This window comes from Vibrio sp. McD22-P3, assembly GCF_021568915.1.
In the GTDB taxonomy this organism is placed as follows: Bacteria; Pseudomonadota; Gammaproteobacteria; order Enterobacterales; family Vibrionaceae; genus Vibrio; species Vibrio mediterranei.
This window is the reverse complement of sequence record NZ_JAKGTN010000002.1, coordinates 1-57,671: the sequence shown is the minus strand read 5'-3', so window position 1 is coordinate 57,671 and position 57,671 is coordinate 1. Positions and strand designations below refer to the sequence as shown.

At 44.2% G+C, this 57,671-nt stretch carries 54 protein-coding genes and 1 pseudogene (1 of these 55 running past the window's edge); 24 read left to right on the top strand and 31 right to left on the bottom strand.

Going from position 1 to position 57,671, the window contains the following annotated elements; genetic code table 11:
• The 10 genes in view from phnP to phnF are tightly spaced (at most 55 nt apart) and all read right to left on the bottom strand, a layout consistent with a single transcriptional unit that may run on beyond the window.
• Window positions 1-263, bottom strand: partial view of a phosphonate metabolism protein PhnP gene (gene phnP, locus L2W36_RS02370; protein ID WP_236109226.1) — the beginning only. The gene continues 505 nt to the left of window position 1, outside the view; only the first 263 of its 768 coding nucleotides appear in the window; its start codon is at window positions 261-263; the stop codon falls past the left edge of the window.
• Window positions 263-901 carry a ribose 1,5-bisphosphokinase gene (gene phnN, locus L2W36_RS02365; protein ID WP_081875825.1) on the bottom strand — a complete coding sequence of 213 codons (639 nt, stop codon included), beginning with the start codon at window positions 899-901 and terminating at the stop codon, window positions 263-265. Before phnN ends, phnP begins: the two co-directional genes overlap by 1 nt.
• Before the next feature lie 3 nt (window positions 902-904).
• Complete coding sequence (gene phnM, locus L2W36_RS02360) at window positions 905-2,038, bottom strand: alpha-D-ribose 1-methylphosphonate 5-triphosphate diphosphatase (protein ID WP_236109225.1); 1,134 nt, start codon at window positions 2,036-2,038, stop codon at window positions 905-907.
• Window positions 2,039-2,052: 14 nt separating this feature from the next.
• A complete protein-coding gene (gene phnL, locus L2W36_RS02355) occupies window positions 2,053-2,808 on the bottom strand; it encodes a phosphonate C-P lyase system protein PhnL (protein WP_236109224.1) in 756 nt (251 codons plus the stop codon).
• Window positions 2,809-2,832: 24 nt separating this feature from the next.
• A complete protein-coding gene (gene phnK, locus L2W36_RS02350; protein WP_236109223.1) occupies window positions 2,833-3,675 on the bottom strand; it encodes a phosphonate C-P lyase system protein PhnK in 843 nt (280 codons plus the stop codon).
• Window positions 3,672-4,571 (bottom strand): alpha-D-ribose 1-methylphosphonate 5-phosphate C-P-lyase PhnJ, encoded by a 900-nt coding sequence (locus L2W36_RS02345; RefSeq protein ID WP_006069757.1) that lies wholly within the window; start codon window positions 4,569-4,571, stop codon window positions 3,672-3,674. Before L2W36_RS02345 ends, phnK begins: the two co-directional genes overlap by 4 nt.
• Complete coding sequence (locus L2W36_RS02340) at window positions 4,568-5,677, bottom strand: carbon-phosphorus lyase complex subunit PhnI (protein ID WP_236109222.1); 1,110 nt, start codon at window positions 5,675-5,677, stop codon at window positions 4,568-4,570. The genes L2W36_RS02345 and L2W36_RS02340 overlap by 4 nt, the downstream gene beginning before the upstream one ends.
• Window positions 5,668-6,309, bottom strand: a complete 642-nt coding sequence (phnH, locus tag L2W36_RS02335; protein WP_236109221.1) for a phosphonate C-P lyase system protein PhnH — start codon at window positions 6,307-6,309, stop codon at window positions 5,668-5,670. The genes L2W36_RS02340 and phnH overlap by 10 nt, the downstream gene beginning before the upstream one ends.
• A gap of 55 nt (window positions 6,310-6,364) precedes the next feature.
• A complete protein-coding gene (phnG, locus tag L2W36_RS02330; protein ID WP_236109220.1) occupies window positions 6,365-6,811 on the bottom strand; it encodes a phosphonate C-P lyase system protein PhnG in 447 nt (148 codons plus the stop codon).
• Entirely contained in the window at window positions 6,812-7,507 is a 696-nt protein-coding gene (gene phnF, locus L2W36_RS02325) for a phosphonate metabolism transcriptional regulator PhnF (RefSeq protein ID WP_038227594.1), read from the bottom strand.
• Between the two features lie 368 nt (window positions 7,508-7,875).
• Here phnF and L2W36_RS02320 point away from each other — a divergent pair, with 368 nt between their 5' ends.
• On the top strand, window positions 7,876-8,799 hold the full coding sequence (locus L2W36_RS02320; RefSeq protein WP_051868092.1) for a DUF368 domain-containing protein: 924 nt from the start codon (window positions 7,876-7,878) through the stop codon (window positions 8,797-8,799).
• A gap of 81 nt (window positions 8,800-8,880) precedes the next feature.
• Here L2W36_RS02320 and L2W36_RS02315 read toward each other — a convergent pair whose 3' ends face one another.
• Together L2W36_RS02315 and L2W36_RS02310 are read right to left on the bottom strand one after the other, a co-directional pair.
• A complete protein-coding gene (locus L2W36_RS02315) occupies window positions 8,881-9,546 on the bottom strand; it encodes a porin (protein WP_329605658.1) in 666 nt (221 codons plus the stop codon).
• Window positions 9,547-9,738: 192 nt separating this feature from the next.
• Window positions 9,739-10,170: pseudogene (locus L2W36_RS02310) on the bottom strand (hypothetical protein); the annotation flags it as partial.
• Between the two features lie 92 nt (window positions 10,171-10,262).
• Between L2W36_RS02310 and L2W36_RS02305 the strand changes: the two are divergent.
• The 5 genes from L2W36_RS02305 (at window position 10,263) to L2W36_RS02285 (ending at window position 18,450) form a co-directional block, all read left to right on the top strand.
• The gene (locus tag L2W36_RS02305; RefSeq protein WP_062456444.1) at window positions 10,263-13,013 is read left to right on the top strand and encodes a hybrid sensor histidine kinase/response regulator; all 2,751 of its coding nucleotides are present in this window, start codon (window positions 10,263-10,265) and stop codon (window positions 13,011-13,013) included.
• 78 nt (window positions 13,014-13,091) lie between these two features.
• Window positions 13,092-13,796 (top strand): DUF445 domain-containing protein, encoded by a 705-nt coding sequence (locus L2W36_RS02300; protein ID WP_236109219.1) that lies wholly within the window; start codon window positions 13,092-13,094, stop codon window positions 13,794-13,796.
• A 204-nt stretch (window positions 13,797-14,000) separates the two neighbouring features.
• Complete coding sequence (locus L2W36_RS02295; RefSeq protein ID WP_236109218.1) at window positions 14,001-15,743, top strand: methyl-accepting chemotaxis protein; 1,743 nt, start codon at window positions 14,001-14,003, stop codon at window positions 15,741-15,743.
• Window positions 15,744-16,175: 432 nt separating this feature from the next.
• Window positions 16,176-17,012: an AraC family transcriptional regulator gene (locus L2W36_RS02290; protein WP_236109217.1), complete on the top strand. Its 837-nt coding sequence runs from the start codon at window positions 16,176-16,178 to the stop codon at window positions 17,010-17,012.
• A 97-nt stretch (window positions 17,013-17,109) separates the two neighbouring features.
• Window positions 17,110-18,450, top strand: a complete 1,341-nt coding sequence (locus L2W36_RS02285) for an MATE family efflux transporter (protein ID WP_236109216.1) — start codon at window positions 17,110-17,112, stop codon at window positions 18,448-18,450.
• A 31-nt stretch (window positions 18,451-18,481) separates the two neighbouring features.
• Here the strand turns inward: L2W36_RS02285 and L2W36_RS02280 are convergent, their stop codons facing one another.
• A complete protein-coding gene (locus L2W36_RS02280) occupies window positions 18,482-19,396 on the bottom strand; it encodes a LysR family transcriptional regulator (protein ID WP_236109215.1) in 915 nt (304 codons plus the stop codon).
• Between the two features lie 106 nt (window positions 19,397-19,502).
• Between L2W36_RS02280 and L2W36_RS02275 the strand changes: the two genes are divergently transcribed.
• Entirely contained in the window at window positions 19,503-21,521 is a 2,019-nt protein-coding gene (locus L2W36_RS02275) for an alkyl/aryl-sulfatase (protein WP_236109214.1), read from the top strand.
• A 53-nt stretch (window positions 21,522-21,574) separates the two neighbouring features.
• Here the strand turns inward: L2W36_RS02275 and yegD are convergent, their stop codons facing one another.
• Window positions 21,575-22,927, bottom strand: coding sequence for a molecular chaperone (gene yegD, locus L2W36_RS02270; RefSeq protein ID WP_236109213.1), 1,353 nt, complete (start codon window positions 22,925-22,927; stop codon window positions 21,575-21,577).
• Between the two features lie 163 nt (window positions 22,928-23,090).
• Here yegD and L2W36_RS02265 point away from each other — a divergent pair, with 163 nt between their 5' ends.
• Window positions 23,091-23,549 carry a GNAT family N-acetyltransferase gene (locus L2W36_RS02265; protein ID WP_096443582.1) on the top strand — a complete coding sequence of 153 codons (459 nt, stop codon included), beginning with the start codon at window positions 23,091-23,093 and terminating at the stop codon, window positions 23,547-23,549.
• A 16-nt stretch (window positions 23,550-23,565) separates the two neighbouring features.
• Here L2W36_RS02265 and L2W36_RS02260 read toward each other — a convergent pair whose 3' ends face one another.
• The 7 genes from L2W36_RS02260 to L2W36_RS02230 all read right to left on the bottom strand — a co-directional run bounded on the left by L2W36_RS02260 (window position 23,566) and on the right by L2W36_RS02230 (window position 29,494).
• Window positions 23,566-23,991: a hypothetical protein gene (locus L2W36_RS02260; RefSeq protein ID WP_031493570.1), complete on the bottom strand. Its 426-nt coding sequence runs from the start codon at window positions 23,989-23,991 to the stop codon at window positions 23,566-23,568.
• 136 nt (window positions 23,992-24,127) lie between these two features.
• On the bottom strand, window positions 24,128-25,006 hold the full coding sequence (locus L2W36_RS02255) for an L-ribulose-5-phosphate 3-epimerase (RefSeq protein WP_236109212.1): 879 nt from the start codon (window positions 25,004-25,006) through the stop codon (window positions 24,128-24,130).
• A 9-nt stretch (window positions 25,007-25,015) separates the two neighbouring features.
• The gene (locus L2W36_RS02250; protein WP_006069737.1) at window positions 25,016-25,663 is read right to left on the bottom strand and encodes a 3-keto-L-gulonate-6-phosphate decarboxylase UlaD; all 648 of its coding nucleotides are present in this window, start codon (window positions 25,661-25,663) and stop codon (window positions 25,016-25,018) included.
• A 5-nt stretch (window positions 25,664-25,668) separates the two neighbouring features.
• On the bottom strand, window positions 25,669-26,490 hold the full coding sequence (locus L2W36_RS02245) for a Cof-type HAD-IIB family hydrolase (RefSeq protein WP_006069736.1): 822 nt from the start codon (window positions 26,488-26,490) through the stop codon (window positions 25,669-25,671).
• A gap of 4 nt (window positions 26,491-26,494) precedes the next feature.
• Complete coding sequence (locus tag L2W36_RS02240) at window positions 26,495-27,187, bottom strand: L-ribulose-5-phosphate 4-epimerase (protein ID WP_006069735.1); 693 nt, start codon at window positions 27,185-27,187, stop codon at window positions 26,495-26,497.
• A gap of 10 nt (window positions 27,188-27,197) precedes the next feature.
• Window positions 27,198-27,677 carry a PTS sugar transporter subunit IIA gene (locus L2W36_RS02235; protein ID WP_006069734.1) on the bottom strand — a complete coding sequence of 160 codons (480 nt, stop codon included), beginning with the start codon at window positions 27,675-27,677 and terminating at the stop codon, window positions 27,198-27,200.
• A gap of 56 nt (window positions 27,678-27,733) precedes the next feature.
• Window positions 27,734-29,494 carry a PTS ascorbate-specific subunit IIBC gene (locus tag L2W36_RS02230; RefSeq protein ID WP_006069733.1) on the bottom strand — a complete coding sequence of 587 codons (1,761 nt, stop codon included), beginning with the start codon at window positions 29,492-29,494 and terminating at the stop codon, window positions 27,734-27,736.
• Between the two features lie 365 nt (window positions 29,495-29,859).
• Here L2W36_RS02230 and ulaR point away from each other — a divergent pair, with 365 nt between their 5' ends.
• The 4 genes from ulaR to L2W36_RS02210 all read left to right on the top strand — a co-directional run bounded on the left by ulaR (window position 29,860) and on the right by L2W36_RS02210 (window position 32,900).
• A complete protein-coding gene (gene ulaR / locus L2W36_RS02225) occupies window positions 29,860-30,615 on the top strand; it encodes an HTH-type transcriptional regulator UlaR (RefSeq protein WP_006069732.1) in 756 nt (251 codons plus the stop codon).
• 112 nt (window positions 30,616-30,727) lie between these two features.
• Window positions 30,728-31,795 (top strand): L-ascorbate 6-phosphate lactonase, encoded by a 1,068-nt coding sequence (ulaG, locus tag L2W36_RS02220; RefSeq protein WP_006069731.1) that lies wholly within the window; start codon window positions 30,728-30,730, stop codon window positions 31,793-31,795.
• A 57-nt stretch (window positions 31,796-31,852) separates the two neighbouring features.
• The gene (locus tag L2W36_RS02215) at window positions 31,853-32,098 is read left to right on the top strand and encodes a hypothetical protein (RefSeq protein WP_062456470.1); all 246 of its coding nucleotides are present in this window, start codon (window positions 31,853-31,855) and stop codon (window positions 32,096-32,098) included.
• A complete protein-coding gene (locus tag L2W36_RS02210) occupies window positions 32,088-32,900 on the top strand; it encodes a Cof-type HAD-IIB family hydrolase (protein ID WP_236109211.1) in 813 nt (270 codons plus the stop codon). The genes L2W36_RS02215 and L2W36_RS02210 overlap by 11 nt, the downstream gene beginning before the upstream one ends.
• Before the next feature lie 41 nt (window positions 32,901-32,941).
• Here L2W36_RS02210 and L2W36_RS02205 read toward each other — a convergent pair whose 3' ends face one another.
• The gene (locus L2W36_RS02205) at window positions 32,942-33,742 is read right to left on the bottom strand and encodes an acyl-CoA thioesterase (RefSeq protein WP_236109210.1); all 801 of its coding nucleotides are present in this window, start codon (window positions 33,740-33,742) and stop codon (window positions 32,942-32,944) included.
• Between the two features lie 204 nt (window positions 33,743-33,946).
• Between L2W36_RS02205 and L2W36_RS02200 the strand changes: the two genes are divergently transcribed.
• Together L2W36_RS02200 and L2W36_RS02195 are read left to right on the top strand one after the other, a co-directional pair.
• Window positions 33,947-34,474, top strand: a complete 528-nt coding sequence (locus tag L2W36_RS02200) for a TetR/AcrR family transcriptional regulator (RefSeq protein ID WP_236109209.1) — start codon at window positions 33,947-33,949, stop codon at window positions 34,472-34,474.
• A gap of 15 nt (window positions 34,475-34,489) precedes the next feature.
• Window positions 34,490-35,536, top strand: a complete 1,047-nt coding sequence (locus tag L2W36_RS02195; protein ID WP_236109208.1) for an alcohol dehydrogenase family protein — start codon at window positions 34,490-34,492, stop codon at window positions 35,534-35,536.
• An 85-nt stretch (window positions 35,537-35,621) separates the two neighbouring features.
• On the opposite strand, the gene lpdA is transcribed toward L2W36_RS02195, so the two are convergent.
• Window positions 35,622-37,031, bottom strand: a complete 1,410-nt coding sequence (gene lpdA / locus L2W36_RS02190) for a dihydrolipoyl dehydrogenase (RefSeq protein WP_198559315.1) — start codon at window positions 37,029-37,031, stop codon at window positions 35,622-35,624.
• A 194-nt stretch (window positions 37,032-37,225) separates the two neighbouring features.
• Between lpdA and L2W36_RS02185 the strand changes: the two genes are divergently transcribed.
• Window positions 37,226-37,564, top strand: a complete 339-nt coding sequence (locus tag L2W36_RS02185; RefSeq protein WP_006069724.1) for a hypothetical protein — start codon at window positions 37,226-37,228, stop codon at window positions 37,562-37,564.
• Here the strand turns inward: L2W36_RS02185 and L2W36_RS02180 are convergent.
• Complete coding sequence (locus L2W36_RS02180; protein ID WP_236109207.1) at window positions 37,558-38,760, bottom strand: MFS transporter; 1,203 nt, start codon at window positions 38,758-38,760, stop codon at window positions 37,558-37,560. The genes L2W36_RS02185 and L2W36_RS02180 overlap by 7 nt on opposite strands.
• An 85-nt stretch (window positions 38,761-38,845) precedes the next feature.
• Between L2W36_RS02180 and soxR the strand changes: the two genes are divergently transcribed.
• A complete protein-coding gene (gene soxR, locus L2W36_RS02175; protein WP_006069722.1) occupies window positions 38,846-39,280 on the top strand; it encodes a redox-sensitive transcriptional activator SoxR in 435 nt (144 codons plus the stop codon).
• Between the two features lie 30 nt (window positions 39,281-39,310).
• Here the strand turns inward: soxR and L2W36_RS02170 are convergent, their stop codons facing one another.
• The 4 genes from L2W36_RS02170 to L2W36_RS02155 form a co-directional block, all read right to left on the bottom strand.
• The gene (locus tag L2W36_RS02170; RefSeq protein ID WP_198559317.1) at window positions 39,311-40,984 is read right to left on the bottom strand and encodes a DUF342 domain-containing protein; all 1,674 of its coding nucleotides are present in this window, start codon (window positions 40,982-40,984) and stop codon (window positions 39,311-39,313) included.
• Between the two features lie 306 nt (window positions 40,985-41,290).
• On the bottom strand, window positions 41,291-43,327 hold the full coding sequence (locus L2W36_RS02165; RefSeq protein ID WP_236109206.1) for a GNAT family N-acetyltransferase: 2,037 nt from the start codon (window positions 43,325-43,327) through the stop codon (window positions 41,291-41,293).
• A gap of 79 nt (window positions 43,328-43,406) precedes the next feature.
• Window positions 43,407-44,378, bottom strand: a complete 972-nt coding sequence (locus L2W36_RS02160) for a ParB/RepB/Spo0J family partition protein (protein WP_031494124.1) — start codon at window positions 44,376-44,378, stop codon at window positions 43,407-43,409.
• A gap of 6 nt (window positions 44,379-44,384) precedes the next feature.
• The gene (locus L2W36_RS02155; protein WP_006069718.1) at window positions 44,385-45,602 is read right to left on the bottom strand and encodes an AAA family ATPase; all 1,218 of its coding nucleotides are present in this window, start codon (window positions 45,600-45,602) and stop codon (window positions 44,385-44,387) included.
• Window positions 45,603-46,811: 1,209 nt separating this feature from the next.
• Here L2W36_RS02155 and L2W36_RS02150 point away from each other — a divergent pair.
• The 4 genes from L2W36_RS02150 (at window position 46,812) to L2W36_RS02135 (ending at window position 50,627) form a co-directional block, all read left to right on the top strand.
• Complete coding sequence (locus tag L2W36_RS02150) at window positions 46,812-48,782, top strand: replication initiator protein RctB domain-containing protein (RefSeq protein ID WP_038227617.1); 1,971 nt, start codon at window positions 46,812-46,814, stop codon at window positions 48,780-48,782.
• 495 nt (window positions 48,783-49,277) lie between these two features.
• On the top strand, window positions 49,278-49,478 hold the full coding sequence (locus L2W36_RS02145) for a PA3496 family putative envelope integrity protein (protein WP_236109205.1): 201 nt from the start codon (window positions 49,278-49,280) through the stop codon (window positions 49,476-49,478).
• A 137-nt stretch (window positions 49,479-49,615) separates the two neighbouring features.
• Window positions 49,616-49,825: a DUF3283 family protein gene (locus L2W36_RS02140; protein ID WP_006069715.1), complete on the top strand. Its 210-nt coding sequence runs from the start codon at window positions 49,616-49,618 to the stop codon at window positions 49,823-49,825.
• Between the two features lie 85 nt (window positions 49,826-49,910).
• Entirely contained in the window at window positions 49,911-50,627 is a 717-nt protein-coding gene (locus L2W36_RS02135; protein WP_038227619.1) for a YebC/PmpR family DNA-binding transcriptional regulator, read from the top strand.
• A 123-nt stretch (window positions 50,628-50,750) separates the two neighbouring features.
• On the opposite strand, the gene L2W36_RS02130 is transcribed toward L2W36_RS02135, so the two are convergent.
• The gene (locus tag L2W36_RS02130) at window positions 50,751-50,993 is read right to left on the bottom strand and encodes a DUF2798 domain-containing protein (RefSeq protein WP_063602859.1); all 243 of its coding nucleotides are present in this window, start codon (window positions 50,991-50,993) and stop codon (window positions 50,751-50,753) included.
• Window positions 50,994-51,070: 77 nt separating this feature from the next.
• Here L2W36_RS02130 and L2W36_RS02125 point away from each other — a divergent pair, with 77 nt between their 5' ends.
• Window positions 51,071-51,979, top strand: a complete 909-nt coding sequence (locus L2W36_RS02125) for a LysR family transcriptional regulator (protein ID WP_236109204.1) — start codon at window positions 51,071-51,073, stop codon at window positions 51,977-51,979.
• Window positions 51,980-51,989: 10 nt separating this feature from the next.
• The gene (locus L2W36_RS02120) at window positions 51,990-52,865 is read left to right on the top strand and encodes an NAD(P)-dependent oxidoreductase (protein ID WP_236109203.1); all 876 of its coding nucleotides are present in this window, start codon (window positions 51,990-51,992) and stop codon (window positions 52,863-52,865) included.
• 37 nt (window positions 52,866-52,902) lie between these two features.
• Here the strand turns inward: L2W36_RS02120 and L2W36_RS02115 are convergent, their stop codons facing one another.
• Both L2W36_RS02115 and L2W36_RS02110 read right to left on the bottom strand, forming a co-directional pair.
• The gene (locus tag L2W36_RS02115; protein WP_063602856.1) at window positions 52,903-53,289 is read right to left on the bottom strand and encodes a thiol-disulfide oxidoreductase DCC family protein; all 387 of its coding nucleotides are present in this window, start codon (window positions 53,287-53,289) and stop codon (window positions 52,903-52,905) included.
• 20 nt (window positions 53,290-53,309) lie between these two features.
• On the bottom strand, window positions 53,310-54,083 hold the full coding sequence (locus tag L2W36_RS02110) for a DUF4344 domain-containing metallopeptidase (RefSeq protein ID WP_099046305.1): 774 nt from the start codon (window positions 54,081-54,083) through the stop codon (window positions 53,310-53,312).
• A gap of 317 nt (window positions 54,084-54,400) precedes the next feature.
• Here L2W36_RS02110 and gltS point away from each other — a divergent pair, with 317 nt between their 5' ends.
• Together gltS and L2W36_RS02100 are read left to right on the top strand one after the other, a co-directional pair.
• Entirely contained in the window at window positions 54,401-55,627 is a 1,227-nt protein-coding gene (gltS, locus tag L2W36_RS02105) for a sodium/glutamate symporter (RefSeq protein WP_006069707.1), read from the top strand.
• A gap of 236 nt (window positions 55,628-55,863) precedes the next feature.
• Window positions 55,864-57,671, top strand: a 1,808-nt coding sequence (locus L2W36_RS02100) for a VCBS domain-containing protein (RefSeq protein WP_236109202.1), incomplete at its 3' end; no start/stop codon positions are given.

The window sequence follows — 57,671 nt, the reverse complement described above, 5'->3', positions numbered from 1 at the left end:
CAGCGAAGATCAAACAAGCTGTGCACATGGTCCATATGAAAATGTGTTAACAGAATCTTATCGATCGACCCAGGTGGGAAACGATCCAGAAGATCGGGAGCATTGGCATCTAACAGCAGCTTACGACCATTGTGTTCAACATAAGCCGAGCTTTTCTCACGTCGCAGAGTTCTATCCAGCCTTGCTTCAGCACATATTTCACAGTCACAGCCCCAAACAGGCACCATAGCACTGTTCCCCGTGCCCAACATGACAAGCTTCATCACGACTTCCCTTCAAGTTGAAAACGAATGTGGCGGAACTGCTTTGCGCTCGATTGCACGTCACCGCTATTATCAATTGGGTAAAAACCCTCTTGTTTCGATAAGGTGAATTCGGTGGCGCGTTGTAATCTACGTTCAATCTCTTCGCGAGATTCGCGTCCTCGGTTTTGCAATCGAGTCCGCAATACGTCCAAATCTACATTGACTACAACAGGAACCAGATCTGACCCAAAGCACTGTTGCGCTTGAGCCAATTCCGCACGCGAGCCATTCAGCAAAACCGAAAAGCCTTTATCTAGCCACGCTTTCACCTCTAACCCCACACCGTAGCACAGCCCATGGGCCTGCCAACTCATAGCAAATAGTCCTTTTTGCTGTCTTGATAAATACTCTTGCTCACTAACGGCAACATGGTTTTCACCACCAGCACCAAAAGGACGCGTGATATAGCGATGAGCAACAATAATATCGTCAGGATGATCGGCGCGAATGGCGTCAATCAGGGTATCTTTGCCCGCACCTGAAGGGCCTATCACGTAGTAGAGCTTACCTTTGCGTTTGGTTGAGGCGTCGGCGTAGTCCGCCGTAGATGAAAAAGAAGCATCCGAAGATGCTTCTAATAATGTGTTATTAGTCATCGGCTAAAACACCTTTTTACCTTGTCGCCAAACACGAGCGACCAAAGGATGCCCATCCACTTGTTTTGCTAATACAAGGTCGGCACGCTTCCCTTCTGCAATAACACCGCGATCATTTAGGCTCAGTGCTTGCGCTGGATTCTTGGTGACCAGTTGAACAGCTTGCGGCAGCGTTAACGTGTTGCGCTCATCCCACGATAACTTGTAGATACCTTCTAACAGGCTCATTGGGTAATAGTCTGACGATAAAATGTCTAATACACCGTGAGAGGCCAGTTCGTGCGCAGCGACATTGCCTGAATGAGACCCTCCGCGAACCACATTGGGTGCGCCCATCAACACTTTCAGTCCAAGCTCATGAGAGCGTTTCGCCGCTTCCACTGTCGTAGGGAACTCTGCAATGACCATTCCTAAGTCTTTTGATTCTTGAACATGCGCCTTTGTCGCATCATCGTGACTCGCCATTGGAATGTTGTGTTCTCGGCACTGACGACAAATTTCATTGCGGTTTTGTGTCGACCAGCGCTCAGAGAGCTCTACTTGTTTCTTCTCAAACGCCGCCATCTCACTGTCCGTTAAGTTGTGCTTGCCTTGATAGTAAGTGCGATACTTTTCTACATCCACAAACTGGCGCTGACCCGGTGCATGGTCCATCAACGACACCAACTGGACTTCCGGTAAGTCGACATATTTCCCAAACATTCCGACTGTGCTTTCATGTGGTACTTCGCAGCGAAGGTGCAGTAGGTGCTCAGCACGAGTCAAGTTGCGTTTTTGGCTATCCACGACCGTATTGATGAACAGATCCAAGTTAGTTTGACGTTTCTCATCTCGAAAATCACCCAGCGCCACGGCATCTAGCACCGTGGTAATGCCTGAGCCAATCAATTGAGTATCATGCGCACTCATCGCAGAGAAAGGCGGCCAATCCACTTTTGGTCTCGGAGTAAAGTACTGCTCTAGGTTGTCGGTATGCAGTTCAATAAAGCCCGGCATGAGAAAGTCACCTTCTCCGTCATAGGCACCTGCCACCTGACTTTGTGAATCTGACATGCTAACGATTTTGCCGTCACGGAGCTCTAAAGAGCCTTTTACTACTTCGTTCTCAAGAACCAAATTTACATTGGTGATAATCATGCTGCTTTCTCCCGTTATGCGCATGCTGAGATGGAGGTTGCCTGAGCACTGCCCTGCTCGGCCTGTCGGGTGGCTTCGTTTTGTTTCTTCACGTCATACAAACGGTCAGCCACCTGATCTCGAGTCGCTTCATCGTGGAAAATTCCCACAATGGCGGCGCCGCGATCTTTCGCTTCTTGAATCAGATTCACCACAACTGCACTGTTGGTGGCATCTAACGACGCCGTAGGCTCATCCAACAGCAGAATGGGATAGTCGACGATAAAGCCTCGGGCGATATTCACCCGTTGCTGCTCACCACCAGAAAATGTGGCAGGCGCTAGATTCCAAAGGTGCTCTGGTACATTAAGACGAGTCAGCAGTGTTTTCGCTTTTTGCTCGGCTTGATGACGACATCCACCCATTTCTAACATCGGCTGCATCACGACTTCCAAAGCGCTAATACGAGGAATGACACGCAAAAATTGGCTAACCCAACCGATGGTATGTTTGCGAACATTGATGATTTCACGCGGCTGCGCCTTAGCAATATTGACCCAGCGCCCTTGATGCTCGACTTCGATGTTGCCTGTATCCACAAGGTAATTGGCGTAAAGTGCCCGTAGCAAAGTGGATTTCCCTGAACCGGAGCGGCCATTAAGCACCACACACTCGCCACTTGCGACGCTAAAACTAGCGTTGCTCAGCACATCCAAAGTAATGCCATTTTGGTTATGTAGAACAAAGGTTTTGCTTACATCGGAAACGATGATTTTTGTTTCAGTTGTCATGATAGTAATTCCTTTATTCAGCCATCAGTTCTGCAACACGGACGAAACCAGTAATTGGGTGTAAGGGTGCTGCGGATCATCAAGTACTTGGTCCGTCAGCCCAGTTTCTACCACTTCACTGCGACGCATCACCATCAGTCGATGAGCCAGTAAACGCGCCACCGCTAGGTCATGAGTGACAATAACGACAGCCAGTTCCAGTTCTGTGACAAGGCGACGTAATAGATCGAGGAGTTTTGCTTGCACCGAGACATCCAATCCACCTGTTGGCTCATCCATAAAAATCAGTTTTGGATGAGTCACCAAGTTGCGAGCAATCTGCAAGCGCTGCTGCATACCGCCGGAAAACGTGGTTGGCATGTCATCAATTCGGTCTTGAGGAATTTCTACATCAGTGAGCCACTTGGTTGATGCCGTTCGAATATCACCATAATGACGCTCGCCTACGGCCATTAAACGCTCACCAATATTACCGCCCGCAGAAACACGGACGCGCAATCCATCCATCGGATGCTGATGCACAACGCCCCACTCAGTGCGCAGTAATTGACGACGTTGACTTTCTGCCATCAAATAGAGGTCTTCGAGTTGAGTTACCTGATCTTCTCCGCGACCTCGGATGTAAAGCACCTCACCGCTGTCTGGCGTTTGGCGACCCGACAGTGATTTTAGTAAGGTACTTTTACCTGAACCTGACTCGCCCACGATGCCTAGCACTTCGCCGGGGTACAAATCAAACGAGACATTGGTAAAGCCTTTTCCTGGTGCGTAAAGTTTGGTGAGATTACGAACCGACAATAGTGGCTGCTCACTTACATCAAAGGTATTGGTGTCTAATGTTGGCTGTTTCACCGCTAACGTGCTCATGCGTGACTCTCCGTTTCCTTAGTATGGATGGTGTGTTTTTCGACTTGCTGAGAGCAGTAATCAGTGTCCGAACAAACAAACATATGATTGCCTTTGTCATCCATCACCACTTCATCTAGGAAGGTGTCCGTTGCGCCACAAATGGCACACGGCTCATCCCATTGTTGGATTTCAAATGGATGATCTTCAAAATCTAAACTCTTCACTTTTGTGAATGGCGGAATGGCATAGATTCGTTTTTCACGTCCTGCACCAAACAGCTGAAGCGCCGCCATTTTGTCCATTTTCGGGTTGTCAAACTTAGGGATCGGAGAAGGGTCCATGATATAGCGATCGTTGACGCAAACCGGATACGCGTAAGAGGTAGCAATATGACCAAATCGTGCGATGTCTTCATACAGTTTGACGTGCATGATTCCGTACTCTTCCAGCGCGTGCATTTTTCGCGTTTCCGTCTCTCGCGGTTCAATAAAGCGCAACGGCTCTGGAATCGGAACTTGATACACTAAGATCTGGTCTTTATCGAGAGTGATTTCCGGAATGCGGTGACGCGTTTGAATGATTGAGGCGTCTACCGTTTTCTCGGTGGTTTTCGCGCTTGCTACTGACTTGAAAAACTCTCGAATGGAAACCGCATTCGTCGTATCGTCGGCACCTTGGTCAATCACTTTTAGCGTGTCAGTTTGACCAATGATCGCTGCGGTAATCTGAACACCGCCGGTTCCCCAACCGTACGGCATCGGCATTTCACGACCACCAAATGGCACTTGATAACCAGGAATCGCAACCGCTTTGAGCAGAGCGCGACGAATCATACGTTTGGTTTGTTCATCAAGGTAACCGTAGTTGTAGCCAGTCACACCTTGCGCATGAGTGTTAGTTTGTACTTGGCTCATGACTGGCTCTCCTGTTGGTTCTGTTCACCCTGAGACTGAATGAATTCATCATGCTCTTTGTGCATCTTACGAAGCAGTTCTAACTCTGCTTGGAAATCCACGTAGTGAGGCAGTTTCAGGTGAGAAACGAAGCCTGCAGCTTCCACGTTATCTGAATGCGATAACACGAATTCTTCGTCTTGAGCTGGCCCATCAATGGCTTCATCGTAATCTGCCGCTTGCAGTGAGCGATCCACCAGCGCCATTGACATCGCTTTGCGCTCGGTGGAGCCAAACGTCAAACCATAACCGCGAGTCAGTTTGGCTTTTTCTGTTTTGCTACCAACAAAACCATTCACCATTTGGCACTCGGTTAACTCAACTTCACCGATATCAATAGCAAAGCCAAGCTCCTCTGGCACCAAACTTAAATCGCAGAAACCGATACGAATTTCGCCTGCAAATGGGTGATTTCGTCCATAGCCGCGCTGCGTTGAATAGCCGAGTGCCAGCAAGAATCCTTCATCACCGCGAACCAAGTTCTGTAATCGCGCACTGCGGTCACACGGATAGTTCACCGGATGCATAGTGATATCTTCTGGGGTTTGTTGGTTATCTTCTTCGGTCGTCATCAAGTCGAGATTTTCAAGAATGCTCATCACTTGAGGGCACACTTCCATCGCTTCAACATCTGAGGTGTCGACTCGCGGTGCTTCACCTTCAGCAATCAAACTAAAGTCCAGCAAACGATGGGTATAGTCATATGTCGGCCCCAATACTTGTCCACCAGGCAGATCTTTGTAGGTAGCAGAGATGCGGCGCTCAATGCGCATTTCACTGGTGTTCACAGCCTGTGAAACCGAAAGGCGCGGCAACGTGGTACGATAAGCACGCAACAAAAAGATAGCTTCTACTAGATCGCCGTTCGCTTGCTTGACAGCCAGTGCGGCCAATTCGCGGTCATAAATGCCACCTTCCGTCATCACGCGATCAACGCTGCCAGAGAGCTGCTCACTGATTTGTGCCACCGTCAATTCAGCCAATTCAGGATTACCACGACGCTTTTTAGCCTGCAGCTGATGCGCGTTGTTAATGGCTTTTTCGCCACCTTTTACTGCTACATACATGAGTTCACCTCAACAAGTGTGGTACGTGGTAAGCAGGCAATGCTCTCATCGTTTACCAAGATCAAATCAATACCAAGCGGAAAAGCGAAATGCTCTTGGCGTCCTTGTAAGAAGTGCTGAAATGCCTTAGAGGCCACACCAATATTCAACACCGATTGTGATTCGATTCCCGGTCCAGATAGCGTTAGCGTGAGGCCACCTTTAGATGGACTCGCGTCAGAGCCATTGGTTAAGCTGCCTAGCTCAACAATGACCGTCGTAGACTGATCTGGGTACTCTTCACAGCCAAGGCTAAATGTGACGTTATTCCAATCGAAGTCAGCCAAATCTTGTTCAGCAATCACAGCAAAACTGGCACTGTTTTGTCGCTCAGTTACGGGACTGCCACAGTGAAAGCGGATATTTTCACGAATAGCAGCGTCTTTTAAGTGTGACTCTGACAGCCATATCGGCGTCGCATTGTCGCTTAAGCTCAACAAGGCTTGTGTCGCTGCTTTATGCATCGCACCAAAACCTTCGCTCATCTCTAGAGTGACTATTTCACCCGGTTCAGACATCGCCTTAAGCAGCAATCTGAAGCACTGCTGGCTGTCGTGAACTGCATCTTTGAATGCAGTAGTAATTGTGGTCATTGTCGTTGCCTTACTTGGTTAATTCGTTAAACCAAACTTGTTCATGTTCCTTGAATCAATCTTCACCGCGTACCATGGTGAAAAAGTCCACCTTACTGGTCGCCACTTCTTTTGCTCTGAGTTGCTGCTGTTCTTGCTTCATCGCTGCCAAGGGTTCAATGACCATGCGCATTAGTTGTTCATGGTGCGATTGGGTCTGCAGTAGGCCATCAATAACGGCAGCTAGCTCTGCTTGCTCTTTATTGCGACCGCGCAAGTAGCTGTAGCCCATCTCCCCACTGTCCAATTTGACGACTGCTCGAGTGATCGTGGCATCGCCCATATTGAACTCACGACCGCTCCCCCCCATTCGAGCACGTACCTGTGCCAACCCTATCTCTGGTTGACGTACCATTTGATAACTCGCTTCAATCTTGGTTGAGTGCCACAGTTGCTCTAACACGCTCTGCTGACTTTGTGCCAATGTTGACATCCAGCTTGCTCTTTCGCTCACAGCAGTCATTTAATGCTCCATTACTATTTCAGTTGCGTCGGAACGGCTATTGGAGGTCGAAAACTCGGCCACCATGTCGGTCCCCTTGATAACGTTTTTGGTTTTGACTCTTAGAATTGGTGTGCTTGATGTAATTTGCAGCAGTCGGCACTCTTCACCTGTTGGCGTTTTGGCCCCTACTCGGGTCTCTTTGCGCTCCAGCTCTATATCAAGCCCACGTTTAATGAATTCGTGTAATGAACCACTTTGGTAATTCTTCAAAATGCTCCACCACTCTATATTGGCTAGGTAGTGATCAATGATGGTGCGAGGACACTCCTCGGTTTTTCGCAGTGTGCGGATATGGATGATCTTACTGCCCTCTACGACGCCAAGATTGGCGGCGATGTCCATAGGAGCGACAAACACTCGATGTTGAATGACTTCGCAGCGTGGCCTTGCCCCTTGTTCAATCAGATTCTTAGTAAAGTGCGCGCCCGAATGCACGTGATACTCACTAGGCTGCCTTATCACCATATTGCCTTTACCTTGATGACGTTGGACCATGCCAGTGTTAACGAGCTCATCAATAGCTCGACGAAGCGTGTGGCGATTGACATCAAAGCGCTGAGCAAGTTGTCCTTCTGGCGGCAGGTAGTCGCCCGGAACATAACGTTCACGAACTTCTTGTTCTAATACCGACGCAATGTCTAAGTAAACTGGCATGGTGATCCCCTAGCGAGTGAGTTATCTAGACATGTGCTCAACTTAAAAACAGCAATCCGCTTGCTGTTCATGTCACATGTGTTTTCTCTGATAACTGTACTTTGACGGGGAAAGATGAAAGTTACGTGTCGATTTGTTTGCAGAATTGCAACATTTCTAAGGCATGCACAACTTATCTAGACAAGAAAAAGGCTTTGAATTAATTGAAGTAATAGGGAACTTTTCTCCCTAAGTTGCAGACATATATACATCACGAATTCACAATATCTTGATACGTGATGTCGCAACTTTACGGCGCTAATTGAATAGTGCATCAAAACAAGCATGCATATATACTCTGCATCAACTTTTTAAACCTAGAAGAAATCATGAAGAACTATCTGACTACATTCTTAAAAGGAATGGCGATGGGTGCAGCAGACGTTGTACCTGGGGTATCGGGAGGTACGATCGCCTTTATTACAGGTATTTACGACACGCTTTTAGAAAGTATCCGTCGTATTAACCCAAGTATTTTTGGGATCTGGAAACGTGACGGATTCAAGGCTGCATTCGACCACATCAACGGCTTTTTCTTAATCGCGCTGTTTGGTGGCATCCTGACCTCTATCTTATCACTAGCGAAATTCATTTCTTGGGCACTAGAAACTCACCCAGTGCCAGTGTGGTCCTTCTTCTTCGGCCTTATCATGGTCTCCGTGTATCACATGATTAAGCAAGTCGAGCAAAAGACACTATCGCGTTTCGTGTTCTTATTACTTGGCGCCGTATTTGCCTACAGCATCACGGTATTGAAACCACTGCAAATGGATCCAACCAGCATCAACATCTTTTTCGCTGGCTGTATCGCAATTTGTGCCATGATTCTTCCAGGTATCTCAGGCAGCTTTATTCTATTGCTACTAGGTATGTACACGCCGGTATTGGGCGCAGTGAAGGGCCTACAAATCGATGTAATGGCGTTGTTTGCGATGGGTTGTTTGATTGGTCTATTGTCATTCTCTCATGTCCTATCATGGTTACTAAAACGCTACCGTGATTTCGCATTAGTGTTCCTGACTGGTCTAATGCTAGGTACATTACCAAAACTATGGCCATGGAAAGAAACCATCTCATGGCGCATCAACTCAAAGGGTGAGCAAGTGCCTCTTATTCAAGAGAACCTATCACCATTTAACTTTGAGTCTGTAACTGGCCAACCTTCGCAACTGGCTATCGCAATTGTTCTGATGCTGGCGGCAGTAGGTTTAGTGCTTGCACTAGAGAAGATCGCAGAAAGTAGCGACAAGTAACGATTACTTAAGTTTGAAACGACAAAAAGGGCTCACAATGGTGAGCCCTTTTTTTGATATTGGGGTCAGCGAACCTAGGAACTAGAACACAAAATTAAGCATGACGGTGTACATATTGGCATCGGTATCTGTACCAGGGTTACTTACAAATGGTCCAGTCTGTCCACCAAAGCTATTAAAAGTTTGCCACTCAGCATTCAATGAGACGTTGTATAACACGTCGTAACGTAACCCTAAGGTCCAACTATCCCCTGTTTTTCCATCATATCGATTATCGCCACCTTCACTATACGTTTGGCCATAAACGACATAAGGCGTGAATTTTTGAATACGATAAGCCGCGCTGCCGTACCAAGAAGAGGCCAAATCATTCTTTTGTCCTTCAGCCGTTAGCTTCAATTGCCCAAAATCATACTCTCCCCCTAATGAATAGAGCTTAATATTCTGGTCGGCGAGTAAGATCTCATTATACGGAGGCGGTAACTGAGGTTGCTTTATCGTTTGGTCAAAATTGGAATCGAGGTAGGCAAAGTTCACTCGGAAGTTATCGCCGATAAGCTGAGCATTGACACCCCACATATTCTTCGTCTCAAACTCTAGCGTTAAGCTCGGGTTAAATTCCACTTCATTATTGTCTTTAAAACCTACAAATGGTGTGAGAGACAATTGTAGCTCATCAGTAAGACTATGGTTCCAAGTAACACTCAGCCCGTTAAATGCAGTTACCCCTAAGATACTGTTGTACACTTCTTCGTTTGGCCTAGCTGTCGTGTATGCTTGACCAACATAATAATACTCAGATGCTAGAAAGACAGGCAGACGAAGTCGACCCGCACGCCCTTCAAAATCACCGATGGAATAACCAAGATACGCCCACTCCAGTTGAGGTTCGCTCCAGTTATCTTGTGGACGTTTTACCACCTGCACCGAAGCTTTAAATGGGGCATAGCCGATTCGGTTGGGTTTTGCTGATAACCAGGTGATAAGCGCATTGACATTGGCATCATCAATTTCTTTGGGCGGTCGGGCTTTGCCAGAAAACGAAAGACTTGCCCAGTAGGCATTCATTTGCGAGACATCTTTCCCTAGCAAGTATTGATAAAACTCAGAACGCTCAGATGAACTTTCAGGCCAATCGGATAGCTCTATCCGTTTCCCTTGCAACGATTTAGTCTTACCTCGATAAAGCATCCTAGCTTTGCTCCGACTTAATTCATCAAAATTGTCATTTAAGGTGAACACCGCATATTCATTCGCAGCAAAAGCTCTACTTTCAAATGATAAAGCTAACATCAAACCCAAGGCTATTATGGCGCTGCCACGAAAGAGCCCTATCCGTATGCCTATGTTTGTCAGTAAGTTTTGAGTCATTTTATTACACTCAGGCGAAATCCTTTCCTAAACTAACAAACAGATTAGTTCACCAAAAACGATGTTCAAGATTATTATCAAGGAATAGTGATATGAATTTGCTAAATAAGATGTCTATTAAGAGCAGGATCATACTACTAGCTATTTTACCTTTGACCGTTATCTTAATATTTTCCGCTTGGGAAGCGTTTAGAACTCAAAACAGTCTGCAACAAATGTCTGTTTTATCGAGTGAAGTGACCGCTCTAGGTTATATTTCCGGATATAGCACATCACTCCATAAATCTCGTCTAGAAAAGCTCGAAAACACATTTGATAGTAATAAAAATGTCATATTTAGCGAGCTAAATGAATGCTTAGACAAAATAGCCAACACCGTGAAGAGTATTTATTCTGCAGACGCACTCTCAATGGCAAATACTACTCTCGAAGAACTTCGAGACGCTCAAAGTGAATTGCAATCCGTCACGGAAATGGACGAACTGGAAGAATGGAGTTCATGGACTAATGACCTTATCAATCAACTGATCGCGCAATTAGAAAGCACTAAAGTCGATACCGGAACGATTAAATTGGAATCGCATTTAAATGCTTTATTTACCCTCGAGTGGATTCGTCTCTGGGCAACAGAAGAGAATTGGTTAATCCATATTGATATTGTCGAAGGACACGCCGAAGAGCATCATGATTCTCATGCAGCTCATGAACAACTCTCGACTTTATTTGAGCGCCAACAGTATCTTATAGAACGCTTCCTTAATATCAATGCCGATGCATCTCAAGTCAGTTTACTGCTAAAAACGTTTTCCGATGAGTCTTTTGTGGAGAGCATCCTTTTTAGGGACCGTGTACTAGATGAAAGCCAGCCGGAGCTGGCAACGCAAGAGATTACATCTGGTATTGCTGCTCTAGATAAGAGGCTAAAACTTATTCAGCAAGCGACCGATCAAATCAATGAACAGCTGACCAATGAAATGGCTCAAAGCATCAAAGACTTGGAACAGCGTCTTTGGTTAACCATTGGCCTCACTGTGTCAATTATGGCAGCGCTCTTCATTTTGAGTATAAACATCACTCGTCGAATCATCTTTTTCCTAAACAATACACTAGAAACATTTGAGCGGCTCGAGAATCAAGAGGAATCAGATACTCTAGCCTCAACCGAGGGACAAGATGAGTTCAGTCATTTTGGTAAGAAAATGAACAAGCTCATTCATGAAAGACGAGAAAATGAACACAGAATGCTAGCAGCCAAAGAGGAAGCAGAACGAGCCAACGTGGCGAAAAGCTCTTTCCTTGCCAATATGTCTCATGAGATAAGAACGCCTCTAAACGGCATTATCGGCATGTCTGGCATTCTCTCTGAATCTAATCTCGATCCGATTCAACGCGATTATCTCAACACCATCGACACCTCATCGCAGACCCTACTTATCTTGATCAATGACATCCTAGATATCTCTAAGATTGAGTCAGGTAACCTATTGATTTCTTTGCATAGCTCGAACTTGCGCGAGATCGCTTATGACACGATCGCGATCGTAATGTCAAAAGCGAAGGAAAAAGATCTCCAACTGCAGATCTGTTTCTCACCTCAGATGCCACATATGCTGATCATCGACGATCACCGTTTGCGTCAGATCTTGATGAACTTAATGTCGAATGCAGTGAAATTTACCAACAAAGGTCATGTAAGAATGGAGATCAACGTGACTGAGATCGATGAACAGCGCTGCAGTATTTACTTTGCCATTGTCGATACTGGTATAGGTATCGACAAAGATAAACAAGACTCAATTTTTAAACCATTTACGCAAGAAGACAGTTCTGTGACACGACAATACGGCGGTACGGGCTTGGGACTCGCTATTTCATCGCAATTAGTTGAGTTGATGGGAGGAAATATTGAAATTGACTCAGAAAAAGGTAAAGGAAGCCGATTCTTTTTCAAAATCGAATCTAGTATAAATCAAGCCACATCACCGCATATCAATGAATTGGACGGCAGCAATTTTGTTATCATCAGTAATGGACAAACTTATGCAGCACAAGTAAGCCAAGAACTGCATCAGTTTGGTTTAGATAATCTGTCTATATGCACTTCTTATGAGGAAGCCTCTCCAAACGATCGCTCTATTATTCTTTATTGTGCAAGCGAAGAGCATGATAGCGAGGCTGACTTGATTGATATTGCTAAGCGATCACCTGACAGCCCAATTGTGCTCGTACAGCCACAAAACTCTTCTTCCACTCACTACCCACAACTTATTTCTGGTTTAGTCACTTTCCCTCTGCTGGGCGCTCGGTTGATTGATACATTGAAACATGCACCAAGTCAGCATCAATCCTTGCAACAGCCCACTCCAAATACCCTTGAGATTGTGGGTGACGAGGCTGCTAATACAAACTCAGAAAATGCGCCTAAGTCGCTGCTTAACATAGTGAGCAACCCAGACAGCCAATCTATATTGCTGGTCGAAGACAACCTAGTGAATCAGAAGGTCGCGAGCCTGTTATTGAAGAAGTCTGGTTACGAAGTTGATATTGCCAATAATGGACAGGAAGCGTTGAATTTTCTTTGTGATGACTCTAACCACTACCACGTAATATTAATGGACTGCATGATGCCAGTAAAAGATGGCTTCACCGCTTCGCAAGAATTCAGGCTTTACGAGGAACAATACAACAAAGCACGAACGCCAATTATTGCTCTTACTGCTAGTGTGCTTGATGATGATATCCGTCGCTGTACCGAAAGCGGAATGGACGATTACGTATCAAAGCCCTTTAATAAAACCGTCTTGTTAGAAAAAATCAAAACTATTCGTGACAACGCTGACTAATCGTCGACAAAAAGTGGCTTTTTATAACGGCATTTTTTCAATAGAATCAGCGCAACGTTATTAATCTAGCAAGACATTATGAATAAGAGTCTCATTACTAATTTCATTACCCTAGCGCTACTCGCTGCTGGCTACCAACTCGACAACACCCTAGTGCTATATGCTGGCCTATTCGCCTTTTCAGGTGCGGTGACTAACTGGCTCGCCATTCATATGTTGTTCGAGAAAGTGCCAGGACTTTATGGCTCTGGTGTTATCCCAGCACGCTTTGAAGATTTTAAATTAGCGATAAAAAACTTAATGATGGAGCAGTTCTTTACCAATGAGAACATCGATCGCTTCCTCAATAAAGAAATGAGCTCAGGTATTCCACTGGATTTAGAACCAATATTAGAAAAGGTCGACTTTAACCCTGCTTTTGATTCGCTGGTTGAAGTGATCGCGAACTCTCAATTTGGTGGTATGTTGGCGATGCTTGGCGGCACCGAAGCATTGGAACCAATGAAACAGCCGTTCGTTGAAAAGATGCAGCAGTCGGTGATTGAAATCAGCCAAAGCGACTCAGTAAAACAAGCTCTGGTTGAACAACTCGAATCACCGAAGATGTTAAACGAAGTAAAAGGCAATGTTGAAGCGATTATCGACCAGCGACTCAGTGAATTAACACCAAAGCTGGTTAAAGAAATCGTTCAAAAGATGATAAAGGAGCACCTAGGCTGGCTTGTGGTTTGGGGCGGCGTATTTGGTGGGGTTATTGGTATTTTGTCCTCACTTTTTGTCTAGCACTTGTCGTGTTGACAATTACTATGCAGGGGCCAGCGTTATATTCGCTGGCTTTTTTGTATCTTACTCAATATAAATGGACATCTTTAATCAAAACTAGACATAAATAAACTTAGGTTCATAACTATTACCTATGTCACGTTACCTAAATGATGAAAATATTACTATATACATCAATAACTTCGGTAAATGGACCTACTAATAATGAAGAACCTCTCGTTCAAACTAAAACTCTATTCAATAGTCATAGCAATTATATTTACTACCATTGGCACCAGCTATTTTGCTGCTAATAGCTTTGTAGAATCCTATATTGAGCGCAGTGGTTCTTCTACAACACAAGAAAAGCTTACCCTCTTGAACCAAAGTGTTACCGACAAACTTAACTACAGTTTTCAACAAGCCAAGTCCCTTAATGTCAGCTTTATCGACGTAAAAGATATCGTCGAAAAAACCGAGTTTGATAACATCACTAAAATGTCTTCTGGTTTCGTTTTCGACAAATCCGGCATTGTGGAAGATGAGAATATTGTTGCGGCATTAGAGGCAGAATTAGCCAAAGCCAACGGACAGATCGTTGCAAACGAAATCGTCAAACAGGATGATAAGCTCCTACTGAATATAGTGGTACCCAATGCTCAAAGTAATGAAGTGACATTCTACCAACTCGATCTCAGCTTTATTACTCAACCGCTCGCAGAAACCAGCGGCAACGGTGACTACCTGACACTCAAAGATGGTGCTGGCAATGTCCTATTCTCCAATACGACTCCGGGTCAACATATCGAGTTTGACTCAACGATTCCTGTATTAAACGATACTTGGACATTGACCGCTTACTTAGATAGTGCTGTTACAGAGGCTAATGCCGCCACAATCAGTACGCAAATAACCCAAGCACTGCTCGTAGCTGCTGCTATCATTATTCCGTTGAGTATGATGATAATCGCCTTCTTACTAAAACCTATCACACTGCTTCAGAACGTGGTGAGAAACCTCGCAACAGGTAAAGGCGACCTTACTCAAAGACTTACGGTCGACTCTAACGATGAGTTTGGTAAAATTTCCCAAGACATCAATACCTTTATCGCTCAATTGCAGACTTTAGTGGGCAATGTTATTCAGTCTTGTAATGAAACCAGTCGTTCAATCCTACATATCGAGCAACAAGCTAAAGAAAATCAGGCTCTGTTCCAATCACACCAAAATGAAATGGACCAGATTGTTACCTCTATTCATGAAATGAGTGCCTCTTCCGATACAGTGGCCAATGATGCGCAACTAGCATCAAATAATACTGAAACGGCTAACCAAGCCAGCTCTGACTCGAAGCTGATTGTCGAAGAAGCTATCTCAAGTTTGCAGGCTCTGGTCGCAGAAGTGGAAAACACCTCACAAGCTGTTGTAGCTATGAGTGCCGATACACAGAAGATTGGTGACACACTTGAAGTAATCGGTGATATCGCAGAGCAAACCAACCTACTTGCACTTAACGCTGCAATCGAAGCTGCACGCGCAGGTGAACAAGGACGCGGATTTGCCGTCGTCGCTGATGAAGTGAGAGCTCTGGCTTCTCGCACTCGACAAAGCACATCTGAAATCAATGAAATGCTATCTAAGCTTCATGCTGGCAACGAAGCCGTTGTCGCCAATATGGACTCCACCAAGCATCGTTGTAAGCTGTATGAAGAACAAACCAGCGGAGTGACTAACTCTCTCGACTCCATGATGACCTTTACTGATGAGATCAATGGGCTCGTTGCTCAAATTGCATCGTCAGCGAAGGAGCAAAGTACGGTATCTGAAGAGATCAATAAGAACATGGTGACGATTCAAGATATGGTGCGCACATTGGTCCAAAATGGAGAGCTGGCAACACAAAATGCCAATGACTTAAAAGGCAGAAACCAAGAGCTTCTCACTACCGTTGAACAGTTCAAAGTGTAGCTCCAGCTCCATATATCGTTGCAAGCTCACTTCGGTGAGCTTTTTTAATGCTAGGACAAGTTTACGACAAGAAAAAAGCCAATCGCGAAAACAAGGCGATTGGCTATATAACGTGTGAACAAGAGGTGTTCACTAACAACGTCAGTTGGCTAGGTGACCCTTAAATCAGAGGGTCGAATCATTCTAGATTCATAAACGAGACAAATTCAAGCAACAATTGCCATTTATATCAGCAATTTATGTACTATTGGATTTACATCACAGCTCAACTTATCGCCAACCCAAGTTAATTACCACTTTATAGTTAAAACCGTGTTGCTCTCATCCCAACCTAAGGTAGGTCAATTCCTACTCGTAATCAGTTTGTCACCTCGAATCACTTAACAATCAATGTCATACTAGACACATCTTTCCTTGCCGCCTATGTGAATCATGAAAGACAAAATTAACTTGGTAACATTACCCAAAGGTCACCCTTGTCAGGTCGTCGATTGCCGTATGGAGTCAGAAGAAGTCTTCTTGGAACCACATCGTCACGACTATTTTGAAGTCATTTGGTGTTTGGATGACTCCGGCTCTCAACGTATCGATTTTGTCGATTATCAGAGTGTAAAAGGGCGGTTTTTTACAATCGCCCCAGGGCAAGTTCATGAGTCAAACTCACTAGGTAGTAACGTCAAAATGCTCATTTTCTCGACCGATTTTTTCGAAAATCGCTACCGCCATCAATTGATGTTTGACGCAATATTTTCTGCTCACCAAAATCAGCATCCTTATATCGATACTCAGGGTAGAGGAGCAACGCAACTTGGTGCCGTTTTCGATTTGCTGCTGGAAGAGTATCAACGTGAAGACACCGATTGGGATTTGATCGAATCCTTGCTTACTTGTTTTTTGCGCTATCTTGTTCGCTTTTCGGTGGACAAAACCGAAGCAATTACTGTGCGGGATGAACGAATTTCACAGGTGATAACGCTTATCGAAACCCACTATCAGAGCGAACGAAACGTGGCGTTTTATGCCGATAAACTTTCCATTACCAGTAAGCGCCTTAATGAGCTAAGTAAAGCACACCTAGGTAAAACCATTACCAAGTTGCTTCATGATAGAGTACTTCTGGAAGCGAACCGTGAACTTATCTTTTCGACGAAAACCGTTAAAGCCATAGCACTGCAACTTGGGTTTGAAGACCCCGCTTATTTTGGCAGATTTTACCGTACGAACATGGGTGAATCTCCGGCTGAATTTCGAAGAAGAACGTCCAAATAGTGCCAGATTAAAGGCAGATAATCCCTTTTTAATGTCGAGTTTCGTAACGATAATACCATTATCTCTGTTCATCAATTTATAGGTATTGTCGTTTCCAATGAGCATAAACCTCAAGTCCGATCCAATCCAGAAATCGTTCATTCAGTATCTTCTACCAGCGCTATCAGGCATGGTCATTAAGTCCATTTTCATTATGGGTGACGCTTGGTTTGTGGGGAAAGGTGTCGGCGCTGAAGGTCTTGGTGCTATCTCTTTGACGATTCCTGCCTTTTCCTTGTTCACTGCGATTGCAATGATGATAGGTATCGGTGGTGCAGCGCTTATGTCGATTGAATTTGGAAAGGGCAATCTAAGTGTTGGCCAAACGCTGTTTAGTCAGGCGATGCTTGCCACAGCAATTATCTCGACCATTGCTGTATCAATCGCACTCTTTTGCCTAGACGATATTATCCGCTTGATGGGCGCTACTGGATACATGGCACAACTAGCGCATGACTATTTGGGTGTGATGCTCAAGTTCTTTGTTCTTTATGCTCTTGCTTGGGTTATGTCTTGCTTTATACGTAATGATACCAACCCAAAACTCGCTATGTACGCCATGTCAGCAGGCGCAGTCACCAACTTGGTCTTGGACTACTTCTTTGTGCTTCAGTTTGGCTGGGGGATGAAGGGAGCGGCATACGCGACTGCGATTTCTCAAGCGGTCATAGCACTGATTCTTCTCAGCCACTTTTGGCAAGCTAAAGGTCAGCTAAGGCTGACCTTACAAGGGCTTGGTCTGGATAAGGTAGGACAGATCCTAAAGATAGGCACCCCCACTTTCTTTATTGAGATCACCTCTGCGCTGACGATACTCTTATTCAACTACGTACTGCTTAGCCAATTTGGGGAGAGCTACATCATCGCTTACGGCTTAACCGCAAATGTGGGTGTATTTGCGTTATTTGTTATCGTTGGCATTAATCAGGCGTGTCAGCCTATTATCAGTTTTAACCATGGTGCTAACTTGCCAGAACGAGTGAAAGCTACGCTCAAACTTGGGCTTGTTACGTCAATTGGAAGTGGCTTACTATTTCTCGCAGTGATCGGATTGTTCTCAGAGACAGTCGCACGTTTCTACCTTGGCGATAATATCGAGCTCGTTGAACTATCAGCGACTGCGCTACTGTTTTTCTTTTATGCGACACCGCTAATGGGACTAAACCTTGTCGTCGCCAACCTGTTTCAGGCCATTGCAAAACCCAATCAGGCAACCATAATCTCTCTTGCTCGTGGGTTTGTATTTGTTGCACTAGGCGTCATTATCCTGCCAAGCTTGTTCCCTATTAATGGCATTTGGGCGAGTATTCTATTTGCAGAGGCCATGACAGCTATCATCAGTTTGGGACTGTTACTAACTTTTATAAAGTCACAGAAAATGGCGGCGATTCGTACTTAAATAAAGTGGGAGTCGCCACTTTTGTCGACTCTCAGTGACCGAGGTTTAGCTCAGACAGGTAGGAGAGCAGCTTTTCCCGAAGCCATATATTGGCTTTGCTGCTCTGCTCTCGACTATGAGCGACCAACTTAAAGTCGACAGGGATCGGGCGAAACGGTGCTTCGATAATCTGAATATCAAAACGCTCCGCAAACAAAGTAGCCACGCTACGGCTCATCATTCCAATGCTCTCACTACTTGCCACTAATGCCATCAACACCAAAAGAGAATCGCTTTCTGCAGCTACCTTTCTCCCTCTAATATTCTCCTCAGTAAAATAGTCCGCTAAGAAGGCGTTTTCTCGTCTGAGCTTAAGAGTGATGTGCTTCTCCTGATAGTACTGCTCAACCGTGATATTGCCACTGATTCGTGGATGTGATTTGCTGGCGATCAAACAGATTTGGTCAGTAAAGAACGGCTGTGAAAAACACAGCGAAGGTGTACGTTTGGCAAAGTCTATCGCTAGGTCTGCTTGACGTAAATTGAGCTTATCGAGCAACTCCTCTTCGGTCGCTAAGGTAGGATGAAGTACGATCTCACGTTCTCCCAAGGTTTCATCCGCTTCAATTTTCGGTAATAGCATCAGCATCACTGGTTCTGACGTGTAAACGGCAAAACGCCTTTTACCTTGCACACTGAAATCTTTAACACCATCAATGGTGCTCTCTATGGTTTCCAGAGCTGGCTCAATATGGCGAGCTAATTCGTGAGCTAAATGCGTCGGCGCAATGCCTCGACCATCGCGAACAAAAAGCTGCTCACCGAGTTGAGCTTGAAGTCGCTTTAAAGCCCCACTGACACCAGGTTGGGTCAAGTTAAGTACCTCTGCCGCCACGGTTATCGACTGATAACGATATACGGTCACGAACACGCGCATCAGGTTAAGATCAAAATCAGAGGCATTCATAAACATCACCATTAGTTATGTATTAACTAAATTAAATTGCATATTTAGTTATGAGTCAAGCCGCTATATTGACCTTAATTCCTGTTCTAACCGTGTGAGGTCAATTATGTACCGCAAACTTGTGCCATCTACTATCACCATTGCGATTCTTGCATCATTCAACGCTAGTGCTGATTACGTTGGCCTAGAAGACTATCAAGGCAAACCTGCGACTAGTCATACTATTGAAGCTAACCAAGCGTTAGCCGCCACTCTTCCTTGGGAAGATACTTCTGCTTTTCAACGCACGCAAAAGGGGCTGATTGCTGAATTTGGTAATCATGCTGCAGGTGAGCTGAAAAATCGCTTCGAATTTATGGCTGAAATGTCAGTCGAAGACATCCCACCGACGGTAAATCCATCGATCTGGCGCCAAGGTATGTTGAACTACGCTGCTGGTGGACTGTACGAAGTGACCGATGGCATTTACCAAATTCGTGGTGCCGACCTGTCTAATATGACCATCTATCGCACTGACAACGGCTACGTTATTCATGATCCATTGCTATCACGCGAAGCCGCTGAAGCATCTTGGGACTTTGCCAAGCAACACCTTCCAAAGATCAATGGCGAGCACAAAATCACCGGCATGATCTATTCGCACATGCACGCTGACCACTTTGGTGGCTCAAGAGGCATTGTTGAATCTGGAGATTTTGCTGACAATGCAAAGATTTATGCGCCAAAAGACTTTATCAAAGAGCTAGCAGATGAGAATGTCATCGCCGGCACAGCAATGGGACGCAGAGCAAATTACCAATACGGTACGACACTGTTGAACGATGCGAAAGGGATCGTTGATAACGCGTTAGGTCTTGGCACATCGCGCGGTGAAGTGACCTTAGTAGCTCCAACAACAGAAATCCAAGAACGCGAAAAAGTTATCACCATTGACGGCCTAGAATTCCACGCTATCAATATGCCGGGCGCGGAGGCACCAGCTGAAATCGTCTTATATGTTCCGCAGTATCGCTCCCTTAATACCGCAGAGCTAACCTATGATGGTATGCACAATATCTACACCTTCCGCGGTGCAAAAGTACGTGATTCCTTGGTTTGGACTAAGTATTTAACCGAGCTGAAGCTACGCTATGTTGATTCTGGCTTAGTCGATAACATTCACGCCGCGCACTCAGCTCCGGTTTGGAACGATCCAAACACGGAAGGTAACGAGATTTCCGCTTATATGGCGTTGCAACGCGACAACTATGGTTTCATCCACAACCAAGCAATGCGTCTTGCTAACCACGGCGTCACCATCCATGATGTGGGCAGAGAAATTGAACGCCTAGTACCAGAATCACAAAAGCAAACCTGGCACACCAATGGGTATCATGGCTCTTATAGCCACAACGCGCGAGCTGTTGTGAACTTATATCTTGGTTATCATGATATGAACCCCGTAAATACCAACCCACTAAAATCTAAAGAGAAATCTTGTGTATACGTAGAAGCAGCAGGTGCAGACACTCTATATCAAGCAGGACTGGCACATTTCAACAATGGTCAGTATCAAGAGGCGTCCCAACTGCTCAATGACTTAGTGCAGTGTGACCCGAATAACATTGACTATCGCTTTGCACTAGCAGACAGCTTTGAGCAACAAGGCTACCAATCAGAAACTATGGCATGGCGTAACTCCTACTTACAAGGTGCAGTGGAGCTAAGAACTGGCGAGATATCACCTTCAATCAAGCTGGCATCAGCTGACGTAATTGCTAATACTCCTACAGGCATGTTCCTTGATTTTATTGCAGTTAAACTCAACGCAGAAAAAGCAGAACAAGCTGAATTGGACTTTAGTTTCGGTTTATATCACCCAGATGTGGCAGAGCGTTACTACGGTGAAGTGTCTAATGCCAACATGAGTAACATCGAAGTGGACACTCTACCGAAAACTGATGTTGAGCTCATCGTACACAAAGCAGATTTAACACGAATTGCATTGGGTCAAACGACATTAGAAGCTTTGTTGAAGTCGGGACAAGCAGGAATCAAAGGGGATGGCGAGTTAATCGGAAAACTTGCTGCCACCTTGGACGAATTTGACGGAATGTTTGAAATACTTCCGATGCCAACCAAATAGACACATAAGCCCAGAGCTAAGCTCTGGGCTTATTTTATTCCATCTAAAACACACTATTTAAAACACACGTCAGCCCAACGCGCTAACCCTGCCGTTACCGAACCAAAGTAGTTGCCAGATACTACAGGGATGTTAGGTAGCACTTCTTGAACCGCATTGCGTAATACTGAAGAGCGTGCTGATCCGCCAGTCATATAAATGACATCAGGTGAGGTCGCAGATTGCTCTACTGCTTCTTTGACTAACGCCTGGATTTTTCTGGTCGGGTTATCAATGGCTTCTGCCATTTGAGCATGGCTGATATCAATGCCAACTTGTTCAGAGAACAAATCAATCATAGCGCGATATTCTGCTGAAGATTCAAGTGCGATTTTTGCTTTCTCAGCTTCGCGAATAACGGCATAACCTAACGTGTCTTTGTGCAGTGTGACCAGTCTCAATACTTTGTCTTGTTCAATGGCTTCTTTAGCAAGAAGTTGTAGCTCTTTTAAATTGTCATGAGCGTAGAACTTACGTTGAGCTTGAACATCATTAATCGCTATAGGGTTCCAAAATTGCGTCACAGGAATGTCTAACCCTGAGTGGCGCTTAGTCCCCATTCCGAATGCATGCATAAAGCGGCGAAAAGCGATGTAAATGTCCAGATCGTTTCCGCCTACAAGTTGGCCGGTATGGGCGATGAGTGAAGAGTCTCTATCTGCTTTCCCCACCCAACTTGGCCCCATTTGAATAAATGAGCAGTCCGTCGTACCACCACCGATATCGACCACCAGCACATTTTTATCTTCAGTTAACGATGACTCGTACTCAAGCCCTGCAGCTACAGGTTCAAACTGAAACTCGACATCTTTAAAGCCCGCACGCGTTGCCGCTCGCGATAAAATACCTTCCGCCTGACGGTTAGAGGCATCACCGCCACGACCTAAAAAGTTAACAGGCCTACCAATAACCGTTTGGCTGATGCTTTGTCCCAAGTGCAATTCCGCCTGACGTTTTACATTGCTCATCATGGCGCAAACCAAATCTTCAAAAAATGATAGCTGCATATCTCGAAGCCCCATCGCGCCCAAGAAAGATTTCGGCGACTTAATGTAATAGACGTCTTTAGGGTCTTCGAGGTACAGATCCAGCGCTGCTTCACCAAACAGTACATCCGTAGGAATAACTTCAATCCCTTCTTCTCGATTGAGCTTTACCGCACGTCGAAGCACGGCTTCACCTACTTCGTTGGAAGGTCGAATATCCAAGCAACGAAACAAGTACTCAGACACAGTTTCAGCCGTCGGAGCACAAAGCGTTGAGGGGATATAACAGTTATCACCCACCAGTGGGATCTGCTCGATGGCGTTATTTACAAGATGAGCGACAGAACAGTTCGCGGTTCCGTAGTCAAAACCAATGGCCATGGGTTACCTCAACATAAGAAAAAGGGCGGCAAAGAATAGCAGCCTCACAATGAAGTTCAAGGGGCAGAACCTTAAACCCTACACATGTAGACAGGTCAAAAGAAATTTTGCGCTACACTGTAGACATCGTTTTTACAGTGTAAAGCAGAATAAAGGTTGTGTGATGCATGAACCGCCGTTCACTTTAGAGCGCTTCGAACCTAAACACGCTAAGCAAATCGTGACGCTTTGGCGCCGCGCTTTCGTGCAGGCGTTAGGCATAGAGCCTATTCATTCTGTTGAATCTCAGTTGTATTTTTTAACCAATATTTTGCCGCACAGTCATGACATCTGGGTGGTACTCACTCTAGAATCGAAACAACCCGTAGCGTTTATGGCAATTGATCGGAATGAAATTAACCAACTGTATGTCGCACCTGAGTTTCAGAGAAAAGGCATCGGACGTTTGTTAGTCGAAGAAGCACAAGCTCGCAGCGGAGGGGAATTGTCACTGAGAACATTTCAAATCAATCACAACGCGATCGAGTTTTATCGTCGACTTGGATTTACCGAACACGAAGGTAATAGCGATAACGAAGAAGGGCTAGAAGATATAGTATTTCGTTGGGAGCAGGAGCAATAATTCACAACGTTCGTTACTATGCTTTGACTTGAACAAATTTACTGTAAGTACTGACCTTACCGTTTATGTACTCTACACCATCGTGAATATTCTGCTCAGAACTACCTGCGATTTGATATTCAACGATGAACTCGCCGCTGATCACTTTAATAAACAGTAACCCATCAATGACTTTCCACAAACCCGATAACGACCTGCCGCCAAACATATCACGCTCAACTAAACTACCATTAGGACGTAGCTCAATAAGCGAACTAAAGCCATCTTGGTTAACCTTGACCCATGATTGTTGATGTACTTCAAAGCTTAGGATTTTCCTACGTTTTTTCATCCACAGTTTGAAATCTCGCTGCTGTTGCTCAGTCAAAACGGGAAGATCTTCCATTTCTAGCAACGTATTCTGTGTTTGATGCCAAAATAATTGGAGATGCAGAAGTTTCATAGCAGGCTTAGTGTCGAAAATGGAGGGCTAACTCTGAGGTAATCAACGAGGGATGTCAATAGATGAAAAAAGACGCAGCTTGGAGGGAAATCGCTGCGTCTTACTTCAGGAGCTCATATTAACCAATGTTTGCCAACTAGCTAAACAGCAGAGGTACCTCCACGCTCTGACAAACATGGTTTAATCGTTGCTTGGCTATCTCAATATTTTCGCGCCAGTTATCATCTTGCGCCCACATTTCAATCACCATTGGTACAACACAATCGGTACGTTTAAGTGTCTCGATAATCGCCTCAAAATCCACTTCACCATCACCAATCACCAAATCCCTAAACTGACCTTGGTAATCGTTGGTAACTTTATAAGTGTCTTTAAGGTGAATTTGCACAATGTGCGGCATACTCAAGGCCAGTTCCGTCGATACGTCATAATTCCAACCTGAGATATTACCCACGTCAGGATAGGCCGTGAAAAATGGCGAGTTTACTTCACGATTAAGCACTTCAAATTTGCTTAATGAGTTGAGGTAACAGGTATCCATTATCTCGACCGCTAGCATCACACCAGCTCGCTCTGCCATTTTTGCAGCTTGCTTCATCCCTTGGATAAAGTTCTGGTGCGTCTCTTGGTTAGCTGGCTCATAATAAACATCATAGCCCGCGAGCTGGATGGTTCGGATACCCAATTTAAACGCCAACGTAATCGCTTTTTCCATATGTAGGTGTGCTTGTTGACGTACTTGTGGATCCAAAGAGCCATAAGGGTACTTGCGGTGAGCACTAAGACACATTGATTGCAAAGGGATCTCGTAGCGTTCGCATAACCTTTTCAGATCGTAAATGGTCTCGTCATCCCAATCTAAGCGGCTTCTTCTTTCATCCGATTCATCGACGGAAATTTCTAAGAAATCGAAACCGAGCAGCTTGGTTTGTTGCAGTTTTTCTTCCCACGACAGTTCATTAGGCAACGCCTTTTCATACAGTCCCATCCGCGGTCTATCTAGCATCTGAAACATAGTGGCTCCTTAGTTCCAGAAACGGTCAATTTGCGCACGCAGTGCTTCTGCGGTCGCTTTTCCGTTCTCGCCCGCGAGTGCACGACCTGCGATAAACGTTTTTGCCTTAATGCCTTCAAATAAGTACAAATCTTCTGGCACGATACCACCTGTAATGGATAGCTCGATGCCTAAGTCCGACAATTGACGCATTTTAACTAAGTCTTCTTCAGTCCAACCAACACCCGCAAGTTCTGCATCGCGAGAGCGGTGATAGATGGCTTGCTTGATACCTAGATCTACCCATGCTTGCGCATCTTCCATGGTCCAGTTGCCGTAAATTTCAATTTGAATTTCACCGTTAAACTCATCAGCAACTTTCTTACATGCGCCTATGGTTGCAATATGAGCGGCAGCTGACACCGTGATCCAGTCTGCACCAGCTTCAAATGCCATTTTAGAAAGAATTGCACCACCATCAGTAGTTTTCATGTCGCAAACAAGTACATGCTCAGGGTGGTTCGCTCTTAGTGTTTTTACTGCATTCATTCCTTCTGCAAACGCGAGAATGGTGCCTACTTCAATCACATCCACAAAGCTCTCTACATTGTTTGCTACTTCAATCGCTGCAGATAGATTGGTTTGATCTAGAGCGATTTGAATCATTGGTTTAGTCATCTTACTTATCCTTTAATTTTTTCACGTATTAAACGGGCAAGGCCGTCTTCGTTGTTATTCGTTTTGCAGGTGATTTTGGCGCTTTGTTTTACCATCTCATCGGCATTTTTCATGGCGATGCCAAGCCCGGCATACTCAAGCATGGAAATGTCATTGTGGTTGTCACCAGCAGCAATGACATGATGTGCTTCGTAGCCAAGTCCTTTGACATAATCAGCCAATCGTTTACCTTTGCTATTCCCTTGAGCGGCAAAATCAATACGATTGGACCAAGAGCGCTCACCATTAAAATTGCGCTTTATCCAAGAGTGTTCTGAGAGACGCTGAACCGAACTCGGCGCGCCCTCCACCACAAATTTCCACACATAATCAGTCTGTTGTGCCAATTGGCTGAACGAATCTATCTTGCGTATTTGTGGCTGATGCTGCTTCGGAAATTGCATTGCCCAAGACTCCAGCGCTTGCATATAAGCAATAGGATTGGCTCGGCTGTACGTCATCTCATGCGTTACGTACATCACCATTTTCATTTGAAATTCAGTGGCTAGTTCAATGAACTTCAACGCATTGTCTTTATCGATAGCGTTATGCTCTACTACCTCATCTCGTTGGTAGTCATACACATAGGTACCGTTGCAACATATGATTGGCGTCGTCAGCTCTAGCTCATCGTAGAAAGGCTTTGCTGCGGTATGATGTCGGCCAGTAACAATGACGACATGACATTGCGTTCGAGCCATGTGGATAGCAGATTTCACCTCCGGGTGAATCGTGTGGTCATCCGTTAATACCGTGCCATCTAAATCAAGAGCTAGTACTTTATACATAGGCTTACCTCTGGCCGTAATAGGCGTTCTCACCATGCTTACGCAAGTAATGCTTGTCTGACAGTTCTGGTTGAATCTTGATACCGCTATTGAGAGAACGTGTCGCTAATGCCATCGCCGAGATTTCTTCAAGCACGACAGCGTTGTGAACCGCATCGTGACCATCTTTGCCCCAAGAAAATGGCGCGTGTCCAGCTACAATCACACTTGGAATCGACATCGGTTTGATATTGCGTTGGTTAAATTCCTCCACTATCACCAAACCAGTATTGCGCTCGTACTCCCCTGCGATCTCCGCTTTAGTTAGCTTACGCGTACAAGGAATGTCGCCGTAAAAATAGTCTGCATGGGTCGTACCCAGTGACGGGATATCAATGCCCGCTTGAGCCCAAATAGTAGCGCTGCGTGAGTGGGTATGAACGATGCCACCAATTTCCGGAAACGCTTTATAGAGTTCAACATGCGTATCGGTATCACTGGATGGATTTAGCGACCCTTCCACTCGGTTGCCATCAAGATCAATCACTACGATGTCATCCACCTTCATGTCATCGTATTCAACGCCAGATGGTTTAATCGCAATGACGCCACGTTCGCGGTCAATTTCAGAGACATTGCCCCAAGTAAACGTCACTAGTCCATATTTTGGTAATGCGAGATTGGCAGCGAGAACTCGTTGTTTTAGTGCTTGATACATAACGCCTCCGTTAAGCCATCTCAGCGGCTAAGGCTTCATCGATAACGCGGTAGATGTCTTCTTTTGATTGGCAGCGGCGCAATTTATCGAGATCAACGCCCGTTTCACTGTCTTCATCATCGAGTACCTGGGTAACTTCCATTAAGCCTTCCATATGCTCATCAGACGAACTACCCGCTAAAGTAATCAACACATCGACAGGCTCATCTTCACCTTCGAAATAGACTGGCGTGTTCAGAGTCACTAGTGCAAACGCGGTTTTAATCACACCGTCTTCTGGTCTCGCATGAGGAAGTGCAAGATTCGGAGCGATACAGATGTAAGGACCTAATTTTTCTACACTACTGATGATGGCCTCATGGTAAGAGGGCTTGATAGCGCCAGAGGCAATAAGCATGTCGGTACCAATGGTAATCGCTTCACGCCAATCACCCGCATGAGCGTGCAATTTGATAGAGTTGTTTTCGATTAGGGATTGCTTCAGAGCCATGATTTATCTCCTTCATCGGGCCAGCCATTACGCTGGCCCTTTTTGGTGTGTCGTTATTATTTTTGTGTTGCGAAGTTGGTGTTTATGATGTCGAGTAGCTCATCACCAAATGAATTTGGGTTAAGCATGTTTTGTACACCCAGCACAAACTTGCCATCGCCTGGATCCATCTCAGCAGAAAGGTGCTTAGATGACACGATGATGTCGGTAGATGCGAGTTTCGATTTGTAGTCAGACACGGCACATGAATCCATCACGTGGGGTATGCCTTTCTTCTCAAGATACTTACCAATCTTCATCTTCATCATCATTGATGAACCTTGACCGTTACCGCACACAGCAAGGATGCTTACTGGACGTACACCGTCGCTGGCTTCTACCGCTTTAGCTACAGCTTCAATCACTTCTGGTTCTTCTGTAACCGTTACCGTACCTTGAGCATCTTCTTCTGCACGCAATGCACGTGATGCGTAGAACATGTACACACCAGATAGCGCGACAAGAACGAAGAAGAACAAGTTAGATGCAGATAGACCTTGCATGATTGGTGGGAAAATTAACGCCCAGTCCGCCATACCCATCCAGCCGCTGAACTCAGTGCCTTGTTGGGTGAATAAGTGGATAGCCCAAGCCGAACCCACAACTTCGATGATGCCCATTACGAAACAGATCTTCATTACCGCTTTCCAGCCACCAAAGTGGTTAGCAAACACACCGATCGTTGCGTTAGAGAAGAACATTGGAATGAATCCAGGAATGATCATGATTGGCGCATCAAACGCTAACATCGCAAGAACCGCGACGAACTGACCAATCGCACCCCACATGAAACCAAATACCATTGCGTTTGGAGAGAATGCGTAGATAGCCGCACAGTCAATTGCCAATACCGCGTTTGGAATTACTCGCTCAGAAATACCTTTGAAAGCTTCTGACAGCTCAGCGACAAACATACGAACACCGGCAACAATAACCTGAATCGCTACCGCAAACTTAAGACCAGTCTCAAGGATGTAGATTGTCCAGTGCGTGCTTCCAGCCATGGTTTGTAGGTTATCGAGGCCAAATGAAAGAAGGATAATACCGAAGAAAACCGTCATCACGATCGCTGTTGCCGCGATGCTATCGTGGAATATGTGCAACCATTTAGGCAGTTCTAATTGGTCAACGCTATCATTTTTGTCACCCAGTTTTGGTGCCACTTTGGTAGCAATCCAAGAAGCAACCTGTTGTTGGTGACCAATTGAGAACCCAGCGCCACCGGTGACGGCTTCTGTTGGCTTAAACATGATATTGGCGGAGATACCCCAATACAGCGCCATCAGAATTGCTGAATAGATGATCGTTTCCCACATACTAGCACCAAGCACGAAGTAGAATACTGCGATCAAACCCGCTTGTTGGAACATGATATGTCCAGTAAGCATGATGGTTCGAATACCGGTATAGCGGCGGAAAAGAACTAGTAGAATGTTGATGCCGAGTGCTAAAAGAACGGCATAGCCTACCCATGAGTAGTTATCACCCATCGTCTCCATAGTAGCCATCATTGATGTGTATGGGTCAATGACCGAACCGGTGAGTCCGTGGAACTCAGAGAGTTTTTCAATTACGGGTTTGAAACCTGCGACTAAGGTTCCCGCCCCGACTTGTACCAGCATAAAGCCGACAATAGTTTTGATTGTACCTTTGATGATGGTGGTGCCGTCACGTCTGAGTAGCCAGTAACCAATACAAGTTACCAGACCCAGTAGCAGCGGCGCTTTGGTCATTACTTGACTGTAAAATATGTAGAAGATGTCGTATAGAAACTCCATATTCTTGCCCCTTGGTAATGTTTTATATTTATGTGTAGGTCAGAGATTGTCCGTGTCGTTCACTGATGTTCTGTTCAGTAGTTGCTCACAACACAAACATTACCAATCATAAGTAATCATTCAATGCTCATTTATGATTATTTTGATTTTTATCAATTTTCGCGTTCTATAAACTGTATTTTTGCCAACACGATCACACACAAAAACAACAAACTTTTTAATATCAACAGCTTAACTATTTTTAGTGATTTACTTAGCACTTTTAGGGCGAGAGAATTTGACAGTCCGCCCTGAGCAAAATAGAATCATTACAAATCAAAAATAATCACCAAGTAATCACTTGATGACAAATTAAGGTGATAACCATGAATGAATTACAAAGACATGATGGAATCTTGTCTCTACTTGATGAAAAGCGAGTCATCAATGTGGCTCACATCATCGAGAACTTCGATGTTTCGCCTGCAACCGCCAGACGTGATATCGCAAAACTAGATGAGCTAGGTAAATTAAAAAAAGTAAGAAATGGTGCAGAACGTATTGAGATTAAGCGCAAGGCTTGGAGCCCGCTCAATATTGATACCACCGATCATTACCACGAAAAATCACGCATTGCAGTGAAAGCCGCCTCTTTGTGTCAACCAGGCGATAGCGTTGTGATTAACTGTGGTTCAACAGCTTTCTTATTAGGACAAGAGCTATGCCAGCAAGATGTGCAAATAGTGACGAACTATTTTCCACTCGCCAGCTATTTAATTAATGAGGATCATGAAGATGTCATCATTATTGGCGGGCAATACAACAAAGCACAGAACATATTTCTTAATCCGTCACCAAACTCTTTAGGCGGATACGCTGGCCACTGGATGTTTACCAGTGGTAAAGGGCTCACTGAAAACGGTTTGTACAAAGCGGATATGTTAACCGCAGTATCTGAGCAGCAAATGGTAGAACAGATCGACAAACTCGTTGTTGTGGTAGATAGCTCGAAAATAGGTAATCGCACTGGCATGCTTTTCTGCCCAGCAGACAAAATAGATATCTTGATTACTGGCAAAGATGCCAACCCTGAAGTGATAGAAGCAATAAGAAGTAACGGCACCGAAGTGCTTCTCGTGTAAATAATTAACTAACCAAGTCCAGAAAAAATAACCAAGTACCTCTTTGCAAAAAGAGGTGCTAGGCACCCTACATCCAAAATTTGACCAATTTATTGAAATAAAAGGTATTGTTATGAGCAACGTAAATGAAATTACTCGTGAATCATGGATTTTAAGCACTTTCCCTGAGTGGGGTACTTGGCTAAATGAAGAGATTGAAAATACTGTCGTAGAGCCAAACACATTTTCAATGTGGTGGTTAGGCTGCACGGGTATTTGGCTTAAGAGTGAGGGCAATACTAACGTTACTATCGATTTCTGGTGTGGTACTGGTAAAAAAACACAAAAGAACCAGTTCATGAAAAACCAACACCAAATGATGCGTATGGGTGGTGTTGAAGCACTCCAACCAAACTTACGTACAGCAATTTTCCCACTTGATCCCTTTGCGATCAAAGACATCGACGCAGTTATGGCCTCTCACGATCACGCCGATCATATCGATGTTAACGTGGCGGCGGCAGTACTACAGAACTGTGGCGATCATGTAAAATTCATTGGTCCACAAGCGTGTGTTGACCTATGGATGGGCTGGGGTGTTCCAGAAGATCGTTGTATCGTGGCAAAAGTAGGTGACGTTCTTGAAGTGGGCGATATGAAGATTCGCGTTTTAGACTCATTTGACCGAACGGCTCTAGTAACTCTGCCAGAAGGTACTTCTTCGTATGATAAAGAGATCCTAGATGGTATGGATAAACGCGCTGTAAACTACTTGATTGAGACTACAGGCGGTAGCGTATACCACTCAGGTGACTCACACTATTCAAACTACTACGCAGCACACGGTAACGAGTACCAAATAGACGTAGCCCTATTGTCTTATGGTGAAAACCCTCGCGGTGTCACTGATAAAATGACGTCATCTGACATCCTTCGCGCAGCTGAATCTTTAGACTGTGAGGTAGTCATGCCGTTCCACCACGATATTTGGGCTAACTTCCAAAACGATCCTAAAGAAATCGAAGTACTTTGGAATATGAAGAAAGACCGTCTGCAGTACAGTTTTGCACCTTTCTTCTGGCAAGTCGGTGGTAAATACACCTATCCAACAGATAAAGGTCGCATGCACTACCAGCATTTCCGCGGCTTCAAAGACATCTTCAAAAATGAGCCGGAGCTTCCATATAAAGCATTCCTATAAGGCGAACCGGGGGCGATATTCGCCCCCTTTTTTTTATCTGAAGAAAGGAACATCTGAATGCTGCTAAAGGAATTCAAACATCATTTTGCAAGAGGTGATATTGAAGGGGCAATAGCCCTTAAACCTCGCACGGCAAGGGGCTACTATCTGCTGATTATGAGCTCAAAATGGGGAGTGAACAGCTTCTTAGAAACAGGACGCGATCTCACCCCCCGCGTGTTCATGACAATGAGCGCGCTAATCAATGCCGCAACAGCGATTGGTTTGCAACCTAATCAAGTTGAGGTACAACATGAAGTATAAGCTCATCGCCATTGATCTAGATGGAACGCTACTCAATTCACAAGGGGAGATTGATACCCAAACCCAGCAAATAATTCGCTCCATAGCTGCAACAACAAACATCATCTTAACGACAGGTCGCCACCACACCACCGTCGCCTACTATCACCAACTGCTGCAATTGCACACTCCGGCCATCTGTTGTAATGGCTCTTATGTCTACCAGTTCGAAAACCAACAAATTACTTTTGCTGAGCCTATAGACAAACAGCGAGTGGCGCACTTTGTTTCTCAGTCTGAGTCTCTCGATCTGATTGCTTATGCTGACGACAAAATCTTGCTTTGTTACCAACATCCCGCTAATTACATCTCAAAATTGGAGTCATGGGGCACCACGCTCGAGCCAAACATCCAGCCCAAAATAGAGCGTGTTACTGATTTCGCGAGCGCGCTGAGCGATTGCAAGCATATCTGGACGTTCGTAACAGAAGGTAGTCCAAATGATATTGATGCCTTTATCTCTGACCCGCTGATTTATGAAAATTTCAGCTACGAACAGTCCTGGTTTAACCGCATTGGCTTTAACAAAAAAGGCAATAGTAAAGGCGCCATGCTTTCACGCTTAGCCACTTCGTTAGGCATTGAGCTTGAAGATGTTGTGGCAATCGGCGATAACGACAACGATGTATCCATGTTGCAGTGTGCAGGACTTGGCATTGCGGTAAATAATGCGACAAAGAAACTGAAAAACTGTGCGGATGTGGTAACGAAAGCCTCAAATGACCAAAACGCTATCGTTGAAGCCATGAAGATAATTTCTTAGCACTAGGAGAGCATGTCTCTCCTAGTTATGTCTTCTTGTTATCAATCGAAGATTGCGATGCTCTGACGACTGACTGCCACCAACTGACCTCTATTGTTCCATATATTGGCCTGAGCATGCGCGTATCCTTGAGCCGCCTGACGAGTATGAGATTGGTAAGCAAACCAATCTTCTGGTTCAACAGGTTGGTGAGGATGGATAAATTCCAAGTTCCACATCATGCTGCTGGCAGGCGCGGGCGTTGACATCATTTGCAGCACACCTGGAGGCCATGCGTCGACCAAACAAATAAGATGTGCATCTGTAATCTGTTTTGGAGCTTGCTTGAATCGCATCCAACCCCAAGTATGTGAGTCTTTACTTGCAGTAAATGGTAGATGACCTCTAGCCAAAGCAAGATCGATATGCGATGTATAATTAGGGGCACCTTGAGCCACATCAGGAAATCTAGGTAGTTCATCCGGCAGTGGCATGATGTGGTTATCGTTGTTGTTAACACTAATATTCGAGTCGCGATCTGCCCCAAAACACCCTTGCTGAAAAACAGCAACCTGACCATTTTGAATCAATCGAGCACTCATCTGAGACACGCTTTTTCCTTCACGTAACACTTCGACTTCAAATGTGAAAGGCACATCTACAAGCAGCGGACCAACAAAATTGGTGTTCAATGAACGCAATACACGTTCACCATTAACTTTGGATTGCATGATGGTATACAACAGAGAGGCAGATAAACCACCAAACACCGTTCTGCCTTGACCCCACGAAGATGGAATGGCCATATGCTCTCCAGTTTGAGCACATTGATTAGCTTTTTCTAATAATTCATCGAAATGCATGCCGACCACCTCATGTTAACAACTTGTTAGTTAAACGATAACTGGTCGGATAAGATAAATCAACACGAGCCTTATTTTTCTATAACCAAAGTCATGTTTGTTATAAAAATAAACATTATTTGTTAAGCATGATAATAATTGACAGGTGTAGAACAATTACTCTACCCTATAGGTAGTACAAACATTCTACCCATAGGTTTTACGATGCCCCAACAACAAATAGCCGAGAACCTGGAACGTGCTTTTGCGCAAAAAGGGTTTGCAGAACCGAGTGTTGCTGAGCTAAAAGCACTTTCTGGTGTCAGTATGCGAACGCTTTATAAATATTTTCCTTCTAAAGAAAGTATGGTCGTGGGCGCGCTGGATTATCGTCATCAACGTTACCTATCGTTACTAGAAAGCTGCCACAGTGCTCCTGGCTTGACTGCCACCTTATCGGCGTTTGATACGCTTAGTCACTGGATGAGGCAGAACGCACCAAAAGGATGTCTTTCTGCAAATGCTCTAGCGGCATTTCCTGACAATGCAGAAATTCACTCCGCAGTTGAAATCTATAAACATGCGGTAATTCAACAATTGGCGCAGATAAGTGGTCGTGAAGATCTAAGTCAGGCGTTATATGTACTTCATGAAGGTATCACGGCCGCTTACCCTATCCTGGGAGAAGCTGCCGTGAGTGCCGCTAAAACGGCAGTCAGCGCTCTATTCACAGCGACAACATCAAACAACTAAAAAAGGAAACCACACATGAGTTCAATTATGACTGGCGTTCAGCTCATTGGGCACGGTGACTTAGAACAACTTGTCGTTAAATCAGACATCGCGGTTCCTAAACCAGCCGCTAATGAAGTTCTCATTAAAGTCAGCGCCGCAGGCGTAAACAACACCGATATCAACACTCGTATTGGCTGGTACTCCAAGGGCGATAACGATAGTGAAGATGCAGGCTGGTCTGGCAATGCTCTTTCTCTACCAAGAATTCAAGGTGCGGACGTTTGTGGTCATATTATCGCTGTAGGAGAGCATATTGACGATGCTCGAATTGGCGAACGCGTGCTCATTGATCCTTGCCTTCGGTACGCCGATGGAGAACGCCTTGATCACTTCTGGTACTTTGGCTCTGAGTGTGATGGTGGTTTTGCAGAATATACCGTAGTGGATTCTCGCCAGGCTTACAGTGTAAATTCAAGCTACAGCGACATTGAGCTCGCCTCTTTTCCGTGTTCTTACTCAACCGCAGAAAACATGCTCACCAGAGCATCAGTCACAGCTAATGATACTGTTTTAGTCACTGGCGCATCGGGCGGTGTGGGTTCTGCTGCAGTGCAGTTGGCGAAAGCACGTGGTGCTAAGGTGATTGCAGTAACTAGTGAATCGAAGGCATCAGCCTTACTTGATATCGGTGCCGATAAAACGGTATCACGTGGTGAAAGCTTGGTGGATACATTGGGTAGAAACAGCGTTAGTGTTGTCGTTGATCTCGTTGCAGGTCCTCAATGGCCAGAGTTACTTAAAGTGATGCAACCCAAAGGCCGCTATGCCGTCTCTGGTGCTATTGGTGGCGCGATGGTCGAACTCGACGTTCGAACACTGTATCTAAAAGATCTGTCTTTTTTCGGCTGTACTGGGCTCGAAGATGAGGTATTTCCAAACCTAATCAGCCGAATCGAACACTCACAAATAAAACCACTGGTGGGGAAAGTGTTTGCATTATCAGATATCAAACAGGCACAACGGGAATTTGTAGAGAAAAGCCATATCGGGAAAATTGTATTGCAAGTGACACAAGGATAATACTAAAAACAACCAACTCTCCAATGATGCCCCCTTGCTTTAACAAGTGGGCATCGTCTCTTGGTAACAAGACGTTCGATATTGGTTATTTCTTGCGGGGAGGTAACATATCGGTCATAGAGCCTTCAACCAATTCAGCAGCAAAGGCAAAGGTTTCTGCTAATGTAGGATGAGCATGAACAGTGTGAGCGATATCTTTAGCACGCCCCCCTAGCTCTAACATCGCAGCTGCTTCGTGAATGAGTTCCCCAGCATTTTCTCCACAAATCCCTGCACCTAAAAGCGTACCTGTTTCGGCACAGAAAAGCGCTTTGGTGACGCCATTCGTCGCCCCAACACTCTGAGCTCGACCACTGACCAACCAAGGCACTTTGCCTGTTTGGAATTCTATACCTTGCTGCTTAGCTTCCTTCTCTGTCACACCGACCCAAGCGATCTCCGGACTGGTGTATGCCACCGATGGAATGGCTACAGCATGAAAAGTTGAATCCATACCAGCGATAACCTCTGAGGCCACCTTGCCTTCGTGTGTTGCCTTGTGAGCCAACATCGGTCCTTTGACGATGTCACCGATAGCAAAAATATTAGGGACGCTGGTTTGCATCTTGTCATTCACAGGAATAAGCCCCTGTTTATCAACCTCAATGCCTAGCAAATCCAACCCTAAGTTGGACGTGTTTGGCCTGCGCCCAACAGCCACTAATACAGCATCAAAACACTCGCTTTCTGGTGCTTTCTTACCGTCAAAAGATACCGTGATAGCATCAGTACCCGCTTCAATGCCAGTCACCAACGTCTTGGTCAACATTTGATAGCGCTTCTTAACCGACTTAACTAAAGGTTGAACAATGTCTTTATCTGCTGCAGGAATCACTTGCTCTTGTGCCTCGACAATAGTGATCTGCGATCCCAATGCTGAATACACTTGTGCCATTTCTAGACCAATAATCCCGCCGCCAATGATCAGCAGTTTGTTAGGAATCGTCGTCAGCGCTAGTGCGTCGGTAGAGTCCCAAATCCTCGGATCATTAGGCGCGATAGGAAGTGATACTGAATGTGATCCGGTTGCGATGATGGCATGCTTAAACAAGATTTGCGTTTCTGATTCACCAACCACTGACAGTGCATTGCGTGAGGTAAACTGACCAACACCTTGAACGCGTGTTATCTTGCGAGCTTTTGCTAGGTTAGCAATTCCTTTCGTCAGCTCTGATATCGTGTTTTCTTTGTGAGATCGTAAACCGTCAATGTCTATGCTTGGAGTACCAAATGCGATACCCATTTGCTTTCCATGCTGGGCATGTTCAATTAACGCCGCTGCATGCAATAAGGTTTTGGATGGTATACAGCCTACGTTTACACACACGCCACCCAAAGTATCTTGCTTCTCTACTAGACATACAGACAGTCCAAGATCAGCCGCGCGAAAAGCTGCGGTATAACCTCCAGGTCCACCACCGAGTACAACTACATCTACGTTGATAGAATCCACCATCCCTATTCTCCTCATTTTTCAGAAACGTCACTACCGCAACACGATAAATTCCGTCCAGTATAGATCGTCTAAATGTCTGAGCAGTGTTAATTTTTGCTGTTAGGTGACCTGTGTTTAAAACTTCTCTTTATCTGTCTCAAATAGTGTTTAGTATGAGCGTTTGCGCACAAACCTAGGACAAACCACTAACTGCTATGAGAATAAAAGCACTGTTATCTTTCACCTTGCTCATCATGACGGGCTGTTCGTCATATCAAATGAATCAGCTTGGCCTTCGCTCCTCATCAGTTAATACTTACCCTAATTACATGGACACAATAGAGCTATGCGAAGTTGCCAACGGCTATCGAGCAACCAATCAAACTCGCATCTCCGTGAGCAGCGAGCAATGGAAACGCAATCTAACAACTGAACGCTGCGACGAGCTGGTAAAAGAACTCTACTTCAGTCGATTCATCCGTAGTATTACCATATCCAAACCCGAAGAAGCAGCGCAGCCTGTCCCAACGCCATTACCGGCAAAACCTCAATAGCTTTGTAACGTATGAGTATTATTTTTATCTTTATACAATAACAACATACCCAAAGCGGCTAACATCATCACAACGGCGGCCACCGCAAACCCAAGCTCCGTAAGATCGTAGTGAGTCAAATAGGCGATAAGAACATAACTCATACTTTGAACAAAAGTAGAGAATAACTTCATTCCACCATCTACTCTGCCTCGAACTCTATTATCAATCGTTTCATGCAGCTTATTTACTCTAGCGATTCGATTGGTCGCATTGAATAAGCCAATAAATAACGCAAAAATAACGAGACTAAGTGCTGACATCGAGCTAGCTAGTACACTCAATAACACCGCTAACCCGACAACACTGACAATCATTAGTTGTTCTTGTCGAAAACGAATCAGTAGCTGCGTAATGATAACTCCGCATAACATCGCGCCTAAACCATAATTGATTTGCCACCAAGCAAACCAATGACCTTCAATGTTTTGCTCGGAAAAATAGATAGGCACCAACTTAGACAAGTAAGTCATCATTGGGTAACTCAGACAGGACAGAGCAACAAACAAGAAAAACATCGGTGAGCGTGAAAATATGGCTTTAGATTCGCTCAGCTGTGTCATAAAAGATACATGCTTGGTCTCGCGTTGCTTTGGTTTGTAATGGATGCTGGCATAGCAAATCATAGCGCTGACAGAAAGTAACATGGCCAACAAGGCAAAGTACTCGATTGACCACTGTTCCAATAACAATACGCCTAAGCCGCCTGCAGTCAGGGTGATCATCTGTAGGACGATCTCTTGTTGTCCAGAGATTTTTGCATAATCTGATCTTTTATAGAGCTCTTGAGTGAATGCACCGTTTGTCCCCCATGCAAGATCGTTAGTTAACCAAAAAACCAGTTGAGCAACAGCAAGGGGCCAAAGTGCATTCGGTTCAATATACCAAGTAAAAACAACGAGTAATGCAGCTAGCGCCTGTAATAGTTGGACCAGTGCTAAGATATGCTTTCGCGAAAAACGGTCAATAGCCGTAGCAAAGAATGGGGTCGCAAAGAACGATAACGCCGTGCAACATAACGTGAGTATAGCCAAGAATGTACTGTTGTTTCCTTGCGTCAAGATGCTCCATGGGAGCGCCATTAACATCATCCCTGAAGCGATACCATCGAACAGCAGTGCAGAGAGATGTTGCAGCGAAGTCCTTTTCATCATCATTCCTTTATCTTTGTGAGTTGCTTCAATGCTAATACCTCAACATTACTTGAGGTCAAGCTATACTTGAGTGTAAAAGGAGAATGAAATGGAATTATCAGTCGGTCAGGTAGCAAAGCGTGCGGAAGTTGCTGTATCAGCACTGCATTTTTACGAGCAGAAAGGAATGATTTCTAGTTGGCGAAACCAAGGGAATCAACGTCGCTATGACAGCTCAGTCTTGCGACGTATAGCGGTTATTAAAACAGGACAGCAACTCGGGCTCAGCCTAGAAGAGATTAAAGAGGCATTGTCGGTGCTTCCTATTCATAGAGCCCCCTCTCAAGAAGAGTGGGAGTCTATGGGCAAAAACTGGAAGCGAATATTAGATGAGAAAATTTGGCTAATGACCAAACTTAGAGACGAGCTTGGGGAGTGCATTGGTTGTGGTTGCCTCTCGCTAAGTCGCTGTCGACTAAGAAATCCTGACGATATATTGGCCCAGCAAGGAAATGGTGCTTTGCTGTGGAAGCAAAGCACCTAAGTCATAGTCTAGGCTAACAAAAACTTGGTTCTAAACTGCAAGGTCTTCTTCTTTTAGCTTTGGAGCAAAATGGATAATATGCTTATTAAAGCTGAATGATGCAGGGCCGTGCGTATTTTTTGTCGTCACCTTTTCTTCGTCAAACGCGACGGTTACACGTGTGTGAGTTTGAACCAAAGACTCTACCGTATTGAGCTCTAATTTAGCAAACAGCTCCAGCTCCAATCTCTCTTTTTCAGCATTGAGTTCATCTAACGCTTCGGTGTTTGAACTATTTAATGCTTCGAGCTCTTTATTCTGTTCTTCCGTTCTTGCTGACTTAGGAACCTTCTTAAGCTCTATTTCGCGTCGGATTGCTTTCATTTTACTTTCTTGAAGCTCGGTATAACGTAGTTGCAGTTGTTCTAGTCCATCTTGGTAATTTTGGAACTGCGCAAAAGCTTTTATGTAGGTGGCAGTATCACCTTCCACACCGAGTTGATTACAAACCACTTTGCCACCGACTATCGCTTCTCCACCACTTAAAATCCCTTGTTTCTTCCCTGCGCCAGTCACTATTAAATCACCGCCACACACGATGTCGTTGTTTAGACTATGCACCGTAAAGTGAATATCTCCTTGTGAGCTAATATTGGCAAACTGAGCGTAGTTAGCGACAACATCGCCGCCAGACTCAATGAGACAAGATTTGGGTTCGCCATCATCAACATTATGTCCGATGATACCTTTACTGACGATGATATCCCCTTTCGACTTCAAAATTGCCGACTCGACAAATCCCCCAACAGTAATAGTCCCTGTCGCTGTCACTTCCATATTGGGTTCAATATTTCCAGAAATCACCACACTGCCCTTAAATTTGATATGTCCGGTGGATATATCCACTTTACTTAAGCAGAGGGCTTCATCAATCTCGACACCCGATGATTTAATTACCGGCATTCCTGACATCGTAGACAACAATGTATTCGGGTTATCAGCCGAGAACTTGGTCCCTGCTCCCGGTTTAAGTGGATTGTCTTTGACTGCTTTAGGAGGGATGATGGCTCCAGTGACTGTGAATCCATTCTCACCTTTGATGGCCGGTATTCGCTTCATCACTTGCTCATTTTCACCTACCGTAACAATGGCTCCTAAATCACGCATATCTACTTTGTCTCCATCGCCGGTAGCTTGCGGTTTGAGTACACGCTTTTTAGGGTCAGCTACTAGTGGAATAAACTGCGCATCTTTACCTTCTTTCGGCCTTTTTCCTATCGCCACAGGTTGGGTATAGCTCTCACCAGCTTTAAGCTGACGACTGAGTAGCAGTACCTTCTTTAACGCTTTTTTGTTAAGCCCTTTAACTACTCTGGATTCTGTGAGTGATTTGATGATGTCATTAGGCTGAAGTGGATTGCCGCCGTATGCTCCAGTGACTTTAATACTAGCAATCATATCTTGCTCGGTTAGTATCACTTCAGCGCTAGCATCTTTAATTTGGGCAATAGTGATGCCAGAAAAGGCTTCACCTTTTGCACTTGCAGCACACTTTATGAATTGATTGACAGCAGATTCGTCAAGAAAGAAATGCTGGGCATTAAGCTCACCCAACATGTTGTTTAGCAAAGAAGCTTCTAATGCCAGACCTTGCTCATACTCACTCGGTAATTGGGCAATAACTTCATTACCATTTGACGATATTTTGAGAACACTTTTCCACATGATGGCTAGACACTTCCTTATGCTCATTACACAAGCTCAAACTGAACAATGTGATCATGCTTCAACAATTTTAATTATCTTAATGTAGTCTCAGTAGTGAGACTATGTTCAATATCGAAAACTCCGGTTGGCGTCACGGTAATTCGGTTGGTTCTTTGACTCTGATTCAACTATGAACGTGTGGTGGGTGAGAGAGAACTGAATTTGAGTTTGAAGAGGATTTACAGTGTAAAAACAGGATTCTGGCAATTTACACTGTAAACGTCGGTGGCTTTGTTTACAGTGTAAATCCAAGGCAAGAGAAGTTTAAGTCAATTTACACTGTAAACGTTCGATGAGTGAACAGAGTTCCAGCCTGAATTGAGTTTCAGCTTGTTTACGTCCCTCTAGGCTCAATTGATGGACAACGTGTTCCCAAGACCATTCTTGCAACACGACGGCCGTGACAATCGGACTATCAACATCTACTGAGGCATTTGCGAGAGACACCATGAAGTCGAACAAATCGCTACGGCTGGAAACCAATGAGTTGCCACCTCTTGAGTACAGAATGGCGAGCTTCGATGGCAACGCAGCGCTTCTCTCTATAATTGAAGTCGAAAATAATGACCATGCAAGCGATGGATGAATATCCCGATTGACCGATCTCAATTGATAAACTAGATTTCGGCTGAACTGTTGTTTAGCTTGGGAAAGCCAATCTTCACTATTTTTAGATGTTGGCAATACCAAAGTAAGGCTATAGGTACCACTAGCTTTATCTTTAGCACTACCCAGTTTAAGCGGAACGAATTGGTTGCTTTGCCAGAATCTAAACAGCTCTGTGGTCACCCCAAAGCTGGTGGCAAGATAATCTACCTGATCACCTATTAGTAGTTTCAAACGACGCAGCATCTCAGAACCGACACCAGAGGATTGTACTAGAGGATGAACCGCTATTCGCATCACTCTGCCACAACATTGCGTAGCTGGCTCAGATAGAGCAAGGTGATTAGCTAGCTCAACCGGCGCCAAGTTACCCGGCGGACGAGACTGCCCTAGTTGGACTCTCTCTACGATATCAAGAGACAAATCCCCTTCCCTATTTAAGAGAACAGCGCCGACAACCTGACCATCGTAACTCATGGTATAAAGCGTCATTGTTTTTGACGAGAACAATAACATCAGATCGTTAGGAGAAGTCTGGTAGTGCGCATTAACGAGTAAAGCAAAGGCTTCAGACAATATTGATTCGTTATTGCTACAATCATTTGTTGCCACTGAAGAAAAAGACCAACGCTTTGAGTCAAACGAATCAAACTTAACGTCACTTGCCAACTGTGTTAGCTCAGCTTGTAATAGAAACGCACCGGCGCACCACTTCTCTAAAGCATCGTTTTGGGCCCATCGAATCGGCTGCTGCATATGATGTAGTTTGGTTCCTTTACGTTCCTTCTGGAGCCAAGGAAGGAACTTAAGGCTAAACCCTCTTCCACACCCTTCATAACCATGAACAGTCGAACTGATAACTAGACGATGGTAATGGGCAACAATGGTTTTCAAGAGTGGAACTGGAATCGCTGCGGCTTCGTCGACAAACAATAAATCACAAACAGGAATTGACTTTATCAGCTCATCTGGCGAAACAAACTCAATAGATGACGAAGCGCTTTGTTCTAGCTGACTGAAGCCAAATACAGGCTGAACAGCAGCTTTGCTTGGCGCAGTGACCAGGATTCGACACGGACGTGAAGCGGCTATTCTTGCCGCCGCTAGTCCGAGGGCACTGCTTTTGCCACGCCCTCGATCGGCAGTAATAACCAAAGGACGTTTTCTATGTCCCGTAAGGACTCGCTCGATGGCCTCGATGGCTTCGTTTTGTTCTACATAAATATTGCTACTCTCACGCGCCTGGTGTTGATTTTGCCAATAAGCCAAATCATTAATCAGGTTACGGCTTGATTGTTTCAGTCGAGGTAGCAAAGCGAGGTGTCGCTCTAACCAAGGATGTACATCACTTCCATTACTTAACAGAATGAGTACACCGCCTCCTACGAGCGCACCAAGTGCAGCATTAAAACTATTAGCATCAAAATCATCGCTAAGCGTCACGACGAGTAGCTTAACTTCCCTTCCTAGTAGACGTTTTCCTTGTTTAACCGGAATAGCGTCTAGAGAGCCGATAGATTCTTCTCCTAGCTGAAACTTAGAGTCTTTAGGAAAGCGCATCGAGAATTGCTCAATCAATTCATGCTGCCATGCCAGTGAGCCTTCTAAAATGAGCGCACTTCGTTGAAAGCGCTCATCCGCTATTGCATGTTGTTGCTCGAGAAGATGAAGCTGTGAGGAAAATAAAGCCGTCATGGGTATCATTGCTGTGTGGACTTACCACAATATTAACACAAAAAAATACCTCGCTATGGCGAGGTATTTTGAAAGTTATTTAGTTCATCTTAGTTTTTATGAACTCTAGGATTTCATCCATTGTTTGATCATCGACCTTTTTAAGGTTGAGTGCTAAATTTGGACCTTTGCGAGTGTAACTTGCCCGTCCCTTAACGAGATCAATTTTCGCGACTTTAGCTCTCTTAGGTGGCGCAAGTTCATGCATCCAGTTCTCTAGAGTTTCCGACACATCTTTGGTAATGCGTGCAACACCTTGAGCACGACTTTTCTGCCACACGTAACCTTCATTCTGGTGACAACGCTGAATCAATTGGTTTTGTTTGTCACCATCAAGCTCGCTAAATTGTTTATGTAGACGCACAATAGTTGGACGCCCTAAATCACTCACGTTAGGGTATGCTTGAAGAAGTTCTAGTGGTAAGTCTGCAGCTTTCAGAGCTCCGCTTACCAGAGCTTCGCTACATTGAAACATTTTCGCTAGCGCTTTTTGGTCTTCAGCTTCGCCGCTTTCAAGCTTAGCTAGCATCTCTTTACCTTTTTCATATAGAGACAGCGGCTTATGGGCGTTCGCAACATCAGACAAGAATTTAGCGTGGTCGCCATTGATGTTTTCAGCAACATAAATCAAGAACTCTTTTTGAGCCAGAATACATGACATACGACGACGGCTACCATCAAGAACTTCAATGGTTCCGTCTTTTTGACGGCGGCCAACTGCTGGATACTGTTGCCCTTTATCTCTTAAAGTTGCCAGTACATCAGAGAGTGCGTGCTCGTTTAAGAATGATTGCTCACGTGCATTTTCTTCAAATACGAACGTCTTCGATTCCACTTCATTTGCAGGAATACGCACAAGTTCAAATGAAACTAGCTCCTCCCCTGCAACTGATAACTCAATATATTGGGCTTGTTCCTTGGCTGCGGTTTGCGCTTCCTGAGGGGTAGTTGCACGTCTCTTATTTGCTTTTCCGAAAAGCTTAGCGTTAAGTTCAGAAGTTTTAATAGCCATATAACGTTACCCTTGATTCAATGATGACCAGTTGCTGTGAAGCACTCTTTCTAACTCTAGTGCACTTTTGTGTACTGCGTCTTGTGCTGTCGCCAGCGTTTTTTTACCACCTTCAAAGTCAGAAGCCGTTAAATCAAATACTGTGCTGTAGGTATCTGCGCAAGTTTCAAATGCCCTACTACGAGGAATTGTCGCCATCATAACTTGGTCACCAAGTAGGTAGTTCATCTCTGTTAAGACAGACACTTGTTTTTTATTATCATCTTCAAACATGGTCGGCATCAGACGAACAAATTCTAATCCTTTCCAATCTTCTGGGAACATCTCATAAACAGTCGGAAGGTGCTGGAAGAAATTGACTGTTGAAGCCCAATCTAAACGTTTAGCTGCACATGGAATAAGCAGAGCATTAGATGCATACATAGCGTTCCAAACTAGTGGATCAACGTGAGGGCCAGTATCAATCATGATGACGTCGAAGTCATCCGCGATTTTGTCAATCAACTTCTCTTTTAGTAGTTTAACAATATCGAGAGATTGGTTTTGAGAAAGGTTTTGCCATGCTTCCGCGTTAAACATCGCATCTTCAGGGAAGGCTGAAATCGTTTTTAGGTTAGGATACTGAGTTGGTAGCAAAACGTTGCGGCGTAAAAAATCAATATCAATATCAGTCCCTTCCGGTACATTTTCTAGCATTACATCTACCGCAGAATAGATGTTTTCATGTTCGGAAATACTGATTTGTGGATTCAAGAACAAACGAAGTGAACCTTGAGGGTCCAAGTCAATTAGACAGATACGATAGCGTTTGTCCAAGTTTAGCGCTAGGCAGGCAGCTAGATGAACTGCACTCATAGACTTACCAGTACCACCCTTTTGGTTTTGAACGTTAATAATCCACGGTTTATTATTGGCGCTTTGTTTACGTTCGTGAAATTTAGGTACCGCAGCCGCATCCATCAACATGTGTGCTTCTTGCAACGAAATAGAATAATGATTGGCATTATTTTTAGTAAATTGATGACCATTTGCTTCCATCTTACTGATGGCATCATCCAGTTTACGACGAGTCAGTCCAGAACGAGTTTCCATCATTGCTTTTGACATTGCAGGAAAGTGATCATCGCTTCGTTCTTCTAATACAATTTCGATGCGATCTGCTTGTACTTGCTGAGTTTGTTCTGCAAGTTGGTAGAGATTATCTATTGTTTGTTCTCTTTTCATACCTAAGTTCCAACCAAGTAACCTAATGAATTAATGTACAGCTATATCGTACATTCACATCAAAAAGCTGTCCACTCACTTAGTGTTGTTTTTTACAATAAATTGACCACATAAAAGCCAAATCGTGATTTTGCCTACAAAGCTGATGAAAAATACATCAAACAGTCCAAGTTATAATGAAGTGAAAGACACAGAAACCTCAACAGATTTCAAGTGTTACCACGTAACCTATTTACAATGTAAATAAAAAACATCTCGGAACGATTATAAATATTGGATAACTTACGGACTTTGTTGTTTCTACCTCAGTTATTTCAAATTAAGCGTCTTTTTAGGCACACAAATAATTGTTCATTGGTCAGTGAAGAAATGTTAGAACACCAAAAGACAAAACTCATGATCATAGTTCCGAAACTATAGAAGCATGATCAAGGGGAGTTTTAGAAACAGACGTTGGATTATTGGTCTGTTACGTCGATCATTTATCTTGGAAGAATGATCAAGTACTTTGTCACTACGGAAGCATGTAAATCTTCGACAAAATTACGGCTTATGCCCGATAGAACAAGGGATAGTGGTAAGATTCAGTGGTTAACGACAGAATTCAAAATGCAATAACAGGTTCAATAAACTTACTTGATCATGCTTCCTAATATATAAGGGTTAAAGCCATTAACGATGAAAAAGCGTCTGTTCGTTTATCTTTATTCAATTCGAGTAATATTTGAACAATGACTTTCATCAATTGCCTAAGACGACAAATAATTCTTCCACCTTGATCATGCTTTCGAGGTAAATTTATGATTTAAAAGATATTTACATTAAGCTATTCACAGCTTTTCTACTTTTTCTGTGGATAAGTTGTGATGACTTCATGATCATCTATCCGTAAGCGTAATGATCATATTTTCGGGCAGATGATGATCATGCCTCCAGAGTTCTATGATCATGCATTCGAAAAACAATGATCATCGTTTCGTAATTACCATGATCATGCGTCCGATTGCTTTTCATATTTTTTCTTTTAAAAACATGGGATTGCGGTAAATAAAAGTGTCAGATCATAAGATCACTTAATCATATTAGATCAGTATTATCAGTAAAGATCAGTTTATTAAGAGCAATAAAATAGATCTTTATTTATTCGGCATTATTCTTTATTCTATGGAACAATATCGAATTTACGGATAGTGTGATATAGATCCAATCATGAGCAACGATGAAAAATTATTGATCCGATCTCCACGAGATCACAAAGGCGGACATCTTTTTGAAGTGACAGAAACGTCTGTCGATTGGATTGAGCAGTATCAGCACTTCAAAGGCGTGACCAAGAGCATTTTGGAACTGCTGAATCTTATCTCTTTACGCGGATTCAGTTCTAAAGATGGTTACGTTTCAACTACCGAGTTAATCGACGCCACTGACGGTAAACTAACTCGTGCAGCTATTCAGCAACGTTTGAGAGCCGCAGTAAATATTGGTTTGTTTAGCCAACATGGTGTTAAGTTTGAGGAAGGCCTCGCTGGCAAAACGATGCTTCATCGGTTTATTAATCCCAATCAATTAGTATCCGTTTTGGGCGCAACCAGCCTGGTAACCGAATCGGTTAAGCAATCCGAAAAGCAAAAAAAATCAAAAGCATTGGCTCAAACACAAGTGAATAAACGCTTGTTGAATGAACATGGACTTTATACGCCACCAGCTATGCGCGATGAAGCAGATCAGTTTGTAGTATCTCCAACAAACTGGGCAGGCATTATCGATCAAGCACTCGCTCCACCACGTACACGTAAAAGCTATCAGAAGTCGATGGTATCCATCTCAGGTACAAAAGCGGTGATTGAAACTCGATCATCTAAGAATATCATGACTGTTGATGATCTTATGACGCTGTTTGCATTGTTTACGCTAACGGTGCAATACCATGATCATCACCACGAAGAGTATCACCTTGATGCTAAACATGTGCCTAACAAGACCCCTTTGTATATCACTGACATCCTTTCCCTTCGAGGTAAAAAAGATAGTGGCCCAGCACGTGATTCCATTCGTGATAGTATTGATCGAATTGAATTTACCGATTTCCAATTGCACGAGCTTACAGGTCGTTGGCTCAGCGAAAATATGCCTGAAGGATTCAAGAGTGATCGTTTTAGATTTCTAGCCAGAACGATCACTGCATCTGAAGAGGCACCACGTGAAGGCGCGGATGGTGAGATCAAGATCAAGCCTAATTTATATATCTTGGTGTGGGAGCCGTCGTTCTACGAAGAGTTATTAACGAGAGACTATTTTTTCTTGTTCCCGCCTGAAATTCTAAAACAGCATACCTTGGTATTTCAGTTGTATTCGTATTTCAGAAGTCGTATGGCCCGACGTCATACCGATACTCTTCTTCTTTCAGAGCTTAATCAAAAGCTTGCGCGTAACATAGAATGGCGACGCTTCTCGATGGATCTTCTTCGAGAGCTGAGAAAACTAGGGGAAGGATCCACAAGCAATGATCAATTTGATGTCAACTTATGGGGCTATCATCTGACACTACAATGCATGGATCCTGATGCTAAGCTACCAGATTATCAGGTTGATATTCGTTGTGATGTGGAAGAAGTATTGCGTTACTCAAGAGCAAGAACGACGAATGCAGGTAAGCGAAACATGGCACCAACCTTACCTAACCCATTACGCAATGAGTTAGTAACTCGTAAGCAACTCGACGAGCTGTCGACAATCATTGACGGTGAGTTCGAGCCAATTCAGCGTAAAGCACCGTCTCCAAGAGGAAACTTGGGGCGCAGAGTGAAGCAGAGAAAACACTTAGTTGAAATCAATGCGGATGAAATAACCATCATCTTATCTAAATATACTTCATCAGAAGCTCTAGAACGCAGTGTAACGGCACTGTCTGCCATGACAGGGCATTCGGTCGCCTCAATCAAACAAGAGTGCTCAGAGCTTATGGAGAAGCTGGATTGGTTGCGTGTTGATGACCAGGTCATTCCGTATGAAGTGCTAAGTCGTGTTGTGGAGTTATATAACTCTCGACAAGAAAACAAGCATTTGTCGATTGAACGACTGATCTCAGCGTTGGCCGTCCGTAAAAAAGTGTGTAAACAAGTGCACGAAGGGCATATCGATGAAACGGTATTTCGCGTGCTAGATGAGGTCGCTATTTAGCGCTAATTAACCCCTTGTTACACATAGTACTAACTTGTTAGGAATAACACATAACGCTGACAATAAGCTGACAAAGTAACAAGCGTGGTTGGCTAATATTTATTCCGAATAGACAACCTTTTGTCCTTTCTAATGAAATAAGTAGATTGGCTCATATTGTTACATTCATTCTGATATATTTTTTGCGAGTTCAATTTGGGCTCGCTTTTTTTTTGTCTGAAATTCGACGATTCCCCCCATTTCTGGGTGAGGTGAAATTAATATCTGGTGCGGGTTTAGAGGAGAAAAAAGGAGATCTCGATCAAGTTGATTTTCTGAGGTGGAATCTCCTAAATGTAATCCCACCGCTGATGGATTTCAAAGTTTAAAAACCGCTTTCTAAAACTTCTGTTTAGAACTATTGCCCCTATCACATTCTGACTCAGTTTTTCTTAACAACAAAATTGTCGTTTGCTACAGATTAGGTGTTCAGACATGGTTCATCAGGAGGTAACAATGTCCATTAATTCAATCGACCATGACGAAATGACATCCATGACAAGTAAGTGGGATCACTCTGAAGAAGTCCAAGAACACATACGTCCTGCGAAACAAGGAAAATCCGCAGAAGCTAGACGTCGCATTGAAGCGTTGAGGGAAATCAGAGAAAGTGGTCTAACTCTCGAAGAAGCAAGAGAGCTAGGCTTGATTCACTAATATTGGATAACCAGATAGGGTGGCTAAGGCCACCCTTTGTATTTTCTGTCTATCCCAAATAACACCCTTTCATTTGAGTTTAATACTTCATCAATGGTATATTCTGCTCCCTTGCCAACATCAACTGACTAAATACCATGTCCCATAATTTGTCGCTTCTCCCACCCTCTGAAAAGAATAAAGTTGAACTTGATAAACAAGCTTCCTTTGTTGTGTGGCAATTAAAAGAAGCCAAAGCGGGGCCTGAAGCTATACGCGAGCAACTCGAAAAGATAGCGGATGAGGCTGAACAAGCATGGTTTGAACAGTGTGTCGACAAATACAAAAGAATGATGGGAGTGATGTAAACGCCATTCACGGCGTTCACAATTGAATTGTACCGACGATTTGATAAAATCCTCCGCGTTAAAATGAATTAGAGAGAACATCCCGATGGGAAGAAGTTTTGAAGTGCGCAAGGCCTCAATGGCCAAGACTCAGGGCGCGAAAATTAAAGTTTATTCCAAGTATGGTAAAGAGATCTATGTAGCTGCTAAGAACGGTGGTGCTGATCCAGAAATGAACCTTTCACTTAAGCACCTGATTGCTAAAGCTAAAAAGGATCAAGTTCCTGCTCACGTTATCGATAAAGCACTAGACAAAGCTAGCGGTGGTGGTGGTGAAGATTACCAGCCTGCACGTTACGAAGGGTTTGGTCCTGGTGGCGTTAGTGTCATCGTTGACTGTCTAACAGACAATGGCAACCGTACTTTCCAAGATGTTCGCCAATGCTTTGTTAAGACTGGCGCAAAGATTGGTAGCCCTGGTACTGTGGCTCACATGTTCGATCACCAAGCGGTATTCCAGTTTAAAGGTGATGACGAAGAAGCAGTGCTTGAAGCTCTTATGATGGCAGATGTTGATGTAACGGATATCGAGCTTGAAGATGGCGTCATCACGGTATTTGCACCACATACTGAGTTCTTCAAAGCGAAAACGGCATTGAATGCTGAATACCCAGACCTAGCGGTTGATGTAGAAGAAATTACGTTTGTACCGCAAACTCATACTGCAATTGCTGGCGAAGATGCTGAGAAATTCCAAAAATTCCTCGACATGCTAGATGACTGCGATGATGTTCAGCAGGTTTACCATAACGCAGAGCAGTAATACGCTCGTTATGAAGAAAAAAAGAGTCGACATAGTCGGCTCTTTTTTATTGCCGTTTTTTCAGTTCTAAACGGCGACTAAATATCATGCTCTCAGAAGCATGATCAAGGTACTCTCCCATGATCATGCTTCCTTGCTTTTGATCTTTCTTGGAGCGCATACCCAAGCTGCGAAGTTTCTCACTTGAGGCAAGACCGTAAGGTTTAACAACAATGCACATGGCCAAGCAATAAGAAAACTCTGTAGCCATATCGGTGGCCATGCGCTACTAAAGCCCATTTTGTATCCTGAGATAATGCCGGACATCATGATTCCCATAGTTAGAGATGAAAGTAGGGCTGATACCCAAAATTGTTTTTTACTCATTGTTATTCTCCTGTTGATTTTTGTTATAAGAAGTATAAACCTATTCATAAATAGATAATATTGGGTAATTTAGAATTGTGGATTCCATATTTGGGTATATAGATGACGTCTACTTGTTTTGTAAGGTCGTGGAACACGGCTCAGTCTTAAAAACCGCTAATCTATTGGGCGTGCCTCAATCGACAGTATCAAGACGTATCTCATCACTTGAGGAGCGTTTAGGACTGCGTTTGCTAGAGAAGAAGGGTAGGGAATTAGCTGCGACCGAAATTGGTAAGCTCGTTTTCGATCAACTGAGCAGTGGTATCGAGCAGCTCGAAATAGGGTTGGGTAATGTAACGGAGCAAACGGAGCAGGTTGCTGGTACGGTACGTTTGTCCGCCCCTCACAGTTTCTATCATTCTTTCGTAGCGCCTGTGGTTGAAGGATATTTAAAACAATACACTAAAGTTCACATCGATCTCGCTTTAAACCATGATCAGCTAAAACCACAAACGAATCGAGAATTGCTGATTACGTTTGACATCAGTGAGATGGATGATCTTATTGCTCGACCACTGTTTACAGCACGTCACGGCTTTTTTGCTAGCGCTGAGTACTTAGCAAGTCGCAGTCAAATTACCCACATTGAGCAGTTACAAGAGCTAGATTGGCTTGCCATAGATAACAGTCAGAAGCTGGCGATTTACCGTGATGACGCTCTTGAGCAAAGCATGACGATAAAACCTAGGCTTGTTGTTAATGATATCCAAGCGTTACTCGATGCAGTTGAGCGAGGCTTAGGAGTCGCATCACTGCCTTTACGACATGTGCGTGGCAACTCAAATTTAGTTCATCTGCTGCCTGAGCACTATCGTAGTGACCGACAGGCATTTTTGGTGTACAAAGATAGGAAATACCAACCAAAGGCCGTCAAATCGCTAATAGACGCGATTTTATCTAGTGCAGATACGATGGATGCCGCGGTAAACCCCACCAGCAATTAAAGGAGTACAAATGAAAGTTAGTTTTATTGGATTAGGCGTTATGGGATACCCAATGGCTGGTCATTTGGCTAAAGCAGGATTTGAGGTTTGCGTATTTAATCGCACTACAGAAAAAGCGAAGCGCTGGGCGGAAGAATACAATGGTCGATATCATGAAGCAGTGGCGGATTGTGTTAAAGACGCCGATGTGGTGGCGGTATGTGTTGGCAACGATGATGACGTTAGACAGATGACCACATCCGCGACAGGTGCCATTGCGAGCATGAAGAAAGGGGCTATTCTCGTTGATCATACGACTACATCAGCAGTGTTGGCAGAAGAACTTGGAGTTGCATGTGATAAAGCGGGTGTCCATTTTATGGATGCGCCCGTATCAGGTGGACAGGCTGGAGCAGAAAATGGTGTGCTAACCATTATGTGCGGTGGCGAACAAGCGACTTTTGATGCTCTGCAGCCAGTATTTGATGCTTACGGTAAGTCATCGGTCTTGATGGGGACTATTGGTCAAGGACAACGAGCAAAAATGGTTAACCAAGTATGTATCGCTGGTGTTCTAACAGGGTTGTCTGAGGGATTAATACTCGCGCAAAAGAGTGGCTTAGATATTCCTTCATTAGTTGATTGCTTGAAAAATGGTGCGGCGGGTTCTTGGCAGATGGAAAACCGTGCCAAAACTATGGATGAAGATAAGTATGACTTTGGCTTTGCCATCGATTGGATGGTTAAAGATCTCGGTTTTTGTTTGGATGAAGGTGCTCGTCAGGGCATTCGACTTCCACTGACGGAACAGACGGTCGAAAGATATAAAGCACTCTCTTCGCAAGGTGAAAATAGATCAGATACGTCTGTTTTACTTAAAGCTGTTCGCAAAGACGCTGAATCGTGACGTTTACAGTGTAAATAAAACGTTGAGCGGTAGTCGACTAATCAAGCCGACACCGCTCACATCGTTTCTTTCCAGTCAGCCAGCCTGATATCTGGTAGCGATTACGAGCAAATTTCAGGTACGCCCAGTCGCAAATAGGCTTGAAGAGTGGCCATCGTGTGAATCCATATAGATAGGGTTTTCCTACTAAGCTCCATGCTCTATGAGTAACGTCCAAACCGAGAAGCAATTTTCCTTCTGTATCGTAGGCATGAAGGCGCTCTGATGCTTCTTTGGGATCGATATTAGGAAAGGCCTCAAACTCTGTAGAGAAAATGTCGATAAGTTTGATGGCTAGTGCTTTGTCATGATGCTTTAGAGATTGCATTTCTTTGACACAAAGTGGGCAGGTTCCATCAAAAAACACGATGAGTTGGGTCGACATATCAATTCCTTTCTTTGTTTTTAGCTTTTGTCTTCTTTTATTCCTAATACTTGTTTCCAGTTCATATCGATCTGTTGGAAAGTCATTTCACATTTATCTTTTTGCTCCTCTCTATAGTCTTCTTCTATCTCATCCAGAAGCGTGGCATGGCTCTCTGGGTCACTACCATATACTAGACAAAGTGTGCTGAAATAACGTTGTAGATCAAAACTATGTTCACCGATATACTCGGCAAAATCGTAATAGTCGGGTCGGTCTTCGGATTCAAAGGAAAACATATCTGCAGCGCTGATAGTGGCATCGGCACCGTTTTCTACGTAGTTGAGCATTAACACTGCCGCAAAGTTATCTACGGCATCTTCTTCTTTACCTAGAATAGCAATGCCATGATCTGCGACGTAAGCATGCCCTGCTTCATGCAACAAAGTATGAAGCAGAGTATCAAGCGCTCCATCCTTAGCTGGTTTGCCAAATTTCTTTTGGTAATCGTTGTTTAAAAAGTAGTTGAGTGAGTCGGTATAGAATTCATACGGAATATGCACGACATGAGCTTGAGGATCGTAAAGTGGTCCATCATCACCGCCATATTGAATCGTTAGATCGTTGTTAAATGGAAAGTAAGCATCTGAGAGCTGTACCACGAGCTCATTTATTTTGCTTTGTTCGATTGCAGTTTTCGCTTGTAGTTCTGACGTTGTATTTGTATCGCCATAGCTAATATTGACAGCGCTTATTGCTGTTAATGGTGCCAATAGAGCAACTGAAAAAACAGTCCTTGTTAGTATAGATTTCATTCCGTTATCCATATATTCGATGGTTCAATTAGTCGCAATGGCCTGTCTGTGGTACACTGCGCGATTAATTTAGTGTAGTTCTTCTTTTTATATTCATAAACTCAATGTAGCCAATAGGTTAACAGTGTTTCTGTTGATTAACTATGGCCACATATTTGCCGATTCTTCCCGGCACCTTAAGAAGTTATAGATAGTCTAAACAAGGTCGTTTGGTGTCTGCGTAAAGCGAGTCGCCATCTATTCTATTTCTACTACACTTTACAATTTAGTCGAACCTCATTAAGGAAGATGAGCGATAAAGCAAAAAAAGAGGTTATATGAACAACACCATCTCTGTTGGCACGTTAGAATCTTTTTTGATCGCTATCAGCGTTCTTTTTCTGGGACACATCATTAATAGTAAGCTCCCTGTTCTAAAAAAATACAACATTCCTGAACCCATCGTTGGTGGATTAATCGTTGCCCTTATCATTACGGTTTTACACTTTAACAACGTTAATCTTGAGTTCTCGTTACCCTTGCAGAAAACATTTATGTTGATGTTTTTTAGCACCGTAGGACTGGCGGCTAACTACACCCAACTGATGAAAGGTGGCGCTAAAGTCTTTGTCTTTTTAGCGGTCGCATCGGTATATATTATTATCCAAAATAGTGTCGGAGTTGGATTAGCCACCATGCTCGGCTTAGAGCCGTTAATGGGGTTAATTGCGGGCTCTATTACCTTGTCGGGCGGACACGGTACTGGGGCTGCTTGGGCTCAAACCTTTACTGAGACTTACGGCATCAGCAACACACTAGAAATTGCGATGGCTTCTGCAACCTTTGGTCTAATTATCGGCGGTATTATTGGTAGTCCGGTTGCACAACGACTCATTGATAAGAATAACTTTGAGTCAGAGTATGGCCGAGGCAATGATACTCATGAGCGCTTCCCTGAATTGGTAACTTATAACGAGTACGAAAGAGATCGCGTGACTGCTAAAAAGGTTATTGAAGTTCTGTTTATCTTACTCATCTGTGTGACTGGAGCGAAGTATTTACATGCGTGGGTTAATACATTTGAAATATCTTGGTTAATGATTCCTGACTTCGTTTATGCGTTATTTATCGGTGTTTTCATTACCAACATCTGCGAAGTGACCAAAAGTTATAAAGTGGATGCAGAAACGGTCGATATTCTCGGTACGGTGTCATTATCGCTTTTCTTAGCAATGGCATTGATGAGTCTTCAGCTGTGGAACATCTTTGATCTGGCTATTCCTTTCTTAATCATACTGTCTGTTCAATCGGTTATTTTGGGGCTGTTTGCTTATTACATTACGTTTAGAGTGATGGGCAAAAACTACGATGGAGCGGTTATAGCCGGTGGCCACTGTGGGTTTGGTTTAGGGGCTACGCCGACAGCGGTTATGAATATGGGGTCTATTGTTAATCGATTCGGTCCATCTCCTCAAGCCTTTATGGTAGTGCCTATTGTGGGAGCGTTTTTCATTGATATTGTGAACCTAATCATCTTACAAGGATTTATCACTGTAATTGGCTAAGATTAAGCTTAAAACATTCATCAAAAAGTCTCGTATTTGCGAGACTTTTTTCGTTTTTGAGACAAACGAAAAATACTTCCCCAAAAAGTTTCATTTCGTCAACTAATCTGATATCTAAATGTAAAATAAAAGTAAAATTTCGAGCTTGGGCATATGTCCATCCGCGCAAGCAAGGCTGGCTAGAACTGATAAAAGATATTGTTTCCTGGCGTCGGAAGCAATTCAAGGAGTAGATCATGAGTGCGTTGTCTCTATTTGGGTTGGCAAAAGTGTCTGGTACGTTAGTAATAGATGCTCAAGGAAAACTCACCATCCTTCCTGAAGGAACAGAACCAAGACCTGGGGACGTTGTTATCAACGTTTTGAACGATACAGAAGTCGGAGAGGATATAGACCTTGTATTGATTCAAGAAGATGGGGAAAACCAAGAGATAGATGTCTCTGATATTGATGCCGAAGAAATCATCGCTGCCATTGAGGCTGGAGAAGATCCGACTCAAAATGAAGAACAAGCTACTGCTGCAGGTGAAGCCAATGGTTCAAGCCCAACGACTACTGGCGCTATCGAGCGTGATGATTCGCAAACTCTAGCTAAAACTCAGTTCGACACCTCTGGCCTTGAGGCGCAAGGACTAACCGCGACGCAATCTAATACTCTTCTTCAGGTACTCGTTAACTCAGCTCCGCAAATTCTTAGTGAAGCCTTAGCAGGAAACGTTGTGGAAGCAGGTCATAACTCTGACGGTAGTGATTTTGACGGTACGGCTGAGCTGACAGGTCAGCTTTCAGCAACCGACCTTGAATTTGACGATGCAACGTTAACATGGGATGTGATTTCTACTCCGGACAATCTATCTGACTTCGGTGAGTTTGAGCTAGCTGATAATGGGCAATGGACCTTCCGTTTAAATAATGACTCGGATGCCACACAAGCTTTAAACGTCAATGATACTGTCACACTCTCCTTTACCGTCCAAGTCACCGACCCTTTAAACTCCTCTACGTCACAACCATTTGTAATCACTATTACTGGCACTAACGATAAACCTGTTATCAGTGCAAATAGCGAAATCAGTGGTGACGTTGTCGAAGCTGGACACAATGATGACGGTTCAGAGAACATAGGAACGTCATCGGTGAGCGGACAGTTGAATGCCACAGATGTAGACTCTCCAGTCGAAAGTTTGGTTTGGTCAGAAGACGGCGATGTGTCTTCTACATATGGCGATTTTTCGATTACAGAAGCCGGCCTCTGGACATTTGAACTAGACAACACTGCAGATGAAGTTCAAGCCTTACGAGAAGGACAATCAACTTCTCTTGAATTCAAAGTCAAAGTCACTGACGACCAAGGTGTTGATGTCTTTCAAACGATTGTTATCAATATCCAAGGTACGAACGACAAGCCAGTAATTGACTCAGAATTGGTTACAGAAGGCGAAGTAAGAGAGTCTGGGCATTTTGACAATGGTACTGAGGATGCCGGAGCACCAAGTACAGGTGGTCAACTTTCAGCGACAGATGTGGATTCTTCTAACCTAACGTGGAGCCCAGTAGGCGACGTTAGCAACCCGTACGGCACGTTCAGTATCACTAGCGATGGCTTATGGAGTTTTGTTATTGATAACGAAGCGGATGCCGTAGAAGCGTTAGCTGAAGGTGACGAAGTTCCTCTGAGTTTTACCGTTCAAGTTGAAGACGAACAGGGCGCGGTGGTTACTCAAACTATCTCGGTGACTAGCAATGATGCACCAGTCATAGACGATGTTGACAGTAAAGGTCGAGTACGTGAAGCCGGTGATGATGACAACGGTAAAGCTGTCACAACAGGTTTTATTGATGCGTCGGATGTCGATAACGGAGCGGAGCTGAGTTTCACACTCAAAGAGCCAGCAGACACCACTTACGGTACATTCACTGTTGATGAAGAAACCGGTGACTGGCGTTATGAGCTGAAGGATGATCTGCCTGCGACCGATGCGTTGGCAGAAGGTGAGAAGAAACGTCTTGAATACACGGTAGTCGTGGAAGATGAACATGGTGC

Bases quoted from the DNA above. Each gene is read 5' to 3' on its own strand.
- L2W36_RS02135 (WP_038227619.1), top strand. From the start codon at position 49,911: ATGGGAAGAAGTTTTGAAGTGCGCAAGGCCTCAATGGCCAAGACTCAG.
- lpdA (WP_198559315.1), bottom strand. From the start codon at position 37,031: ATGGTGGATTCTATCAACGTAGATGTAGTTGTACTCGGTGGTGGACCT.
- phnM (WP_236109225.1), bottom strand. From the start codon at position 2,038: ATGATTATCACCAATGTAAATTTGGTTCTTGAGAACGAAGTAGTAAAA.
- gltS (WP_006069707.1), top strand. From the start codon at position 54,401: ATGAACAACACCATCTCTGTTGGCACGTTAGAATCTTTTTTGATCGCT.
- L2W36_RS02170 (WP_198559317.1), bottom strand. From the start codon at position 40,984: ATGTGGAAAAGTGTTCTCAAAATATCGTCAAATGGTAATGAAGTTATT.
- L2W36_RS02195 (WP_236109208.1), top strand. From the start codon at position 34,490: ATGAGTTCAATTATGACTGGCGTTCAGCTCATTGGGCACGGTGACTTA.
- phnL (WP_236109224.1), bottom strand. From the start codon at position 2,808: ATGACAACTGAAACAAAAATCATCGTTTCCGATGTAAGCAAAACCTTT.
- phnK (WP_236109223.1), bottom strand. From the start codon at position 3,675: ATGAGCACGTTAGCGGTGAAACAGCCAACATTAGACACCAATACCTTT.
- ulaG (WP_006069731.1), top strand. From the start codon at position 30,728: ATGAGCAACGTAAATGAAATTACTCGTGAATCATGGATTTTAAGCACT.
- L2W36_RS02235 (WP_006069734.1), bottom strand. From the start codon at position 27,677: ATGGCTCTGAAGCAATCCCTAATCGAAAACAACTCTATCAAATTGCAC.
- L2W36_RS02210 (WP_236109211.1), top strand. From the start codon at position 32,088: ATGAAGTATAAGCTCATCGCCATTGATCTAGATGGAACGCTACTCAAT.
- L2W36_RS02260 (WP_031493570.1), bottom strand. From the start codon at position 23,991: ATGAAACTTCTGCATCTCCAATTATTTTGGCATCAAACACAGAATACG.
- L2W36_RS02180 (WP_236109207.1), bottom strand. From the start codon at position 38,760: ATGATGATGAAAAGGACTTCGCTGCAACATCTCTCTGCACTGCTGTTC.
- L2W36_RS02280 (WP_236109215.1), bottom strand. From the start codon at position 19,396: ATGAATGCCTCTGATTTTGATCTTAACCTGATGCGCGTGTTCGTGACC.
- L2W36_RS02250 (WP_006069737.1), bottom strand. From the start codon at position 25,663: ATGACTAAACCAATGATTCAAATCGCTCTAGATCAAACCAATCTATCT.
- phnG (WP_236109220.1), bottom strand. From the start codon at position 6,811: ATGACTGCTGTGAGCGAAAGAGCAAGCTGGATGTCAACATTGGCACAA.
- phnH (WP_236109221.1), bottom strand. From the start codon at position 6,309: ATGACCACAATTACTACTGCATTCAAAGATGCAGTTCACGACAGCCAG.
- L2W36_RS02215 (WP_062456470.1), top strand. From the start codon at position 31,853: ATGCTGCTAAAGGAATTCAAACATCATTTTGCAAGAGGTGATATTGAA.
- L2W36_RS02305 (WP_062456444.1), top strand. From the start codon at position 10,263: ATGAATTTGCTAAATAAGATGTCTATTAAGAGCAGGATCATACTACTA.
- L2W36_RS02110 (WP_099046305.1), bottom strand. From the start codon at position 54,083: ATGAAATCTATACTAACAAGGACTGTTTTTTCAGTTGCTCTATTGGCA.
- L2W36_RS02120 (WP_236109203.1), top strand. From the start codon at position 51,990: ATGAAAGTTAGTTTTATTGGATTAGGCGTTATGGGATACCCAATGGCT.
- L2W36_RS02205 (WP_236109210.1), bottom strand. From the start codon at position 33,742: ATGCATTTCGATGAATTATTAGAAAAAGCTAATCAATGTGCTCAAACT.
- L2W36_RS02265 (WP_096443582.1), top strand. From the start codon at position 23,091: ATGCATGAACCGCCGTTCACTTTAGAGCGCTTCGAACCTAAACACGCT.
- L2W36_RS02345 (WP_006069757.1), bottom strand. From the start codon at position 4,571: ATGAGCCAAGTACAAACTAACACTCATGCGCAAGGTGTGACTGGCTAC.
- L2W36_RS02340 (WP_236109222.1), bottom strand. From the start codon at position 5,677: ATGTATGTAGCAGTAAAAGGTGGCGAAAAAGCCATTAACAACGCGCAT.
- L2W36_RS02160 (WP_031494124.1), bottom strand. From the start codon at position 44,378: ATGGCTATTAAAACTTCTGAACTTAACGCTAAGCTTTTCGGAAAAGCA.
- L2W36_RS02295 (WP_236109218.1), top strand. From the start codon at position 14,001: ATGAAGAACCTCTCGTTCAAACTAAAACTCTATTCAATAGTCATAGCA.
- L2W36_RS02140 (WP_006069715.1), top strand. From the start codon at position 49,616: ATGTCCCATAATTTGTCGCTTCTCCCACCCTCTGAAAAGAATAAAGTT.
- L2W36_RS02290 (WP_236109217.1), top strand. From the start codon at position 16,176: ATGAAAGACAAAATTAACTTGGTAACATTACCCAAAGGTCACCCTTGT.
- phnF (WP_038227594.1), bottom strand. From the start codon at position 7,507: ATGCCAGTTTACTTAGACATTGCGTCGGTATTAGAACAAGAAGTTCGT.
- L2W36_RS02275 (WP_236109214.1), top strand. From the start codon at position 19,503: ATGTACCGCAAACTTGTGCCATCTACTATCACCATTGCGATTCTTGCA.
- L2W36_RS02300 (WP_236109219.1), top strand. From the start codon at position 13,092: ATGAATAAGAGTCTCATTACTAATTTCATTACCCTAGCGCTACTCGCT.
- L2W36_RS02165 (WP_236109206.1), bottom strand. From the start codon at position 43,327: ATGACGGCTTTATTTTCCTCACAGCTTCATCTTCTCGAGCAACAACAT.
- L2W36_RS02230 (WP_006069733.1), bottom strand. From the start codon at position 29,494: ATGGAGTTTCTATACGACATCTTCTACATATTTTACAGTCAAGTAATG.
- L2W36_RS02115 (WP_063602856.1), bottom strand. From the start codon at position 53,289: ATGTCGACCCAACTCATCGTGTTTTTTGATGGAACCTGCCCACTTTGT.
- L2W36_RS02150 (WP_038227617.1), top strand. From the start codon at position 46,812: ATGAGCAACGATGAAAAATTATTGATCCGATCTCCACGAGATCACAAA.
- L2W36_RS02240 (WP_006069735.1), bottom strand. From the start codon at position 27,187: ATGTATCAAGCACTAAAACAACGAGTTCTCGCTGCCAATCTCGCATTA.
- L2W36_RS02285 (WP_236109216.1), top strand. From the start codon at position 17,110: ATGAGCATAAACCTCAAGTCCGATCCAATCCAGAAATCGTTCATTCAG.
- L2W36_RS02255 (WP_236109212.1), bottom strand. From the start codon at position 25,006: ATGTTTCAGATGCTAGATAGACCGCGGATGGGACTGTATGAAAAGGCG.
- phnN (WP_081875825.1), bottom strand. From the start codon at position 901: ATGACTAATAACACATTATTAGAAGCATCTTCGGATGCTTCTTTTTCA.
- L2W36_RS02155 (WP_006069718.1), bottom strand. From the start codon at position 45,602: ATGAAAAGAGAACAAACAATAGATAATCTCTACCAACTTGCAGAACAA.
- L2W36_RS02185 (WP_006069724.1), top strand. From the start codon at position 37,226: ATGAGAATAAAAGCACTGTTATCTTTCACCTTGCTCATCATGACGGGC.
- L2W36_RS02145 (WP_236109205.1), top strand. From the start codon at position 49,278: ATGTCCATTAATTCAATCGACCATGACGAAATGACATCCATGACAAGT.
- yegD (WP_236109213.1), bottom strand. From the start codon at position 22,927: ATGGCCATTGGTTTTGACTACGGAACCGCGAACTGTTCTGTCGCTCAT.
- ulaR (WP_006069732.1), top strand. From the start codon at position 29,860: ATGAATGAATTACAAAGACATGATGGAATCTTGTCTCTACTTGATGAA.
- L2W36_RS02130 (WP_063602859.1), bottom strand. From the start codon at position 50,993: ATGAGTAAAAAACAATTTTGGGTATCAGCCCTACTTTCATCTCTAACT.
- soxR (WP_006069722.1), top strand. From the start codon at position 38,846: ATGGAATTATCAGTCGGTCAGGTAGCAAAGCGTGCGGAAGTTGCTGTA.
- L2W36_RS02245 (WP_006069736.1), bottom strand. From the start codon at position 26,490: ATGTATAAAGTACTAGCTCTTGATTTAGATGGCACGGTATTAACGGAT.
- L2W36_RS02320 (WP_051868092.1), top strand. From the start codon at position 7,876: ATGAAGAACTATCTGACTACATTCTTAAAAGGAATGGCGATGGGTGCA.
- L2W36_RS02200 (WP_236109209.1), top strand. From the start codon at position 33,947: ATGCCCCAACAACAAATAGCCGAGAACCTGGAACGTGCTTTTGCGCAA.